This window comes from Sphingobacterium athyrii, assembly GCF_003071065.1.
GTDB lineage: Bacteria > Bacteroidota > Bacteroidia > Sphingobacteriales > Sphingobacteriaceae > Sphingobacterium > Sphingobacterium athyrii.
The window spans coordinates 115,344-173,014 of the sequence record NZ_QCXX01000003.1; the positions used below are offsets into that span (position 1 = coordinate 115,344).

31 protein-coding genes (2 of these 31 cut by a window edge) are annotated in these 57,671 nt (G+C 43.5%); 22 read left to right on the forward strand and 9 right to left on the reverse strand.

The window, feature by feature from the left end:
- The 5 genes from DCO56_RS11135 to DCO56_RS11155 form a co-directional block, all read left to right on the forward strand.
- A protein-coding gene (locus DCO56_RS11135) for a hybrid sensor histidine kinase/response regulator transcription factor (protein ID WP_108633860.1) crosses the window boundary here: on the forward strand, positions 1 to 929 show its final stretch. It extends 3,088 nt beyond the left edge of the window; only the last 929 of its 4,017 coding nucleotides appear in the window; its start codon lies off the left edge, out of view; its stop codon occupies positions 927 to 929.
- Between the two features lie 348 nt (positions 930 to 1,277).
- A complete protein-coding gene (locus DCO56_RS11140) occupies positions 1,278 to 4,367 on the forward strand; it encodes a SusC/RagA family TonB-linked outer membrane protein (RefSeq protein WP_108633861.1) in 3,090 nt (1,029 codons plus the stop codon).
- A gap of 15 nt (positions 4,368 to 4,382) precedes the next feature.
- A complete protein-coding gene (locus DCO56_RS11145) occupies positions 4,383 to 6,098 on the forward strand; it encodes a RagB/SusD family nutrient uptake outer membrane protein (RefSeq protein ID WP_108633862.1) in 1,716 nt (571 codons plus the stop codon).
- 102 nt (positions 6,099 to 6,200) lie between these two features.
- Positions 6,201 to 8,102, forward strand: a complete 1,902-nt coding sequence (locus DCO56_RS11150) for a glycoside hydrolase family 43 protein (RefSeq protein ID WP_108633863.1) — start codon at positions 6,201 to 6,203, stop codon at positions 8,100 to 8,102.
- 33 nt (positions 8,103 to 8,135) lie between these two features.
- On the forward strand, positions 8,136 to 10,637 hold the full coding sequence (locus DCO56_RS11155) for a glycoside hydrolase family 2 TIM barrel-domain containing protein (RefSeq protein WP_108633864.1): 2,502 nt from the start codon (positions 8,136 to 8,138) through the stop codon (positions 10,635 to 10,637).
- 5 nt (positions 10,638 to 10,642) lie between these two features.
- Here the strand turns inward: DCO56_RS11155 and DCO56_RS11160 are convergent, their stop codons facing one another.
- Entirely contained in the window at positions 10,643 to 13,006 is a 2,364-nt protein-coding gene (locus tag DCO56_RS11160; protein ID WP_108634518.1) for a glycoside hydrolase family 127 protein, read from the reverse strand.
- Between the two features lie 571 nt (positions 13,007 to 13,577).
- On the opposite strand from DCO56_RS11160, the gene DCO56_RS11165 reads away from it, so the two are divergent.
- The 3 genes from DCO56_RS11165 (at position 13,578) to DCO56_RS11175 (ending at position 20,193) form a co-directional block, all read left to right on the forward strand.
- Positions 13,578 to 16,685, forward strand: coding sequence for a SusC/RagA family TonB-linked outer membrane protein (locus DCO56_RS11165; RefSeq protein WP_108633865.1), 3,108 nt, complete (start codon positions 13,578 to 13,580; stop codon positions 16,683 to 16,685).
- A gap of 16 nt (positions 16,686 to 16,701) precedes the next feature.
- Positions 16,702 to 18,306, forward strand: a complete 1,605-nt coding sequence (locus DCO56_RS11170) for a RagB/SusD family nutrient uptake outer membrane protein (RefSeq protein WP_108633866.1) — start codon at positions 16,702 to 16,704, stop codon at positions 18,304 to 18,306.
- Between the two features lie 252 nt (positions 18,307 to 18,558).
- A complete protein-coding gene (locus tag DCO56_RS11175; protein WP_108633867.1) occupies positions 18,559 to 20,193 on the forward strand; it encodes an alpha-L-fucosidase in 1,635 nt (544 codons plus the stop codon).
- On the opposite strand, the gene DCO56_RS11180 is transcribed toward DCO56_RS11175, so the two are convergent.
- Positions 20,190 to 21,833 (reverse strand): trypsin-like peptidase domain-containing protein, encoded by a 1,644-nt coding sequence (locus DCO56_RS11180; RefSeq protein ID WP_181390524.1) that lies wholly within the window; start codon positions 21,831 to 21,833, stop codon positions 20,190 to 20,192. The two genes, DCO56_RS11175 and DCO56_RS11180, sit on opposite strands and share 4 nt — an antisense overlap.
- 358 nt (positions 21,834 to 22,191) lie before the next feature.
- Between DCO56_RS11180 and DCO56_RS11185 the strand changes: the two genes are divergently transcribed.
- From DCO56_RS11185 to DCO56_RS11215, 7 genes are all read left to right on the forward strand, one after another.
- Complete coding sequence (locus tag DCO56_RS11185) at positions 22,192 to 22,779, forward strand: RNA polymerase sigma factor (RefSeq protein ID WP_108633869.1); 588 nt, start codon at positions 22,192 to 22,194, stop codon at positions 22,777 to 22,779.
- 65 nt (positions 22,780 to 22,844) lie between these two features.
- Positions 22,845 to 24,041 (forward strand): FecR family protein, encoded by a 1,197-nt coding sequence (locus DCO56_RS11190; RefSeq protein WP_108633870.1) that lies wholly within the window; start codon positions 22,845 to 22,847, stop codon positions 24,039 to 24,041.
- A 113-nt stretch (positions 24,042 to 24,154) separates the two neighbouring features.
- Entirely contained in the window at positions 24,155 to 27,529 is a 3,375-nt protein-coding gene (locus DCO56_RS11195; protein WP_108633871.1) for a SusC/RagA family TonB-linked outer membrane protein, read from the forward strand.
- 75 nt (positions 27,530 to 27,604) lie between these two features.
- Complete coding sequence (locus DCO56_RS11200) at positions 27,605 to 29,092, forward strand: RagB/SusD family nutrient uptake outer membrane protein (protein ID WP_108633872.1); 1,488 nt, start codon at positions 27,605 to 27,607, stop codon at positions 29,090 to 29,092.
- Between the two features lie 11 nt (positions 29,093 to 29,103).
- A complete protein-coding gene (locus DCO56_RS11205) occupies positions 29,104 to 29,916 on the forward strand; it encodes a DUF4843 domain-containing protein (RefSeq protein WP_108633873.1) in 813 nt (270 codons plus the stop codon).
- A 1-nt stretch (position 29,917) separates the two neighbouring features.
- Complete coding sequence (locus DCO56_RS11210; RefSeq protein WP_181390525.1) at positions 29,918 to 31,339, forward strand: PKD-like family lipoprotein; 1,422 nt, start codon at positions 29,918 to 29,920, stop codon at positions 31,337 to 31,339.
- A gap of 32 nt (positions 31,340 to 31,371) precedes the next feature.
- Complete coding sequence (locus DCO56_RS11215) at positions 31,372 to 32,514, forward strand: AhpC/TSA family protein (protein ID WP_108633875.1); 1,143 nt, start codon at positions 31,372 to 31,374, stop codon at positions 32,512 to 32,514.
- Positions 32,515 to 32,635: 121 nt separating this feature from the next.
- Here the strand turns inward: DCO56_RS11215 and DCO56_RS11220 are convergent, their stop codons facing one another.
- The 7 genes from DCO56_RS11220 to DCO56_RS11250 form a co-directional block, all read right to left on the reverse strand.
- Complete coding sequence (locus tag DCO56_RS11220) at positions 32,636 to 33,487, reverse strand: sialate O-acetylesterase (protein WP_108633876.1); 852 nt, start codon at positions 33,485 to 33,487, stop codon at positions 32,636 to 32,638.
- A 118-nt stretch (positions 33,488 to 33,605) separates the two neighbouring features.
- A complete protein-coding gene (locus DCO56_RS11225; RefSeq protein ID WP_108633877.1) occupies positions 33,606 to 35,291 on the reverse strand; it encodes an endo-1,4-beta-xylanase in 1,686 nt (561 codons plus the stop codon).
- A 23-nt stretch (positions 35,292 to 35,314) separates the two neighbouring features.
- Entirely contained in the window at positions 35,315 to 36,340 is a 1,026-nt protein-coding gene (locus DCO56_RS11230) for a DUF5627 domain-containing protein (protein ID WP_108633878.1), read from the reverse strand.
- 16 nt (positions 36,341 to 36,356) lie between these two features.
- On the reverse strand, positions 36,357 to 38,117 hold the full coding sequence (locus DCO56_RS11235) for a RagB/SusD family nutrient uptake outer membrane protein (protein ID WP_108633879.1): 1,761 nt from the start codon (positions 38,115 to 38,117) through the stop codon (positions 36,357 to 36,359).
- Positions 38,118 to 38,141: 24 nt separating this feature from the next.
- Entirely contained in the window at positions 38,142 to 41,021 is a 2,880-nt protein-coding gene (locus tag DCO56_RS11240) for a SusC/RagA family TonB-linked outer membrane protein (RefSeq protein ID WP_108633880.1), read from the reverse strand.
- A 28-nt stretch (positions 41,022 to 41,049) separates the two neighbouring features.
- Positions 41,050 to 42,948: a RagB/SusD family nutrient uptake outer membrane protein gene (locus DCO56_RS11245; RefSeq protein ID WP_108633881.1), complete on the reverse strand. Its 1,899-nt coding sequence runs from the start codon at positions 42,946 to 42,948 to the stop codon at positions 41,050 to 41,052.
- 14 nt (positions 42,949 to 42,962) lie between these two features.
- Positions 42,963 to 46,145 (reverse strand): SusC/RagA family TonB-linked outer membrane protein, encoded by a 3,183-nt coding sequence (locus DCO56_RS11250; RefSeq protein WP_245935824.1) that lies wholly within the window; start codon positions 46,143 to 46,145, stop codon positions 42,963 to 42,965.
- Between the two features lie 438 nt (positions 46,146 to 46,583).
- Between DCO56_RS11250 and DCO56_RS11255 the strand changes: the two genes are divergently transcribed.
- The 7 genes from DCO56_RS11255 to DCO56_RS11285 all read left to right on the forward strand — a co-directional run.
- Positions 46,584 to 50,660 (forward strand): hybrid sensor histidine kinase/response regulator transcription factor, encoded by a 4,077-nt coding sequence (locus tag DCO56_RS11255; protein ID WP_108633882.1) that lies wholly within the window; start codon positions 46,584 to 46,586, stop codon positions 50,658 to 50,660.
- 187 nt (positions 50,661 to 50,847) lie between these two features.
- Positions 50,848 to 51,516 carry a fructose-6-phosphate aldolase gene (fsa, locus tag DCO56_RS11260; RefSeq protein ID WP_108633883.1) on the forward strand — a complete coding sequence of 223 codons (669 nt, stop codon included), beginning with the start codon at positions 50,848 to 50,850 and terminating at the stop codon, positions 51,514 to 51,516.
- A gap of 7 nt (positions 51,517 to 51,523) precedes the next feature.
- Complete coding sequence (locus DCO56_RS11265; protein WP_108634520.1) at positions 51,524 to 52,381, forward strand: transketolase; 858 nt, start codon at positions 51,524 to 51,526, stop codon at positions 52,379 to 52,381.
- Positions 52,382 to 52,410: 29 nt separating this feature from the next.
- On the forward strand, positions 52,411 to 53,376 hold the full coding sequence (locus DCO56_RS11270) for a transketolase family protein (RefSeq protein ID WP_108633884.1): 966 nt from the start codon (positions 52,411 to 52,413) through the stop codon (positions 53,374 to 53,376).
- Positions 53,377 to 53,425: 49 nt separating this feature from the next.
- The gene (locus tag DCO56_RS11275) at positions 53,426 to 54,259 is read left to right on the forward strand and encodes an alpha/beta hydrolase (protein WP_108633885.1); all 834 of its coding nucleotides are present in this window, start codon (positions 53,426 to 53,428) and stop codon (positions 54,257 to 54,259) included.
- A gap of 37 nt (positions 54,260 to 54,296) precedes the next feature.
- The gene (locus DCO56_RS11280) at positions 54,297 to 56,756 is read left to right on the forward strand and encodes a glycoside hydrolase family 95 protein (protein ID WP_108633886.1); all 2,460 of its coding nucleotides are present in this window, start codon (positions 54,297 to 54,299) and stop codon (positions 56,754 to 56,756) included.
- On the forward strand, positions 56,747 to 57,671 hold the 5' portion of the coding sequence (locus tag DCO56_RS11285; protein ID WP_245935825.1) for a glycoside hydrolase family 43 protein. It continues 668 nt past the right edge of the window; only the first 925 of its 1,593 coding nucleotides appear in the window; its start codon is at positions 56,747 to 56,749; its stop codon lies off the right edge, out of view. Before DCO56_RS11280 ends, DCO56_RS11285 begins: the two co-directional genes overlap by 10 nt.

Consider the following 57,671-nt stretch of genomic DNA (forward strand, 5'->3'; position numbering starts at 1 on the left):
AAGGTAAGATCGAGATTAAAAGCACAGAGGGAATGGGAACGACGGTATCAGTCCGGTTTTTAGCAAATAGAGTCGACGTTGATACTCCAAAAGCAGTGGAATTGATCGCGGAATCTGATCAGGTAGCTATGGATCTCAGTCGCCCATTGATTCTTTTGGTCGAAGATGATCCTGATTTACGCGCCTATCTGGGAGATGCCTTATGCCCAAATTACGAAGTTTTGCTTGCTGAAAATGGAGCAGTTGGATTGGACATTGCACAAAATAGGATACCCGATCTTCTAATAAGCGACATTATGATGCCCGATATGGATGGTTTTCTGCTAGCTGAAAAATTGAAGGATGAGCGTTCGACAAGCCATATACCATTAATCCTGTTGACGGCGAAAGATACGGATCTGGACAGGCAACGGGGGTATGACCTCGGAGTAGATTCGTATCTCACAAAACCGATCGGTACAGCTTTATTGCTCAAACGTATTGATAACCTGTTGCGCAAACAGAAGGCCATGAACAATGCTATTTTACAGAAAATCAAATTGGATCAGCCAACGGATTTTGTAGAAAACCGGCAAACCGAAAAAGATGAGTTATGGCGTGAAAACGCATTTGTTCAGGATTTTGTGGCAATCGTAGAACAACATATGCAAGATGAGGTATTGGATGCCGCTACCCTGGCAGAAAAAATGAATATGAGCCAATCAACCTTATATCGCAAACTAAAAGGTATTACGGGGAGGAATATCAATCAACTTGTGCGTAAAATACGGATACATAAAGCTGCTGAGCTGTTACGTTCGGGAGCGTACAATGTGACCGAAGTTTCTTTTATGGTCGGCATCAATAGCGCTATTTACTTTCGGCAATGCTTTAAAGAAGAGTTCGGACAGCTTCCTTCTGAATATCAAAAGTCGGGAGCGAAGAGCTAAGGGGCGCATCATCTGACCTTCTTTCTGATGTTAATTACTCAACAAATATCTTGTGGGACATTCGCGATATAAGTGATCGTGACCAGGGCTAACGGATGAGGTCATGAACCGAAAAACATACTTATTTTTGTTGAAAAGCCGCTTTTTGACCGAAAACTATATGGTATTTGACGGATTTGTATACGGTCTGAAGCTTTAAAATCCCCTAAGTTTGACAGTATAATCAATTATAAATCTCGCAGGAAGTAGCAATGCATCTGATGTAACCTATGTAAACCATCGCTTATCATCTTCGCTGTCTATTCTCGCCAGATTGTATTATTTACTGTTTAATTCGTATAGAAATTTATGAACAACCTAAAAATTGTTTCTTTGTATACGGTGTTGAGCGTTGCGCCAACATTGTTATACGCCCAGGGGAAAATTTCGGGACAGGTCCTGAATAAGGCCAACGAGCCTATCGCAGGTGCGACTGTGATTATGGAAGGCGGGGCGAAGGGGACTTCAACAGACAAATCGGGGAAATTTGAACTGAATGCCGCTAAAGGCGTGCTTGTTGTCTCCTATATTGGCTACAAGACCTACAGAGTCCCCTTGAACGAAACTACAAATCTGACAATTCAGCTTGAAAAAGATGACCGCGTGTTAGAAGATGTTGTGGTGGTGGGGTATGGTACACAAAGAAAAGCGACGTTAACGGGCTCTATTTCTGAAGTGAAAGGCAAAGATATCGTAAAAAGTCCGCAGCCTAATTTATCCAATTCGCTCGCCGGACGTTTTTCTGGCGTGGTAATCAACAACCGGAGTGGTGAGCCCGGTTATGACGGTTCATCCATTACGGTGCGTGGACAGGCAACTACAGGAAGTAATGATGTATTGATTGTCGTAGATGGTGTACCCGGACAAATAGGCGGCCTGGAGCGTCTGGATCCAAACGATATTGAAAGTATTTCGGTTTTAAAAGATGCCTCAGCGGCAATTTATGGTAACAGGGCAGCAAATGGGGTTATTTTAGTCACGACCAAACGTGGAAAAAGCGGTAAACCTTCGATCACGTATAGCGGAAATCTCGGTGTCAGTTCACCGACACGGTTGCCTAAAATGGCTGATGCCGCTACTTATGCTATTTTAAGGAACGAAATTGCTTATGGAAATAGTTCTTCCGGAGGAATGAACCAGATTTATTCAGCAGAACAGATTCAAAAATTTAGAGACGGATCTGATCCACTGCTATACCCCAATACCGATTGGGCAGATGTCACCTTGAAAAAAGCGGCAATACAAAGTCAGCATAATCTGTCTGTCGCTGGTGGAACCGAGGATGTGCGATATTTTATGTCTCTGGGTTCGGTTTATCAGGATGGCTTATACCAAAAGGGGGTAACAAAATATAAGCAGTATAATTTCAGAACAAATCTTGAAGCCAATGTAACTGATCGCTTTAAGGTCGGACTCTCTCTCTCGGGAAGACAGGAAGACCGTAAATTCCCCATCGCATCTGCCGGAGATATTTTTCGCTCCATGTATAGAGCGTATCCTACGGTAAGCGCATATTATCCAAATGGCTTACCGACGCGGGGCATTGAAGGATCCAATCCCGCCTTAATGGTCACGGATATCGGTGGGACCGTGAATAATCCCAAACAGGTTTTCAATGGCATACTCAAAGCAAGCTATCAGCTTCCTTGGGTAGAAGGGCTATCCGTAGATGGTTTTCTTTCGGTGGACAAATCCGCAAATTTTAGCAAAAACTTCAGTGTGCCCTACGTGTTAAATGCTTATGACCAGGCAAAAAATACGTACGAGGAATCTATTGTCGGCGGAAATAACAATAAGGCTACATTGACCGAATCGCATACCAATGAATCCTTAATCACAAGCAATATAAAACTGAATTTTGAACGTGCCTTTGGTGCCCACGCAATCAATGCTTTTGTGGGATATGAGCAAAGTAAAAGGCATTTGGAATATTTTGACGCGCAGCGTTTTAATTATCTCTCCAACCAGCTGCCTGAATTATCACAAGGTGGATCCGCTGCGACAGATTATCTCAACTCTGGTTATAGTTCTAATTATACGAGACAGAGTATCATTAGCCGGATAGCTTATAATTATAATGAAAAATACCTGTTTGAAGGACAGCTCAGGGCAGATGGTTCTTCCATTTTCCCCTCAGGCAAGCGATGGGGATATTTCCCTTCCATATCCGCCGGGTGGCGTATCAGCAAAGAAGACTGGTTTGCAGACAAGATCGGATTTTTAGATGATCTAAAACTTCGCGCCTCTTATGGTACCCTTGGTAACGATAATGTCGACGGATTCCAATTCTACGATAACTATACGTTGGTAGGAAATGGTCTGGTTGCGCTTCTAAATGATAAAAGCCAGATTGAACCCAATGTTAAATTGGCAAAATTAGCAAATCCGGCGATTACTTGGGAGGTGTCCAAGAAGCTAGATGTCGGATTAAATGCACAATTTCTCAAGAATTTTACGATAGAGGCCATTTATTTCAAACAAAAGAGATCGGATATTCTAACGGAAAGGAATGCGTCGATTCCGGCAACTTCAGGTATTGTCAATCCATACAAAGAGAACAGCTCCAAACCGCTGGTCCCTTCGGAGAATATTGGCAAGGTGAATAGCGAAGGATTTGAAGGAACTTTGTCATATCAAAAACCGGGCGATTTCAGCTGGGGAGTATCCGGTAATTTTACCTTTGCCAAAAGTAAAATTATCTTCATTGATGAGGCCAGCGGTACGCTGGATTATCAGCGCCAGACATCGAGACCGCTGGGAACCTATCTGCTCTATAACGCCATTGGATTAAACCGGACCGAAGCAGATCTCGCTGCGGCGCCACAGGCACCCGGAGCACAGGTCGGGGATTTGATTTATCAGGACTATAACCAAGATGGTAAGATAACGGCAGATGATATGATACGGACAAAATATGGTAATATTCCTCAAATTACGTATGGCTTTAATCTGAATGCCGCTTATAAAAATGTAGATATTTCCATTCTTTTTGCTGGGCAGGCTAAAGTAAGCCAGCACGTGCTTCCGGAATCCGGAACAGTAGGAAACTTCTACAGTACCTGGGCCGACAATCGATTTAATGAAGTCAATAATCCGAACGGAAACTATCCGAAAGTACCTGAACGCGCCTCTTCGGCTGTGAGCGGTGGCTTGTATAATAACACCTTTTGGTTGAATAATGCGTCCTTTTTGCGTTTGAAAAATGTCGAGATAGGCTATACATTGCCTAGTGAGGTCTTATCGAGGCTGAAATTGGGCGGACTTCGGTTTTATGTCAACGGATTTAACCTATTGACCATCACAAAAGTGAAGGATTATGATCCAGAAGGGAATAGCGGTAGCGGTCAATTCTATCCGCAGCAACGTATTATTAATGTAGGTGCAAATTTAAAATTCTAAAAAGGAACTTAAGCAATGAAATTTATAACTAAGTATATTGTGCCTTTGGGCTTGGGACTGACAGTCTTCTCCGCCTGCAACAAAAATCTATTGGATGTTACGGCGACAGACAGAATATCGACAGAAGCAATTGAGACAGATACAGCTGTATTGGAAGCTTTTATTATCAACAGATACATCGGTGAAAAAATTATATCAAGTGAGGCTGACGGGACTAATCCGGGGTTTGGACGTGGATTTGAATACGCCCTTTGGTCTTCACTGTCTGATGAATCCATGTATACCAATGATGATAATACTTGGCTCATTATCCGGGGGCAGTTATCGCCTGAAAATTTAGGCGCCGCCGGATCACTTTGGGCCCGTAGCTACCGCAGTATCCGTGAATGTAATTATGCAAAAAAAGTACTGACTACTATTCAGATGAGTTCTTCACATAAACGGCATCTTGAAGGTGAGCTACAGTTTATCAGGGCATTTCGGTATCACGATCTCATTCGGAACTTTGGCCGGGTTGTCTTGATGGGCGATACCGTGTATGGTTTGAAAGATGACTTAAGTACTGCAAGCCTTTTTGAGCGGAAGTCTATTCAGGAAGGAATGGATTATGTGATAAGAGAATTGGACGAAGCAATTGAAAAACTGCCGCTGGATAACAATGACAACAGCTGGGTTACCGGCCGGGCTACCAAGGCTGCCGCAATGGCATTAAAATCAAGACTACTGCTGTATGCAGCGAGCCCTCTCTATAACGTGGGTACCTGGGCTGCCGCGGCTCAGGCAGCACAAGAGTTGATTTCGCTAAATAAATACAGCCTATATACGGGCGGATACCAGTCCCTATTTTTGACTGACCGGAATCCGGAAACTATCTTTGCCCGTTATTATACCAAAAATGCCAATCATGTGCATTTAGAGATTGCAAACGGACCGAACGGCTATGGGGGTTGGGGTGGAAATACGCCTTACCAGAATCTGGTGGACGCTTATCAGATGAAAAATGGTCTAGCTCCCTTGAATGAGGATGGAACTGTAAACACTGCTTCAGGATACGATCCCAATAATCCCTATGTCAATCGTGATCCACGCTTTGATGCAACAATCCTACATAATGGTTCGATGTACAGAGGGCGTGCGGTTGAAACATTTATACCGGGCGGACAGGATAGCAGGGAGGGTAGGGATAACTGGAACACATCGAAAACCGGTTATTATCTGCGCAAGTTTATGAATGATGCGTATCCGTTGGAAAATCCTTGGGGAAATGCGGGATTTCAACCGTGGAATTATTTTCGTTATGCTGAGATCCTGTTAAATTTTGCAGAGGCGGCTAATGAGGCCTACGGTCCGGATATGCTACCCGCAGGTAGTAGTCTTACAGCTAGACAGGCATTAAATTTAGTTCGGACAAGACCTTCTGTAGAGATGCCTGAAATCCCTGTTGGACAATCGAAAGATGAATTTAGAAAACTGTTGCGCTACGAACGCCGGATAGAGCTGGCCTTCGAAGAACACCGTTTTTATGACGTAAGAAGATGGAAAATCGCCAACATAACAGAGAATATGCCAGCCTCCGGAATAACGGTGACAAAGGGAAATAATGGGCTTACCTATACGCGAAAAGAAGCATTATCGGGCCGCCGGTTTGAAGAGAAACATTATTGGCTCCCGATACCGCGTGCAGAGATTTTGTCCTCGAACGGACAACTGGAACAAAATCCCGGTTATTAATGTTAGTTAATCAAAAAAAGACTTACTCGATGCGCTGGGAGCCTTTTCGGAACCAGCGCATCGTTGTCAGATCAAGCAACCTTTTACTAAATTATTTTATACATGCGATTTACGGTTATAGCATTTTTATTGATGAATATTGCGGCATCGGCATACGCGCAGGGATATAGGCAGGGGCCGACCGAAAAGGATTTTGCCGGTTATTTATTTGCTTATTTTAAGGGCAATGCTGTGGCAGATGAAGCTGTCTGTTTTGCCATTAGCACCGATGGTTATACCTACCGTGCGTTGAACGGTAATCGTCCGGTACTGGATTCGAAGACCATCAGTAAAACCGGAGGTGTCAGGGATCCGCATATTCTCCGTGCTGAGGATGGAAAGACATTCTATATGGTACTGACCGATATGACCTCCTCCAAAGGCTGGGATTCCAATCGCGGTATGGTCCTGCTAAAATCGCAGGATCTGCTGCACTGGTCGCATCAGGCCATCGATTTCCAACGGCGATTTAATGGTCAGAAGGATTTGAAGCGTGTATGGGCACCACAGACCATTTTTGATTCGGCAGCAGGAAAATATATGGTCTATTGGTCCATGCAGCATGGAAACGGTCCGGATATCATTTATTATGCCTATGCCAATAAAGATTTCACCGATTTTGAAACGGAGCCAAAGGTGCTCTTTGTGCCTAAAAACGGCAAATCCTGTATTGATGGCGATATTATCGAAAAGAATGGCCTCTTTTACCTCTTCTACAAAACGGAAGGACATGGCAATGGAATCAAACTTGCCATGACCGATTCCCTGACTTCGGGAAAATGGATCGAACAGGTTGGGTATAAGCAGCAAACAAAGGAGGCCGTGGAGGGATCAAGCGTCTTCAAGCGAAATCAGTCGGATCAATATATCCTGATGTATGATGTGTATGGTAAGGGAAAATACCAATTCTGTATATCCGATGATCTCGATCGTTTTAAAGTGATCGACCAAGAGATTGATATGGATTTTCATCCCCGTCATGGAACCATCATACCCCTTTCCAGAGATGAGCTGATCCAGTTGACGTCTCATTGGGGCAAACCCAAGGATATACCGCTTGCACTGAAAAGGAACCCAATTCTGGACGGCTTTTATGCAGATCCCGATATTCTTTACGCCAACAAGACTAAAAGATATTATATCTATCCAACAAGTGATGGATTTGATGGCTGGGGCGGCTACTATTTTAAGACCTTTTCTTCGGCCGATCTTATCCATTGGAAGGATGAGGGTGTCATCCTGGATCTTAAAAAAGAGGTTGCCTGGGGACCACGTCATGCATGGGCACCAACGATCACCGAGAAAAAAGTCAAAGGCGACTATAAATATTACTACTATTTTACGGCAGCGCAGAAAATCGGTGTCGCCGTAGCGGACCAGCCAACGGGACCATTCAAGGACTCGGGCACACCGTTGATCGATTTCAAACCTCCCGGCGTAACTGGCGGGCAGGAGATCGATCCGGCGGTGTTCAATGACCCCAAGTCAGGTAAAAGTTATTTGTATTGGGGAAACGGTTACCTTGCCGTTGCCGAACTAAATAAGGATATGGTCTCCATCAAAAAGAATACAATGAAGGTATTGACGCCTGACAAAACATTTCGTGAAGGGGTATATGTGATCTTTCGCAATGGCATATACTATTTTCTTTGGTCAGAAGATGATACCCGCAGCGAGAATTACCGGGTTCGCTATGGGACATCAACCTCTCCCTATGGTCCGATCCGGGTGCCCGAGAACAATCTGATCTTACAAAAAGATCCGGCGAAAGGAATCTACGGTACTGGTCATAATTCGATCTTGCAAGTGCCCGGAACCGACGAATGGTATATTGTCTATCATCGGTTTAATTATCCAAATGGGATCAAGATGGGGGATGCAGCAGGTTTCCATCGGGAAGTATGCATGGATCGGCTTTATTTCGATGCGAATGGCCAGATCGTCCCTGTCATTCCAACCCATTAATATCAATCAGATCAACCTAAACGACTACATAACATGAGCATAATAATAAAAAATATAGCGATCCTTGCTGCATCAGTTTTAATCGGGCTGAGCTCCGTTTACGCCCAGCCGGGTTTTGGTGTCGCTCAGCGGATCAATGCAGACTGGCAGTTCCAGTTAGAAACCGCAGGAGCAGCGCAAAGTGCAACAGCACTAAACGAGCAGGCCTGGAAATCGGTTAGGCTACCCCATGACTGGGGCGTGAAGCAGCCCTTGAGTCCAAGCCTGGCCAGCGCCACGGGATATTTACCCGGCGGTATAGGCTGGTACCGAAAACAACTGTCCATACCTGCTGAAGACCAAGGAAAGAAGATCTTTCTTTATTTTGAAGGTGTTTACAACCGCAGTGAAGTTTTTGTCAACGGCAAATCTGTCGATAAGCGCCCCAATGGCTATGTATCATTTTCTTATGACATCAGCCCGTATATTGAATTCGGAAAGGAAAATACCATAGCTGTCAAGGTAGACCATAGCAAAAGTGCGGATTCGCGCTGGTACACAGGCTCCGGAATCTACCGGGATGTTTGGGTCGTCAAGGCCGATCAGGTGCATCTGGATCAATGGGGGGTATATGCCTATCCGGAACTTAAGGGTGGGAAAGGAATACTCCATACTGAAATTACGGTGGTCAACAGTTCGTCATTGCGTAGCCCAGTTACCGTGCAGCAGGAGCTCATCGATGCCGAAGGCAGGCTCATTGAGAAAAAATCCGGGCAGCTTACTATCGCTGCTGCAGATAAAGCACGCCTAGACCTGAAATTGACAGCATCAAATCCAAAGCTGTGGAGCTTAACGCAGCCTATACAATATACATTGCGGACGACGCTTTGGCAAAAAGGTAAACAGATAGATCAGTCTGAAGTAAAGACCGGTTTTAGGACCTTTACCTTTGATCCGGATAAAGGCTTTGCCTTAAACAACCAATGGATGAAAGTGAAAGGTGTCTGCTTGCATCACGATGCCGGTGTCCTCGGTGCCGAGGTCTATACCGAAGTGTGGAAGCGTCGCTTACTCACTTTAAAATCGTTGGGTGTTAACGCTATACGTACAAGTCATAATCCGCAAGCTACCTCACTCTATACTTTATGTGATGAGCTTGGTCTGCTGGTTATGGATGAAGCGTTTGATGAGTGGGAATTTCCGAAGCGAAAGTGGCTACAGGGCTGGAATGTCGGTGTACCTGGTTTTGAAGGAGCTTATGACTTTTTTGAAGCGTGGGGGGAGCGGGATTTGAGCGATATGGTCCAAAGGGACCGGAATCACCTTTCAATATTTGCCTGGAGCATAGGCAATGAAGTGGATTATCCAAATGATCCCTATTCGCATCCGATTTTGAATGGCGAAAAAAAAGAAGGTGGTTTTACACAAGCTTCATATGGTGGTTATAAAACAGATGCGCCGGATGCCATGCGCTTGGGGGATATTGCCAAACGCCTTGTGGCTGTGGTAAAAAAATACGATCGAAGCCGGGCGGTAACGGCAGGCCTGGCGGGTGTAGCGATGTCCAATGAAACGGCCTACCCCGGAGCGCTTGATATTGCGGGATACAATTATACGGAGAGCCGATATCAGGAAGACCACCAGCGTTACCCGACGCGTGTCATATTTGGTAGTGAAAATCGGCATGATCTTCCGGCGTGGCTGGCTGTACGCGACAATGCGCATATATTTGGACAGTTTCTTTGGACGGGGATCGATTATCTAGGCGAATCGGGCCGTTGGCCTTCACGCGGTTTTTATTCGGGCTTACTTGATTTTGCCGGATTTATCAAACCTCGGGGATATTTTCGCCAATCTTTATGGTCCGAAAAACCCATGGCCTATTTGGGAACCTATCCATTGGGAGCGAAAGCTAGCGCTACTGATGTTTGGTCAGCTTCAGAAATTGAGCAGGAGCAGCGGAAGAACGAAAGGCCCTCCATGGATGCATGGCCAATCTGGAATTATCAGGATGGCCAGCAGGTTCGTGTGGTTTGCTATACTAATAGTGCTGCAGCCCGACTAACACTGAATGGTCAGACCGTGGGCGCAGAGAAAAAATACGATGCGAAAACAGGAATTATATATTGGGATATCCCTTATGCCACTGGTAGGCTGGAAGTGATCGGGGTGGACGGCAATGGAAAAGAAGTTGTGCGTCACGGAATTCAATCCAGCCAACGGCCAGTATCTATTCAAGCTGTGCGCGTTGGGGATCAGTTGATCAAAGCAGGTGGGCTGTTGCAGCTAATGGTGCAGCTTGTCGATGAAAAGGGTATTCCCGTGACTGTTTCAGAAGATGAAGTTACCTGCGATATAGCTGGTAATGCACGTTTATTGGGTATGGAGGCAGGGAACAATACCGATATGGGCGACTATACGGATAATAGGCAACGGGTCCACCAAGGTAAAATGGTCGTTTATGTACAATCAACGGGCAAAGCAGGAGATCACATCAGTATTCGATTCACCTCACCGTGGCTTAAAGCAGCCACGGTGAATTATATCGTTAACTGATGCATTTATTCATTGGAGCGGAGTGTCCGTATTTCTAAAATTTTGTGACTAGGGGACGTTAATGTCCCCTTAATTTTTACTTCTATTGTCGACATAGCGGTACTTCCTTTGGGAAGCTTTATGCGCGAGGTTTTAACAACAGCACTGCTATCAGTGCTCTTTAGGGTTTCAACAAGGATTCCATTGATCCAGATTTCGCTGGTCCGCAGCGCAGTATCTGTCATATACTTCAGGTATAATGCACTAGCATCTGTATTTTTTAGCTGGTAACTGAACCAGCCGCTGGCTTCACGCCAACGCGTATCGTCAGTGCTCCCGGCCTTGCTACTTTCTTCCCGAAAGAAATGATCCGATTCCGGCTGTTGTTCTCCAGCAATAACCTTGTCCACCGTGATTGCAGTGAGGGCAAGGCTTTCGCGTTCATCCCTTTCAATTTTATCCTGCAGCTGTTGAAGTTGGGCAGAGGTTGCTTGTGGCCAATAAAGAATATACCTACTGTCATGAATACCATAGAAAGGTTCAAGTTCCATTTTTAGTGTGTCTTTTCCTCGGTGAAGTCCTGTGAGTGTAAAATGCAATGGTTTGGAGGAAACAGGATGGATAAGCGTTGGGATCGCCTTGGGATCACCTGTTAGGATAGGGATATCGCGCAATGGGACCTGCTTTCCAGATGCAATATGGCCCATCCGGCTATCGTCGGCCTTGAGTCCCTTTAAATCATTTGTTCCGGAGCGTGCAGCGAGGACAACAGGACCATAGGATATGCAATAATAATTACTTTGGTCAGGCAACTGTTCGGCCTGGATTTCCATTGGTAATTCCATACGCAGGCGATCTCCGGGCTTCCAGGTACGTTTTATTTTAATATGTGTTTCCGTGGAATCCGTAATGGGATAAGATTTTTCGTTTATTGATATAGTTGGATTAGTCTTCAGCCATTTAGGTTTTCGTAGATAAAGAGCAAATTCATGTTTATTTTTTGAATTAATGATCAGCGAGGTATATGGATCCTTCGGGAAATTGTTGTCCTGAATGATCTCGATTCCCTTCTCTTTCCAATTTAGTCGAGAGGGAACAAAGAGATTGATGTACAAGTCATCCTGTGTATGTGCATAAATCATTTCGCCATACTTGGCATGGTTTTCCATTCCAGACCCCACGCAGCACCACATACTCGTCTGTGGTTGGGAGTAGACGCGATAATGTCCCGGACGGATTTGCGTGAAGTAGACAAGTCCACCGTGTTCGGGATGTTGGGTAGATAAAATGTGATTATATAATGCCTTTTCATAAAAATCCATATACTTGGCCTGTTGATCTGTACGGTACAGCATTTTTGTGAGCCTGAGCATATTGTAGGTGTTACAGGTCTCGGGGCCCTCGATGCTATGAACCATCTTCGAAAAATCGTTTGTAGGATTAAAGTGTTCACTGACACTATTCCCACCGATGGCAATGGATCTATGCAATACAACGTTATCCCAGAAATAGCGTACAGCCTCCGCCCATTGTACATCGTTGGAGAGTTCTGCAATTCGTGCGAAGCCCAGAACTTTCGGGATCTGCGTATTGGCATGTAATCCCGTTAATTTACCCTGATGTTGTTTTAAGGGGACCAAGATGGATTGGTGAGAAAATTTTCGCGCAAGATCCAGGTATTTGGGGTTTTGAGTAATTGCAGCGACATCTGCAAAAATTTCATTGAGACCACCATGTTCACTGCGCAACATATCCTGTATTTGATTCTCAGACAGTTGGGAAACCAATCTCAGAGCCCAATCAGTCATCTCAATAAGCATGGTTTTAGCGGTTTGATTAGCCGTCAGCAAGAAGACATCGCGCAATCCGGCGTAGGTTTTATGAATATTATAAAGCGGAACCCACTTTCCATTTAGACTAAAAGTGCTTGATTGGATATTACCCATATGAATTTCTTCCCAGATGCGTTTACCTCCCGGGACACCGCCAATATAGCCATTTCCATTTGCTTGCTGACAGTGCCGCAGGGTTATAATCATATAATCAAGTCGTTCTTTGATCCGCGGATCGTCAGTAGAAGCGTACATATGTGAGAGTGCAGAAAGGTAATGACCGCCGATATGACCGTCCAAACCAGTGTTTTCCCAGTTCGTGTAAGATTCTTTAATGACAGGTAAGCCAGCTTCCCTTAAAAACGGAGTAAGTAGACGATCAGGATCCATCGCCAATAGGTATTGCAAATCAAGCTGTTGTGCATGATAAAAGGGGCCCGGTAATAATCGAATATCCTTTAGATCGAAATAGTTTAGCTGTTTGGGTGACTGTGCAAATAAAGATGAACAAAAAGCGAATACAAAGATTATTTGGGAAAGACTACTATTTAATTTCATTTCAAATTTAAGGTATGTAATCAGCTGCATGATCAAAGTATGCAACAAGTTGGTTATTGGATAATTCGAAGTATTGTATCGTTAAACCAAAGATATAAATTACAAAACGATTTTTAAATGTTTTTTTAACATTTATTATGCTGCTATATTTAGATGCCTGTTGATCCTTTGATTTGAAGCAATTTTATCGGAGGAATACCGTCGTACGTCTTATTGATGTTATATTGATTATACCTCCTGCGAATCGAAATTTGGAAGAAGGGTCTGAACTTGTATTGAAGACACCTGGCATTAACCTGTTAATTTATTGGTTTTAGACATTTTTACCCTTCTTTTAATTATTTGTTGCAAGGTCATTTTTTCGAAACCTATAGCTTTGCTTAATAACCAATTGGCGAACCGCTAGCGCATTCTTATGAATGATCCGAGAATGGGAACAATGAATTTTTAGCAATGCATCTTGTATTCTTTTAGTGCTTACAGTCAGTATGCTAGTAATAACCAATTCGTGTAAATAAATAACCAAGTACTCGCCTCTAGGGGCAATAAGACATTTATCTCAAATAAGATTATGAACAGAAATTATGTGTCTTCTTTCTTTTGTTTTCCTAAAGAAAGGAACAGGAAAGTAAAATGGTTGTTAATGGCTTCCATGTTAATGTCCATTGGGCGACTGTCTGCTCAAGAAAAAGTCATTCACGGAAAGATCGTAAGCGATCAAGGGAAACCGATTATCGGGGCATCGATCAAAGTGAAGGACAAAACCCTCAGTACATCAACAAATGAGAAAGGCGAATTTGTACTCAAGCTCAATCCAGGCGAAACCATTATTGTATCCAATGTAGGATATAATCATGTAGAATATGTAATCGGTAATTCTTCGGAAATCAGTATCTCGCTTGTGGCTTCAGAAATTGCGGTAGATGAGGTTGTAGTGGTGGGCTACGGTAAGCAGAAGAAGGTCGATCTGACGTCTTCTATTGCTGTTGTGGATACCAAAGATCTTGTGAAAGTCCCCGGAGGAACGATTGCCACGCTTCAGAGTGCTGTGCCGGGGGTGCAGGTAACCAATGGTGCCATCCGTATCCGTGGTGTTGGATCCATTAACGGAACTGATCCGCTTTATGTGGTTGACGGAATGATCGGTGGAGCTATGCCCGACGAAAATAATATTGCCAGCATCCAGGTTCTGAAAGATGCTGCTTCAAGTGCCATTTATGGTGCCCGGGGGGCCAATGGTGTTATTTTGGTCACCACAAAACGGGGTAAAGCAGGGGATGTGAAGCTCGATTACAATGCTTTCGCCGGCATCAAAAATATTTCTCACAATGTGCCCCTCCTGAACGGTCAACAATTGGCCGAACTGATTAATGAGGAAATGTACAATAAAGATCCTTCGCGCCAAGACTATCTAGCCGCTTTGTCCAAACCGTCCGCCATCGGGCAGGGGTATAATATGATGAATGAATTGTTGCAGACGGGCAATTACCAAAGGCATAATCTCTCGGTTTCGGGCGGATCTCAAAATGCTAATTTTCGGCTGAGCGGTATCTATGCTACAGACAAATCCATTATTATTCAGGATAAAAACAAGTATTATGGGACCCAATTTATCTCTGATTTTACCAAGGGAAAACTCAAAATAGGTGAAACACTATCCTTGGGCTATACCCGTCGTAACTGGAGCGATAAAAATATTATCGATGCACAAAAGTGGTCCTCGACATTACCGTTGTACGATGCGAACAGCAGCACAGGATTTGCAGGAGCAGGGAATGGAACAGATGTACAGAGTGCTTTGGCAAATGCTTATCTCAACAAAAATGTCAATGACAATTTTTCGGTAAACGGCAATGCCTGGGCTACCTATGAAATCATAAAAGGACTGGTTTATAAATTTAACATGGGAATAGACCTTAGCCGTGTGCGGAATGAGGGATATATCGGCAACTACTCGGTCGGTCAATATCAAAACCATAGTCCTGATGAGCTCAATATATCCAGCAGTCAGAATAACCGCTGGTTATTTGAAAATACGCTGACGTATGAAAATAATTTTGGAAAACATGCGATTTCTGCTTTGGCAGGGATCACCTCGGAAGAGTCGCGATACAATGCTGTAAACGCGGGTGCCCGTGGTTTGCCCAGTCCAGATGTTTTGATCCTCAATTCGGCTTCCTTGGCCAGTTCCCGTCTTGTGGGATCAGGTGTAGGGCAATCGGCCATGTACTCGATGTTGGGTCGGATCAACTATAATTATGACAATCGTTACCTGTTGACATTTAATATGCGACGGGATGGATCGGCCAACTTTAGCAACCAATACCGTTACGGCAATTTTCCTTCGGTATCAGCAGGCTGGCGGATCAGCCAGGAATCATTTATGAAAGCCTTTCCTGCGATCAGCGAATTGAAACTACGCGGTAGTTATGGGCTTTTGGGGAATTCGGATATTGCACAATATCAATATCAACGGACGGTTAGTTTCGATCATGTCTGGTATTACCTGAACAATGTGATGGTCACGGGTGCCCTGCCACAGACGCCCTCCAATCCGAATGTAAAATGGGAAAGTCAGTATTCAACTGACCTTGGTCTCGATCTGGAACTCTTTGATCATAAGTTGGCACTGACTGTCGATTACTATAATAAAAAGACGGAGGACATGCTGATCAATGTACCCATTTCGTTTACCGCCGGCTATGTCAACAACTTTCCCGTGCTGAATGCCGGCAGCATACGGAACCGGGGCTGGGATATCTTGGCATCGTACAAAGATCAGGTAGGTAATTTTGGCTATCGTATCGGCGCCAATATTTCTTTTGTGAAAAACCGTGTGCTGAGCCTGGGCAACAATAATGAAATTTTATGGGGAAGTATCTCGCCTGGGGGAGAAAATGTCACAAGGACGGCCGTTGGCCGTTCAGTGGGGGAATTTTGGGGCTACACAACCAACGGTTTATATACTAACCAAGCGCAATTGGATGAAGATAAAGCTTTTGCGCCCAATGCAGCACTTGGGGATGTACGGTTCAACGACCGAAATGGCGACAAGGTCTTAAATGATCAGGATAAGGACTTTTTGGGAAGCCCAATACCCGATTTTAGCTATGGTTTCAATGCTGATGTTAGCTATAACAGTGCTATAGGGATGTTTGATCTGTCGATGATGTGGCAGGGAAGTCAAGGAAACGACATCTACAACAATAGCCGCTATTGGGGCGAGGGGATGTACCATTACTATAATAATTTTGCTTCAACGCTGGATCGCTACCGTGCAGAAGAAATTATCTTCAAAAATCCAGTATCCGGTGAAACGACAGTGTATCCCAAAAATACAGATACCGATATTCCACGTGCTGTACTTGGTGATCCTAATCAGAATTTAAGGGCTTCGAACAGGTTTGTTGAGGAAGGTTCTTATCTGCGGCTCAAAGTCGTCAATATTGGTTACAGTTTTTCTAGCCCGACGCTTGATCGCTGGAAGATCGATCGTTTACGGTTTTATGTAGGCGCAAAGAACCTGCTGACCTTTACCAAATATTCGGGTTACGACCCAGAAGTTGGCTCGGGTGATACACGTTCTAACTTAAGCCGTGGAATAGATGGACAAACCCCATGGGGACTGAGTTTCCCTAATTCTAAGGAGTATTTTTTTGGTATTCAAATTTTATTCTAATTACTAAATAGAAATCATGAACAGACACTATATTAAACTTGCTGCTGCTGCTCTGTTATTACAGTTTTCGAGCTGTAAACCAAATTTGGATCTCTCCAACCCGCAGGAATTGTCGACAGATACTTATTATAAAACAGCAGATCAATTGGAAAATTCGGTTGTACCCGCATACCAGGCACTGATCGGGCGTACGCAGGGGGGATATGCACGTAGTTTGTATTACGAACTTTTGGCTCCCGGGGACGATTATAACCATACCTTTAAATGGGAGCCCATGTATCAGGATACGTACAATACTCCTGCTAGTGATGGGATGGCAGCCCTTACCTGGAAAGATTTTTGGAACGGGGTTTTTGCGGCGAATTTGGCCATCGACCGTATAACAAATTTTGCAGGTGAAATAGAGCAGAATAGAAAAAATAGACTTTTGGGCGAAGCTTATTTCCTGAGAGCGTTGCATTATTGGCATCTCGGAATGCTTTTTGGAGAAACCATTCCGCTGATTAACAAACCGGTGGAAACAAACGAAGATTACTATCCGGGCAATTCACAGGCAGGTGCTGTGTACGCACTGATCGTAGATGATTTTAAAAAAGCTTCGGAATTGTTGCCGACGCGGGCCGCACTCTATGCCGATAGTAAAATGATTGGTCGGGCAACAAAAGGTGCAGCACAAGCTTATCTCGCCAAAACTTACCTTTATAAACCCATTCTGGCAAAAGGACAGACGGCGGATTTTGCAAATGCTGAGATTCAATTAAAAAGTGTTATTGATAGTAAGGAGTACCAATTGATGTCCTCCTATAGAGATAATTTTTTGGAAACGAAAGAGAATAATCAGGAGTCTGTTTTCGAGGTACAACTCTATAATGGGCCAGGTTGGCTCGGGGACGATATATCGAGCTCGTGGCGATGGCAGGAAATCGGCATGTTTGACGGCACCGGTGGCGCTTGGTGGAATCTCGCTCCCAATAAAATGGCACATGATGAATTTGAAGATGGAGATCCTAGAAGGTTTATGACCTTATGGTGCGAGAATGGCGCAAAGTTTACGCAATTGGATGGTAAGGTCACCACTTATACGGACTGGATGAAAAGTCTGGCGACCAATAAGGATCTCTATGGTACAAGAAAATATTGCCCAGATGTGCAGATAGCGGATTTTGACAATGGCAATAACGACCGCATTTTTCGGTATAGTGACGTCCTTCTTCTTTATGCGGAGTGTCTTAACGAACGAGGTGATATAGCCGGTGCCAAGCAATATATCAACCTTGTGCGTAAACGTGCCAATAATATCGTTCCTGATGAGCAGCCTCACATGTGGTATCAAAAATCCAATGGAACAATTCCCGAGGTAGACGGATTGATTGCGCAGGGTTTAGTGAAAAACGGTATTTCGTTGACTACCATTAAAAATATTATCGTGCATGAGCGATTTGTTGAATTTTTGGGCGAATATCAACGATATTTTGACCTTTTGCGGTGGGGTATGGCCGATCCCGCCTGGCTGGAACCTTTAAAGAAAGGGGGCTGGTCGCCAAAAGCCATGTATTATCCTTTCCCTCAAGCTGAACTGGATAATAATAAAAATTTAAAAGGTAATGAGATGAACAATTGATCTGAGAAAGTTATTGGTTATTTATTCATAGTTAGTGTTAGGTGGAGGTGCCCTTTTTAGGGCACCTTTTTTGGGAATCAACTGAACAAAAAGAATCCGGTGTCGATATTGTACTAGTATTGATCGATTATGTAGTTTCTTTCCTAGGACAATACAGTTATTTTTGATTTTAGAGAAAATAACAAATTATAAACCGAATGATTTTGTCCGGCACTTTGCGCTCAAAGCATTCCAATCGAAGTTCAGATTACAATGGATAGAAGAACAGCAATTAAATGTCTCGGTGCGACTATTCCGAGCCTTTTCCTGAGTAAATTTAGCCTTGCCCAAGCTTATCTGGGAAAAGCTCCTTTTCATCCCGACTGGCGTTCACTAGAAAACTATCAGGTACCTGAGTGGTTCAGGGATGCCAAATTTGGTATCTGGGCCCATTGGGGACCACAGTGTCAACCTGAAAGGGGTGACTGGTACGCACGCGGCATGTATCAGGAGGGATCGGATCAATACCGGTATCATGTCGAAAAATATGGACATCCTTCCGTTTTTGGATTCAAGGATGTGATCCATCAATGGAAAGCTGAAAATTGGGATCCAGAGGAGCTGATGGAGCTCTATAAAAATGCGGGCGCACAGTATTTTATGGCTTTGGCCAATCATCATGATAATCTGGATCTTTATCGCAGCAGCCACCATAAATGGAATAGTGTCAATGTTGGTCCCAAAAAAGACATTGTTGGCGGCTGGGAGCGTGCTGCTAAAAAGCGAGGGCTCAAATTTGGTGTGAGCGTACATGCGGCCCATGCCTGGACCTGGTATGAACCGGCGCAACGAAGTGATAAAGCCGGAAAGTTTGCCGGAGTACCTTATGATGGGAAGCTGACAAAGAAAGACGGTGCAGGAAAATGGTGGGCGGATTACGATCCGCAGGAACTCTACGCTCAGGATCATGAACTTAGTTTGGATAGCAATGACGACAATATGGTTCATCGGCAGTGGCATTGGGATGTCGCCTCCGGCGTGAGCGTACCTAACAAAATGTACTGTGAAAATTTTAAAGCACGTACCCTTGAACTGATGGACAACTACAAACCCGACATGGTTTACTTTGACGATACTGTGCTGCCACTTTATCCAATAAGCAATGTTGGACTGGAAATAGCAGCCGACTTTTATAATAAGAGCATGCAGGCGAATAAGGGCAAGGTCAATGTGGTGATTAACGGTAAAATCCTGAATGAACAGCAACGGAAATGCCTGGTATGGGATATCGAACGTGGACAGAGCAATACCATTGAACCGCAACCCTGGCAGACCTGTACCTGTATCGGTTCGTGGCATTATGATCGACGGATTTACGATAATAATCATTATAAATCGGCCAAAACCGTTATTCATATGTTGATTGATGTGGTCAGTAAAAACGGTAACTTATTGTTAAGTGTACCCTTGCGCGGTGATGGTTCTATCGACGACCGGGCAAAGGAGGTCGTTGAGGGAATAGGAAGTTGGATGGTGGTGCATAAAGAAGCCATTATTGGAACACGTCCATGGCATATTTTTGGCGAAGGGCCGGCACAGGAGGAAGCGCCTTCACTGAGTGTACAGGGCTTCAATGAAGGAAAGGGAAAAGCTTTTACCGGCGATGATATCCGTTTTACGACAAGAGGAAATACATTGTATGCCTTTATCATGGGAACAACGACCGAAAAGCAAATTACAATTAAGTCATTGGGACGCATTGCCGCCCATACGAGAAAGGTCAGTCAGATACAGTTACTCGGGACTGATGATCGGATTTCCTTTCGGCAACTGGACAATGCCCTGCAAGTATCCCTACCAGACGGCTTCGTTCAAAACAATGTCTCTACGGTATTGAAAATTACCTAATAATTTTCACTTTTTGAGCTACTAATTAGATGTTGCGCTTTGGATAAAACGTCCAGAATTGTATCTCGAGGGATAGCAAGGCAGGCTGTATGACTAAAGCGTGCGATATTGAGTCCTATAAAATTGCCTTTGCTATCGACGATCGGACTTCCACATTCGTCAGCATGAATGCGTGAATCGTGGATAAATACTTGCGGAAAATTATCCCTTCGCAATGACTTTCCTTGAGGAATGTTGTTGGCCGGATGTGGATTTTCCCGAAGGTTCCATCTGGAAAGAATGATCTTCGTATGTAGCTCGGTCACCCCGCGTCGGAAGTGAACCTGGAGTGTATCACCTGCATAAAATTGTTGCATCGCGGCGTTGATTTTGGCGGCGCTTGCCACATCATGACCGTTTAATGCAATCATTCTGTCGCCAGCAAGAAGTCCGGCTCGGTCTGCAGCACCCATGCTGTCCACTTTTGTTAATGTTGGAAAGCCTTGGATTTCCTGCATCTGTGCATCGAACGTTCCCGGGATGGGAATTCGTGGGAATGTTTGGGGCGACATGCCGAGGACACCGGTTTTACGCTGATTGGCCGCAAGCAGCGACCACAACTTTATTCCGAGTAAGGAATCAGGAAGGCCTTGTCCGGCTATCTTCGATGCAGTGACTGCCGGAAATTTATGGTCACTCACAAGTGCTATCAGGTCGTTTTTTTCATTTCTGAACAAGATCTTCAAGGCATAGTTTCTGTTTTGAATTGTGGCGATTGGTGCCGCACCAACCTGGCTGCTTTTGGATAAAATTACCTGCTTATTGTTTGCCAGGTTAAATGCAGTACCTAATATACGCGTTCGATATCCGTTTAATGTACTACCGATGGGGATGGGCTGAACGTTTGTTTTCGGATCTTGAGCTGGTTTTTTGAGCCCCAATTCCGCGAGCTTTTTTGCTAAGGGATCACTACCGATTGAATCGGGATCAGTGGGGTAACTGCTGATCGCAGTTGGATGAGTCAGCGACCGCCAATAGATGCGATAGCTGTTTACAGGAACCTCAAAATTGCTACCCTCCGCAGCGTCAATACGGCTATGTAGACCAATTACGCGGCCTAGGGCATCAAACAAGGGGCCTCCGGAATCACCGGGCTCCATGATACTGCTGCTTTGAATGAAACCATAGTCATCCATTTTTTTTAGAATGCGTCCAGCGCGAAGAAAGGGAAAGTTGAAGGGCAGGGTTTCGGGATAGGATAGCCCAAAGCAGCGTTGGTTTTCAGAGATGGATGAGGACCAGCCCATCTCGGCAAAAGGCCAGGGGCCTTCGCCCTGCATCTTCATCATGGCAATATCGGGCAAGTTGCTCTGTTGGTCGACGACAAGTCGTCCGAGCGCTTTGGCAAGACCCTGCTTGCCATTAGGAAAAATCACACGATAGAAATTGCCCGGCTTCGTGGAATGCGCCACAGTGAGGATAGATCCATCCGTGCACACGATGACTCCACTGAAAGGCGCACTGTTTTGTTGACCGCTCACACTGTCTATACCGAACATTTTTATGGAAGCCGCTAGCGCCCGGTCAATAATAGATCTCGGTATCTCGCGGTCAGCGGTCTGCTTGCTCTGTGCTAAGCAGCAATTGTAACACGTGATCAAGCACAAAATTGTCCAAATAATGAGGTATTGGAGGAGGGTGCTTTCAGAAAATTTTTTGGAACAAGGTATCATACTGCAAATAGGTTGATTTATTGGATTAGGTTTTGCTTTACAAAGCCACAGCTCAAAGGTAGCGGATTTGTTAACAGAAAAACAAGGGTAAAGAAACAGTTCTGAATAAATTATTGACCTTAGCGTGTTTTTAATGCGGTTTGCTGAAAAATTTATGGCTTAATACAGAAAAATTAAGAAAAAATAATAGGAAAAATCTAGAAATAGGTCGGCCATAGGAAGTATCCATTCTTTTTAGTTATCTTTATCCACGAAAAGATTAACTGCTTGCTAAACCGATCTACCGATGAACTATACGAGCGAAAAAGAGCTGCTTGAAGACTTCCTAAACGGGGAGGAGCAGGCTTGCGCGCATGTATACAACCGTTATTTTAGTCGCATTTGTTTATATGCATCGAGTTTTGTGGATGAAAGTAAAGAAGCTGAAGATATTGCCGAGGAGGGATTTATCCGCTTGTGGCAGAGCAGGCGGCGCTTTGAAAGTTTATCACATCTGAAGGCAGCCCTTTATCAGGCTACGCGTCATGTAGGAATCAATCACCAGACCGCCCGGAAGCGAAGATTAAATCGGGTCGATAGTTACGTGGCGCAACAGGAGCCGGATCAAAAATCCCATTTGCATGAGGTTGTCTACGCTGAAACAATGGCCGAACTATACGATGCCATTCAGAAGCTACCTCCAAAAGCACGTGAAATTATTCAGCTAAGCTACCTCGAAGGCAACAGCAATCAGGAAATTGCGGATCTATTGCAGCTAAATATTCAAACGGTAAAAAATCAAAAATTACGTGCCCTAGGCCTGCTACGCCAACATTTGAAACGCGATTCCTTTAATTATCTGCTCTCGTTGATCGTTCTTTTTGGAAAAATTTAATTTTTTTTTATTGCCTTTGGTACTTTTTTAAATTGGTGTGGTATCTATAGATGAAATAGTTCAAAATGGATTCTAAAGAAGTAGAAAAACTTATTCGTATCAGTTCGCTTGTCCTCCACGAAATGCGGGGAACGCTTAGCGACGGAGACCGCCTTTTTCTGGAGAGCTGGCTAAAAGAATCCGCAATGAACAAACAGATCTATCAACGTTGTCTGGATGAGGCACAGCAGCGTGATGGGTATGCTAGTTTGCAGCATTTTGAAAAGCAACGTAATTTTGAGTCGATAAAAGCTAAGCTTTCCTTCCATTCTTCAAAGAAAAGGTCTGGGCTACTGAAGCGTTTATGGCCTTATGTTGCCGCCGCCAGTGTGGTGTTGGCCCTTTCTGTCGTTTGGTACTGGAATCAGGATAACAGTCGACCGGTTCAAACGCAGCGGGTGGCTGTAAATGACCGCCTTCCGGCTTCGCATCAGGCGATTATAACGCTCTCGGACGGCAGACAGTATGCCTTGAATGGGGGCGAAAAACAAGTCGTGATCGATGGCAATGGCATACGTTATGATGACGGTCATGAGGTTGCGTCGATCAACGCCGCAGTATCTGCCCGGATAGAAACTCCGCGTGGTGGTACTTACGAAGTCACTTTGCCCGATGGTACTCTGGTCAAACTAAATGCAGGGACGATACTATCTTACCCGACAGTATTCGCGAAAGACAGACGCGAGGTCAGTCTCCGAGGCGAGGCCTATTTTGAAGTTAAAAAACGGAAAGATCAACCTTTTATAGTCCACACCCAAAATCAGCAGGTACAGGTACTTGGAACACACTTTAATCTCAATGCCTATCAGACAGCAACAGAGACAAAAACAACTTTGCTGGAGGGAAAAGTGGAGGTAAAAGAGCTGATCAAAGGCCAAAAAGTAACCTTGCTGCCAGGCGATCAGTCGGTCAACACCGGAACGGAGCTGACCAAGCATCCGGTCAACGTACAGCAGGAAATCGCCTGGGTATACGGAAAATTTAACTTTGACGGAAAATCACTTCGGCAGGTCATGGATGAACTGTCCCAATGGTATGCGATTGATGTGGTTTATAAGGGCGATGTACCTGATGTTTCCTTCTTCGGAGGAACATTCAGAACGAGCAAATTATCAACCATTCTCAAAATATTAAAAGACCAGGATCTGTCGTATCATTTGACGGGCGATGGGAAACTCATCATTGAAAATAATAATCCTAAAGCACAGAAAGGAGGGCAATAAAGAACGAAAAATTATACATTACCATACAATATGAATTAACAAATTGGGCAGTGGATCCTATCATCTAAGCAAATGGATCCTGCAATCTAACCTAACTAAACTAACTAGAATTAATGAAATTAAGTTGTTTTTCACAAGCGACCAGACCCCTTTTATGGCTAGTTTTTGCTGTCTTAGTCCAGCTGGGCCATAAGGTAAATGCGCAGACCGTAACCTATGCCGGGCGCAATATTCCGCTGATGGATGTGCTGCAGGTTGTCAAACTTCAGACGAACTATGAGGTGCTTGGAGCCAAAAAGATGTTGGAATCGGCAAAGCCAATTTCCATCAAAGCGGACAAAATGCCCCTTAGATTATTTCTTGATAAAATTTTAAGTCCGCAGGAAATCGGCTATACAATTGAATCGAAGACAATTTTCCTGGAAAGGAAAGCAAGTCGACGGAAAGCTGAAGCCAAAAGCCTTCCGCAAGGGGAAAAATCATTCCAAAAACAGATCCGGGGAAAAGTCCTGGGAAAAGACCGGATGCCTCTTTCCGGAGTGAATATTTCACAGCTAGGCAATACCATCGCAGTAGCCGATCAAGAGGGACATTTTTCCTTTGTTGGTACAATGCAACCGCTTACATTAAGTCGGGTTGGTTATAAAAACTTCAGCCTTACTTTGGTCGAAAATAAAGAGGAGTACAACGTACAGATGGAAGAAGAGGCGAATGCACTAGAGCAGGTTGTTGTTACCGGTTATCAGGTGCTAAAAAAAGATTCCTACACGGGAACAGCAATTACCAAAAGCGGGGAGGAGCTGCGGCAGGTAAATCCGCAAAACGTCCTACAGGCCATGCAGGTATTTGATCCTTCTTTTAAAATTTTGCCCAACAATTTAGCTGGGTCTAACCCCAATGCGCTTCCTAATATTAATGTGCGTGGTTCCTCAGCGTTACCGAGTGGAAGTACAGATGTGCTGCGTCGTGATAATGTCACGACAACGATGAATTTACCAGCTTTTATCTTGGATGGCTTTGAAGTTAGCCTGGAAAAAGTAATGGATTTGGATATGACGCGCATTGAGAGTGTCACCACGTTGAAAGATGCGGCGGCGAGTGCTATCTACGGTTCACGTGCAGCTAATGGCGTAATGGTAATCGTCACCAAGGCTCCCAAAGAAGGTAAATTGCAGGTAACCTATACGCATGAAACTAATGTCAATATGCCAGATTTGTCAGGTTATAATCTATTAAATGCAACGGATAAGCTTGCTTATGAGAAGCTTGCAGGGCTCTATGATGGTGAGAAACAACGTCAATCGCAGGACATATTGGACGAATTATACTATCATAAACTGGCAAATGTACTTGGGGGAATAGATACCTATTGGCTATCGCAACCGGTACGCACAGCAGTTGGGCAAAAACATGGCGTTTTCTTGGAAGGTGGGGCACAAACTTTTCGCTATGGTGTGGATATGCGTTACCAAACGCGGCCGGGGGTGATGAAAGGTTCTGGCAGAAATCAGTATTCTGGCGGATTGAATTTTAGTTACAATCCAAAAAATAAAATTCGTTTTCAGAATGAGCTCTCCATTACTGTTGTCGATGGCCGTGAATCTCCTTATGGTAGTTTTGAAAATTTTGTTAAAATGAATCCTTATTATAGACTGAAAGATGATCAAGGTAACATCACACAATTGTCGGATCGTTGGATCAGGGTAGATCCTTCAGGAAATAGAAATGAGGAGTATGTGCTTAATCCTGCATATGATGCAACATTGAGCAGTTATAACAAATCGGGCTATACCGAATTATTGAATAACCTTTCAGCTGACGTTGATCTCGGTAAGGGGCTGCGCCTTCGGGGATTGCTTTCTTTGTTGAAACGGATGAATACGGGTGACGATTTCCGTTCGCCTTTGTCTAACGAATTTTATTCCTACGAAACTTCTAGGGCAGATGAAAGAGGAAGCTATGGAAGTTATAGCAACGACGAGTTGTATTGGGATGGAAATGTACGTTTGAATTGGGACCGAAATATAGGAAAGCATTATTTCAATATGATCGCTGGTGCCAATATAAGAACGGAAAGTTATGATGAACGCTATTTCAAAGCAATTGGTTTTCCGAATGACCGTTTTACTGACATTGGTTTTGCGAAAGGTTATGAAGAGGGAAAAAGCCCCGAAACAAAAGTAGGCGCTTCTCGTCTATTTGGTTCTTTCTTAAGTGGTAATTATAGTTATGACAACCGCTATCTGTTTGATGCGACCTTACGCATCGACGGTTCGTCAAAGTTTGGTGCAAATAAGCGGACTGCACCTTTTTGGTCGACGGGAATCGGCTGGAATATGCATAATGAAAAATGGTTTGCCACCAAGGTAATTAGTCAGCTACGCCTTCGAGCAACTGTTGGTTTGACGGGTTCAGTTCAATTTGACCCTTATATGTCGCGCGTTACTTATTCCTATGATAAAAACAATTGGTATTCGTCGGGATTAGGAAGTACGGTGCGTAATTATGGCAATGAGAACCTTGCTTGGCAGAGGACGCAATCGGTGGACTTGGGTGTAGATATCGGCTTTTGGAGTAACAAATTAACGTTTTCACTGCGTAACTATAGTAAAATTACGAAGGATATTTTGGCGGACATCAATATTGCTCCTTCAACAGGATTTGGTTCCTATAAGGAAAATCTGGGCGATATGGAGAATAAGGGAATCGAGCTTGGGGTCAATTGGCAGGCGATCAAAAGTGAGAAATGGACATTGAGCTTGCTGGCTAATCTGGTACAAAATCGTAATAAGATTGTGCGTATTTCCAACGCATTGAAAAGTTACAATGAACGTGCAGATGAGGAGCAGCAGAAAGATGAATTTAAAGCTGTGCCCTTATTGCGTTATGAGGAAGGACAGTCAATGGATGCCATTTACGCAGTTCCATCGTTGGGTATAGATCCTGAAAGCGGACGGGAAGTCTTTGTGAAACGAGATGGTAGCCTGACCTATACCTGGGATCCACGGGATATCGCGGTAGTTGGTGTAGCTACACCAAAAATGGAGGGGTCTTTCGGGGGCACCTTACGTTACCAGCAGTGGATGTTGGTCGCCTATTTCCAAACGCGTATGGGGGGCAAAACCTATAACCAGACCCTCGTAGATCGCGTGGAAAATGCAGACCCACGTTACAATGTGGATGCCAGAGTGCTTGAGGAACGATGGAAAAATCCAGGAGATCACACGTTTTTTAAGAGTATTGAGGATTTGGGACGAAGCGAGTTATCTTCTCGTTTTGTGATGCCAGACAATCTATTAACACTGCAATCCCTGAATATCTCTTATGATGCGAATCAAGCTTTTGCCAATCGCTTGGCGCTGGCGAGTTTGCGCATAGGCCTGATCGGCAATGATATTTTTCGCTGGTCTAATGTGAAGGAGGAGCGCGGCATTAACTATCCTTTTGCACGATCAGTGACCTTAACATTACAGGCTAGATTTAAATAAGGTTTGCTAAGACCAAGAATGTAGATTGATAACAATCTTATTCTTGAAAATTGCTTGATACAAACGAACTAACATATGAAAAAGAAAAATATATTTATCCTCTTACTTTGCAGTATCTTTCTGTTTTCCTGTCAGAAGTGGCTGGATATACAGCCACAGAGTGAGGTCGAAAAAGACCGGCTCTTTACTACGGAGGATGGTTTTAAGGAAGCACTATTGGGAATCTATACCCGCTGTGCTAACGGCGATCTCTACGGTAAAGAATTGACAATTGGCACACCTGAAGTCCTCGTACAGAATTATACCATTCCAAACAATGATCCTCTTCGTTATCAAAAGACCGCGCGATTTTTATACGATGACGGTGACTTTAAAGATCGCAAAGACAATATTTGGAAAGGTTTATATCATGGGATAGTGAATGCTAATCTTTTATTAGCCGAAATCGATGGAAAAAGAAATCTGTTTGTTGGAGACAACTATGCTTTGATCAAGGGTGAGGCGCTGGCTTTGCGTGCGTTCCTTCATTTCGACGCCTTACGTTTGTTTGCTCCAGCACCTATCGTGAATGCGCAGGCAGATGCAATTCCCTATGTTACAAAATATTCAAATAAAACGACGCCCTTGAGCAAAGTGTCCGCAGTGCTGGATTCTGTCATTGCAGATCTGACGATCGCGAAAGATTTATTAAAGGTAGATCCAATACGCGCGGCTTCTTATGTGGTAGGTTATCCAACAGAAAGGGACACGTTGGCGAACTCAGAATTGAGCAGTAGCAGTCTCTTTTTGCAAAATAGGAGACATCGGCTGAATTATTATGCCGTATGTGGTGCGCTAGCCCGGGTGTATCTCTATAAAGGAGATAAATCCAACGCTTTAGCAAATGCGCTGGAAGTCATTGCGTCCAATAAATTTCCTTGGACAAATAACACTGATTTTCAATCCGTCAAGGAGGATAAGAAGGACAGGATTCTTTATAAAGAGCTTTTATTTGCCTGGTATATTCCCGGAATGAACCTGGAGTATAATCAAGAATGGTTTAGTACGGGGCGGATGAATCTGGATAAAGAAGAGGGACGGACAATTTATGAAGTTGGTGGAAACGGCGGCGGTGATCTTCGTTATACCCAATGGTTCGGTTCGGTGAGTGTGGGCACTACGGCTTTAAGTTCGCTAGTAAAATACAATAGAAACACATTCAGTGATGATTTTGAGGCTAATCTGCATTATCTAATGGCGCCAGCGATACGCTTAAGCGAGCTCTACTATATTGCTGCTGAATGTAACTATGAAAGCAACCCTACTGTAGCGGCACAATATCTGAATCAGGTGCGCATACAGCGCGGTATAGGAGAACCTGCAGACGTATCGACGGTGACAAAATTCCGCACAGAATTACTCAAGGAATACCGTAAGGAGATGTATGCCGAAGGCCAGCTTTTTTATGCTTATAAGCGTTTAAACGCTCCTATTATTGGAGAAAAAGGCACCGTCATTCCAGCAAACCAAAAAATCTTTGTATGGCCATTGCCGAGTGATGAAATAACTTATGGACAACGCTAATATAAAATAGAATGAAAAAAAATAGTTATATACTGCTGCCATTTGTTTTATTCCTGTTCTTTTCTTGTCAGAAAACAGAACTAAAAACATACGACGCAGCTTCTAATGTTTATTTCGATCTGAGTTCACAAGCACGCGATAGTATCGTATATACTTTTGCCTATGAAATGACCAGAGCATCGGATACACTTTATATCCCTGTTCGGTTAATGGGCAATCGGATGGGAGATCAGCGCCATTTTCAGGTTTACGTGGAGAAGGATTCCTCCACTGCACGGAGTAGTGAACATTATGAAGCATTGTTCGCAGAATATCCCTTGGAAGCAGATCGCGGAATTGGCTATGTCCCATTAATTATCCATAATACCAGGGATTTAGAAGAAAAATCAGTATCGCTTATCTTAAAATTGAAAGCAAGCCCAGATTTCGGTATTGATGATCCGCGGCTGATACGAACATATATCGTTCTTTCAGCACAACTGGAAAAACCAAATTGGTGGGATAATTGGTCGCCATTGGGTGAATATTCAAGGGTAAGGCATCAATTGTTTTTTATAGCAACAGAACAGCGGCAGCTGTCCACCGAGGGATTGGATGCTCCAAAGAACCTCTACTTTGCCAATTTGTTGACCATTATGCTTAATGATCCTTTTAAATGGGTAGCGGACCATCCTGAAAGAGGCTATGTGTTGGAAAGCAGGGATAATGGTCAAAGCTATATCTTCTACCATAAGGACAATCCCAATCGACCAATTCAGTTGAAAAAAAATACTGGCGTGGGTAAATTTTTCTTTATTGATGAATCAGGAAAGGAGCTTAGATAAAATGAAAAAGTTGATAATAAGCATTGTCGTATTGAGTTTGTTAGCGGCCTGCTATAAGGACAAAGGAAATTATGTTATCGATATGCCTGAGTCACCGGTGTTACAAAATTTGGATACGCTCTATGAAGCAATGACAGGCGATAGTCTTATTGTACAGCCTAAAATTACAGGTATAGCTACCGAAGATCTGGAATGTGATTGGCGTATTGATGTTCCGGAGGCCCTTGTGCCAGAAGCCAACCATTATAAAGGGAATGCGCTAAGGATAGTTTTTGGTCTAGAAGCAAAACGTTATACCGCTCGGCTTACTGTAACAAACAAAGCTAATGGGATGAAATATTTTTACCCTTTTAAAATCCAGGGGGTGACAGAGTTTTCTAGGGGTACTTTGGTCTTATCTCAGGATCAGGGTACTGGTAAACTCTCTTTTATTAAACCTGACAACAGTGTTCAGCCTAATATCTATGAAGTTATTAATGGGCAACCTCTACCGGTAGACCCTTTGCAGTTGCACTATGTAAGGAACCAATTTACGAGCAATACGCCGTTAGGATATTGGATTATTTCGAAGCAAGCCGGAGTTCGCTTGAATGTTAATACCCTAAAAAAGGAGAGTTTAAAGCCTGGGACTTTATTCGATAATTTCTTTTTAGCTCCTTCGACCATTAAGGTTGGGAATCTTCAGGCGCATCCACAAGGGGTTCTATTGGGTGTAATCAATGATAAATTCTATGGTGGAGCAACAACAACATGGGATCAGTCGGCAACCTATGGGATGTTTGGTACGTATGCGGATGGGGAGTATGACTTGGCTTCGAAATTTGTGCTTTCTACAGCTAACAACAATTATACGGTCATTGCTTTTGAAAAAAATAAGAAACAATTTGTCCGCATTAATCTCTATGGGTCACCGATGTATTTTGGAACGCAGTATAGTGCGATTAATTCAGCTATTTTTAATCCTACTAATGTAGGTATGGACTTGTTGCAGTTGGTGCAGATCAATAATGCGGACACCTACGCTTATGTGAAAAATGCAACTGGTCAAATCTATGAGTTGATGTTTAATGTGAACTTTTCGGGGCCATTTAACTTCACTTCGGGTCATAAACGACTTTTTATACGGCCAGAATGGATCACCGCTGATACAAAAATGTTGGCAAGTCGTAGTGGTTATATTTACGTTGCAGTACAAAATCAAGTTTTTCGCTACAACCCTTTGAGTGAACAAGTGCAGCTATTAAAGACAGCTATTAAGAGCGAGGTCACTATGCTCAAATTAGAGGATGATGAGAATACTCTTATTGTTGGATCAGTAGGAACACTCTATTATCTCGATATTCAAGTCGGTAAAAATGGCGAGCTTGTCAAAAAAATCGAGGGTATTCCGGGAAATCCTGTTGACATGACCTGGCGTAAGTAAAAAGAATAAAAATAAAATCTAATCATATAAACATGAAAAATTTAAAAATAGCAGCTTTGGCACTGGCATTTTTACCCGTGGCATCATTTGCGCAGCAAGCAAATTTCCAGATCAATGGAAGTGTACCAAAAGCTTTCAATGGTAAAAAAGTGTATCTGGATTATACAAAAGATGGATTTCCGGCATCGGATTCGTCTGCTATTGTGAATGGCAAGTTTAGTTTTAAAGGGACAGTAGAGGAGCCTGCTTATTCAAGAATGGTTTTTGATCAAGAGGGCAAAGGAAAATTGATCGCACAGAATATTGGTGACCGTTTATACTTTTATTTGGCCAATGAGACTTACAACATGACCATCAAAGATTCGTTGCGTACCGCTGCCATAAAAGGGTCGCCGTTGCATAACGCGTATGTCGCTTATTTAAATGAAATTGGCGGTGGTTTCATGGATATTATTGATGCCGGAAACAGGGCTTTTGCTGCGGTAGATAAAAATGCAGCTGACGCCAATGAACAGTACAAAGCGATTCACGAAAAGTTTGAGGCAAAGTTTGAAGCACGTCGGGTAAAGGAACTGGCATTTGCAGCAAAAAATCCGAGTTCAATCTTTGCGGTGGATGCGCTTATAGATGCGGCCAATAAACGCAAGCTCAGTGAGATTGAACCTTTATTTTTGAAGCTGTCCAAAGAGGTGCGTCAAATGACGAATGCACGGCAGCTGGAAGCACGCTTTCTAGCTGAAAGGAGTGTGAAAATTGGCAATAAGGCTCCTGATTTTTCCCAACCGGACACAAATGGGAAAATGGTCAAAGTATCCGATTTTAAAGGCCAGTATGTGCTGATCGACTTTTGGGCAAGCTGGTGTAGTCCTTGTCGTGCTGAAAACCCCAACTTATTGAAGGCATACAACAAATATAAAAGTAAGGGATTGGAAGTGCTCGCTGTATCCCTGGATGATACAAAAGGGAAAAATGCCTGGGTAAAAGCGATTAAGGATGATGGATTGCCTTGGGTACATGTCGCAGATCTAAAGGGCTGGAGCAATGAGGCTGCAGTATTATATGGCGTACGTGCTGTGCCACAGAATTATCTGGTGGATCCGAAAGGAAACATTGTTGCGATCAATATTAAAGGAGAACTGCTGCATCAGGAATTGGCCAAAATTTTTGGAAACTAAGGAGCTAGTGCATGTTCATTGACCCGTGAACGGAATGATGCCGTATATGAAAGATACATACATTGATGATCTTCAATACGACGGGAATATATTATAGCTAGGGATTGAATCCCTAGCTTTTTTATTGCTGTGTTTTCTTCAGAATCTTAAGCATGCTGGTCGCATAATTTTTGCCCAGTTGCCGATATCCCGCCGGACTAAAGTGCAGTCCATCGCCAATGCCGGCACAGTCTGCTGAGGAGACGATATGGGCTGTCGGTACAGTGGCAGGCAAGGTCTGGATGATGCTGTTCATGCTTGCGCATTTGCCTCCGGCTTCGGCCGATAGGAGTTCGCCTGCAAGTAGGGGCACTTCGTCTGCTTTCAAGTGCAAATCGCGCAATAGATTTCCATATACTTTTTTCACTTTATTAGGCCATTGGCGATCGCCAGTGTTGGATTCGCCCTGATGAAGTAAGATGCCTTTGATTACACCTTTCTGTTGTGCTATTTTGGCTAATGCTACAAGTCTTTGATACGGGTTATTGTCATAAGCTGCAAGCATGGATTTCATCCATTCCGGTGCCTTTGACACATAACTGGCCGTGCTGTCTTGATCAAATAACTGAATATGGCAACCACCTACCGAAACGTTGATGACACCGATCTCGATATTTTGGGAAAGATTTTCTGCAAGCATTCTGCCAAAATAATCTGCAGGTGTAAGTCCCGTATGACAACGCGTGAGCGGTGCACGGGCGGGAGACCACTTGCCATACTGCCTTCCCAATTCGGGGCAGTCTACTGCCGCAAGTACATGGAACCGACTATTGGTGATGGTATCCTGTGGTTCGAATTGACCATGGCCCTCCATATTGGATTGTCCAAAACAAAGGTATATATGAAAGTTTTTGTCTTGGGCGAAAGCTGCTGTTGCAGTTAAACTGTAAAATAGAATAAGAAGCTGCAAAATGTTAGAAAATTTTTGTTGCATGGTGAATTTTGAATGTTTTTGTTAAAAAAAATATTCGCGGTAAGTATTACCTACCGCGAAAAAGGATGTATGTAAGGGATTTGGAAAAAATAAGTGTTTCGTTTTAGTAGTTTATGATCTATCTCTTTTGCATCAAAGCTTCAATAACAGCCTGGTAAGCGGGTTTTCGGACAAATCCTTCGGTCCATAAACCAATTGGCTCTCCGCGACGCCAGAATGAACTCTCATGATCGGGGCTATCCAATGGGCTCCATATGGTAATACCGTACTGTTTATCTTTTGGAATGATTTCGAGATATTTCTCAACGACAAATCTGTACAGGTCAGCTTGTTTCTGATACATCTCAGCAGTGGCATTGCTAGTCTTGATGCCATTTCCTAAGCCAATATCAAGCTCGGATACTTTGACCATCTTACCTGTGGCGGCCAATAGATTGAACATACTGACGATATTGTCTTTGCTGGTATTGATATCGATGTGCATCTGGGTGCCGATCCCATCCACTTTAACACCTTTGCTTTCGATGTAGCTGACATAGGCGATCAGCCCCTTACATTTGTTGCCACTGCCTTCTAAGCCATAGTCATTGATGAATAGGAGATCGTTGGCATTGCCATATTTGCGGGCAAGCTGGAAGGCTTTTACGGCATAATCTTTCCCTAAGTAATCCTGCCAGTAGAATTCGTCATCAGCCAGATCGGTTTTTCCGATTCCGGTCTTTAAGGCATATTGGTCTGGCCAGTCGGACATCGGTTCGTTAACGACATCCCAGGCTTTGATATAACCTTTGGTTTTTTCCAGCATACCAGCAATAAATGTCTCCAGCGCTTTGGTGAGTATGGTTTCTTTCTCTGCCGGTGTTTTTTCAATAATGTAGCCTCCAGGACTGCCATAACCCTCACCATCTGCAGACTGTGCTCTAGTAGAGTTATTTCCCCAGCCGCCCCAGCCATCAATATTGCTTTCAAAGTCCCCGTTGGCAATCAGATTGGCTGAACTACCTGTTTTTGTGAGCACGACCTTGTCGATAAAAATAGTGCCGTCGTATTGGCCGAAGTTGATGATAAGACGATTGCGGTCAGCAGTTGCAGTAACTTTGAGTTCGTACTCTTTGTAACTTGTCGTTAATGCTAAGGTACCCATATTGTCCCCGGTAAAATTGGAGCTAGTCTGCAAATCGATGCCTATGTTGCCCGCTTTAGTGCCCCGAGCAACAATCTTCAAGACATACTCTTTACCCACCTCGGTGGGATTAATGCCATAAGCTGTCTGTGCTTCCCAGGGATTGACAACAGAAGGGTTGCTCATTTTTAAAGCATGACCAGCTAGTGCCGGGCCACCCGAACCTGGTATAACAACAGGAGCGATTAACTTATTCAGATAGGCGGCATTCTGTCCCGAGTGCCAGCACAACGTATGCCCATATAACGCCATGTTGTTTTCCTGTGCGGCTGTGATCAGCTGTTCTACACCTGATAGATTCAGGCTTCCGTCGGCTTGCACAATGGAGCCATGCTTCATTTCATAGCCCATGACCATCTCTTCAAAATTGCGGTTTGCAAGTCGGTACAGTACCCCTTTGTTGAAATAGTCATTCATGTTGAGTGCAACGCCAAGTTTAAACCCTGGATTTGCCTGTTTGTCTAAATAACTTTTTAGGGGATTGTAGGCGTTTATATCTTCTTGTGCGAGTACTTTTTCCGGTTTATCGACTGTATATTCCGGAGCGTGATATTTGGAACAGGAACTCCAGACGGTGCCGAGCGAAAGTAGGATGACGATAGTTTTATTGATTTTTTTCATGGTTTTTCATGATTGATTTGATACTACTTTTTGATTGGCGTAAAAGTTTCCATTTTGACGGATCTGTCCCGCATCACCAGCGTATCCTTGCTTGTAACACTCATTTCTGTCATTTCAATAGCATAGGATAGATAAAGCGCATCCCTGTCCGCATTTCCCCAGCTATTTTTTTCGCCCCGTTTGACAAACTTTCCTGTTCCCGTAACTGAAATCCCGGAACTGGCGGAGCTAATGCTGCAATTGTTTTCGTCATCAAAGGTTAAGTTCAGATTGACATTGATGTCCACATCATCTGCTCCCTTAAAAGCGAGGGGCAAGATCGACCTCTTAAGTGCCGCCGTCGTGAGGTTTTTGACTTCATCTTTTTCGACATAAGCCTGGCGCCTGACAACATTTTTAGTCAAGTTGCTGTTAGCACCTTTGCCAACGATCTGATCGGTGCCGCGACGAAGGTAATTGCCATGCCAAGGATTGATATATTTGAGGGCATAGAAGGTAAAATCTTTTGGTACGGCATCCCAGTCGGATGCAATTGCCCTATTGGCAGTCTGTAAGGAAGTTTTACCGGATAGTATGGAATCGGCATTGACAACCTTTGTCATCCTTAACGGTAAGACGTAATATGTTTCGAGCGACTTGGGATCGGCAAAAAAAGCATCGGTCAGCTGTACCTCCACGCCGCCCGTAAGACTACCACTCGGAATGTTGATCTGGTTGCCTGAGAGCTGATAGTAATCGGTCGGCAATGGCGTGATCGGCTGCCCATTAGGGTAGCTGAGTCCATGTGTAAGGCTATTGTCAACAACAAAATCGATACGGATATCTTTTCCGTTGTTGTACACACCGCCAGTGGTTGCCATGACTTTTACCTTATGTTGGTTGTCGAGACTGTTGTCAAAGATGTCTTCGCCCAGAGTCACTGTTCTGACGGGTGTCTGATAGGCGAAGTATACTGATTGAAATTCGAAGTCCGGGAACTCCCATTCGTTATTTTTGCAGGACGCCAGGCTTACTAAAGCCATCGCGTACAGGAAATTGATCTTTTTCATCGTGTGTATTTTAAATTTAATTCCAGCCTATATTTTGTGCAAGATTGCTGTATTTGAGTACCTCACTGTAGGGGATTGGACCGTAATTCATATAAGTTTCATAAAGCCTATTTTCTACAGGAATTTCTGTATAATTGTTATTGGTAATACTTATTCCTGTGGCGGCAACATTAATATCCATTTTCCAGCGGCGCAGATCCCAAAACCGAAATCCTTCGAAGCAAAGCTCAAGTCGGCGTTCGTTTCGGATCAGCTGCCGCATTTCATCTTTATTATTTTTTACCTGCTCCAGGTAAGGATCTCCATTGTTAGTGCCTACACCTGCACGTCTGCGAATAGCTTTGATTATATCATAGGCCGAGAACGTAAAGGTCCCCATACCCGTAGGTCCCCAGGCTTCATTAGCCGCTTCGGCATAAGCCAGATACATTTCGGTCATCCGTATACGAGCATTGAAATGCATCTGTTGGGTAGAAGATGATGGATTTAAATTCACATCCTGGCGTAAGAGCTTTTTTAAATAATAGCCTGTTCGTGTAGATGTTTCGACTTTGTTCAAGCCGTCATTTGTCGGACTATTGGCTGTTGTATTGATTGCTGTAGTGCTGACACCCGCCGTCGCACCATTGACAATGATATAGGCCTTCAACCGGGGATCCCGTTTATCGTAGGGGTTGGCTTTATTGTAGGTCGAATTGGCATCTGCAATGGGATAACCATTTTCCATGGGGAAGGCATCCACCAGGTTTTGCGTTGGGTTGAGCCGGCCTCTGCCAAACAACGTAGGGGGAAAGTGATCCTGTTCCATGCTGTTGCTATTTCCCTTATCGGTACGCCATAGAATCTCCGCAGGATTAGATCCGGAGGTTAAGCCATCGACTACATCCTTGATGTACCAAGTAAACCCTTTAGAATCGATTCCAGTTGGGCCACCTTTTGCCTGGATGACCTGACCCGCATAAGTAGCGGCTTGCTCCCAGGTCGTTTTACTGCCCTCACTATAGGCCGGACTTGCTGCTAATAGCGCTGCTCTTGCACGAATAGCCTGCGCGATACGTTTGGTCATCCGTAACTTGAAAGTGGAGCCAAATACACGATTATAGTCATTGAAATTGATTGAACCTGCATATTTAGCTGGAACTTGGCTATCGTTACTGATATTTTCATAATCCATCGGCAATAAATCCTCCGCTTTTTTAATATCATCGTACAACTGTTGCATACAGGCTTCAAATGAAGCCCGAGGTTGATTGAAATCTGAATTGACGGTCTCGGGAGTCAAATGAATTGGTACACCCAGTATTTCTCCTGTGCTTGACTTACCGGCATGCGCCTGTAGGAGATGGAACATAAACAGCGCACGAAGGCCATAGGCTTCACCCTTCATCCGGTCGTTGAACAGGATGCTGACTTTTGGTTCCATGGCCCATTCGACCTGATCCGTTAAGGACAGAAAGTTGTTTAGATACTGTATGGCTGCATAACTGTTGCGCCATTGATCGAAGGGGTTGTTTATGCTTGTCCACTGTCCAGTTGCCGATTTTAGATAACTATTGTTCTTATCGTTGCTCACCGCATTGTCGGTCGCGACGTCATCAAAGCTGTAGCTATTGCTGGGAATCCGGTTGTAACCGTTCAGAAGCAGTCCCTGTGCATATAAAGGACGGCTATTCGCTGTCTCGAGTTCGAGATTATTCTCTATCGCTGGCTCAAACATATCTTCACAGGAAGAAAACAGTAGGCTGGCTAGGATAGCTATGGTTAATATTCTTTTCATAATTGTCTCCTTAAATATTCATGATTAAAATAGGGCCTTGAGACCGAAGTTGAAAAATCGTGTCTGTGGTGCTTGCCCAATATTTAGCAGCATTATTTCTTTTTCCTTTGCGATGGTCAATAAGTTAGCTCCATTGGCATAAATCCCCAGTTCATGAATAAATTTCGAATTGAGCATGCGTTTGGGGAAATCGTAGGATAGCTGCACTTTAGACAGGTTGATTCGATCGGTCTTATAAAGCCAAAAGTCTGAACTTCGAAAGTTGTTATCACTATTGAAAGTCGTGAGGCGAGGATAGGTCGCAGTTTCCTTGGTCGATTCTGTCCAGCGGTCACGTACTACCACTGAATATTTGTCCTCCGCATCTACCCAAAAGTACGAGCTGTTTTTCATGGCTTGGGCACCGAACTGTCCAGTTGCAGCAGCAAATAGTGTGAAATTGTTCCATTTTACCGTTAGATTGAGGCCCAGTGTAAGTGGCGCACCGGCCCATCCGCCTTTGCCCAAATAGACTTCGTCTCGCGTATCAATGGTGCCGTCCCCATTTTGGTCTTTATACTTGATATCACCGGGTTTTACTTCACCAAATGAAGACAAGGCTGAATTGTCAATATCGGATTGGCTCCTATAAAAACCATCATGCTGTAAACCCCATATCGCATCCAGCGGTTTTCCTGCCCTATTTTGATAGGCAAACTGATAGAGTTCGTCCCGTTGTACTGCCTTGGTTGAATAATACATCCCATTGAAGCCTAGCGATACAAAAGTTTTGTCGATCTGTTTGTTCAAGTTAATGCCAAAATCAACACCTTTTCGCTCGTCACTGCTATAATTGATATAGGGAAGATCCGAGTAAACAGGCCAGCCTGTCATAAAGTACATCGGATATTGTGTTGTCGCTTGTACCAAACCGCCAGTCATACGATTGAAAAAGTAGGAGGTATTGAAGGTGATCAGGTTGTTGTATAACCCGCCTTCAAGGTTGATGTTGAATTCCTTGCGTTTTGGGAATTTCATATTTGGATTGTCGCCCCTGCGCCGATCAAAAGAGTGTACTAATGCGCCATCCGCCCAACTATACCAGGCTCCATTGTTGTAGGTATAATAGCCTTGATACAGGAAATAATCGCTAATGTCCAAGTCGGTATTCAAGATACCTGCTGAAGCAGATAACCTGAGGTCGTTGACAACTTTGCTGTTTGCCATAAAATTTTCTTTTGAAAGACGCCAGGCAACAGCCAATGTAGGGGAGAGGGCCTGTCTGTTTCCTTTCGGTAATTTCGCAGAATGGCTATAAGCGCTGCTAAAGTCAACATAATATTTACCCAAATAATTATAGCCTAACTGAAGCCCCAAATTGGCATTACTGGTTTTGTGATAGCTGCCAGATGCTCCAATTTGGTAAGCATTGGCCAAGAGAATTGCTGACAGGTGATGCTTATTATCATATATGCGGTTAAAGTTTAAGGATCCATTAAAACCAATGGTTTGTCGATAGTTACTACCGCTAATATTTTGTACACCAGATATACGGTCATCGCCATATTTTGTTAAGCTGCTAATTAGATCATTGCCGTTATAGTTGTTCCAAGAAGCCTGATAGACCGCATAATTGTTGTTATAGGATTGACTGTAATTGGAAAGGTAATCTACTGCGAGGTTGGTCTTGAAAACCAGGCCTTCCAGGATATTTTTCAAATCAAAATTTAAACCTGTATTAAATTGAAACTGCCGGTTGAGAAGACGCGTGGTACCACCGGCGTAAACATTCGCAAAGGCATTGGTCTGGTCCAGCTGACTTCCCCCCAGCAGGTATTTGCCATCAATGAGAAAACTACTGTTATTGACATAGATCATCGAGTTGGTATCACCGTCTTCAATCATGTCAATCGGAATAAGCGGAGAGAAGCGATGGGGACGCATCGTAGCGGCAGCCCCCCAATAATCAGCGTTAACGCCCTTGGAAATATAAAAACTGGCTGCTGCATCTACATTTAATGAGATGAGGTCGCTGACTTTGACGTCGATGTTGCCACGCATATTAAATCTATTGGCACCACCATTTTTCTTCGCCTGTCCAAAGTTGAGCATAGATCCTTCGGACCAAAAACCAAAGTTGGTATAATATTGTGCCCGCTGATTTCCTCCTGAGATTTCGGCCGTGGCATCGTAGCGATTATAATGGTCTTTGATATAGTCCGAAGAATAGTAATCGACATTTGGGTATCGGAAAGGATTTGTTCCGGCTGCATGCTGGTAGATGGTTTCGGCGCTGTAGAGTGCCGAGAGACCGTCATTTTGCCGGGCCTCGTTGTATAGCGTCATATATTCGGCAGAGCCTAGGTATTCTGGATAACTGATTGCCGTATTGATGCCGCTATTGGCCCTGATTTTTATCTGCTGACCGCCAGCCTCTCCGCGTTTGGTGTTAATACTGATGACACCTTTTGCCGCCCGACTCCCATAGAGTGCGATGGCATTGACTCCTTTCAGTACACTGATTTGATCGATCTCGGTCGGCATAACGTTATTGGCGTCGCGCGGAAAACCATCCACTAAGACCAGGTAGTTACTCATCCCCCAGATATTACCGTTATAACCGGGAATAAAGGCATCGAGATTTTCCAAACTGAAGGTGTTGTAGCTCTTGTCGAGCAATTGCGGGATGTTGATGGATTGGACATTGCCCATGAGATCTTTTTTCTGAACTTTCTGGAAAGCAACTTGTACAAGTGTGGCACTATCTGTGCCGATACTGTCCTGAAGACTGCCAACCGATAATATTGGGGTTATATTTTTATATTGTCCAATGGTTGGATGAAAGGATTCTTTGGCTATACTTTCAGCAATAGCCATCCAGCTCAATCCAAGACATAGTGCTATTCTTAATTTTTTGTACTTCATTTTTTTGAATGATTAAATGAAAAACTTGTTACCAACCTGGGTTCTGATAGAACTCGTGATACATGTTGACATCTCTGACTTTTAGGGGCAACCAATAGTGCTTGCTTGTAAATTTGCGTTCCAAGAGCATATTTTCTTTGAGATTGACAACACGGTTTTTGGAAGGATCTATCGTGTTGAATGTTCCGCTCCGGTCAAATGAAACTGATTTTTTTTGCGTATATGGAGCCTCAGTTAATAAAAGCCAACGCCGTAAATCGTTAAAACGGTGACCTTCGAATGCAAGTTCCACAGCACGTTCGCGACGTAGCTCGGGGAGCAGGGATGCTGCGGAGCTGAGAAATTTGCTGTCTACATGGCCCACACCGGCGCGGTTGCGTACGATATTGATGGCATCGACAGCTGTTTTACCGTAATTGTCGGCTTTGCCCGTGGCCGAATTGGAAGCCATCATGGCGGACTCGGCATACATCAGATAGACATCAGCAAGGCGCATGTAAGGGACGTAAATATGAAGATTGGTTCCGTAACTATAGGCTTGATCATATTTATTGGATGTTAAAGGGATAAATTTGCGTAAGACGTAGCCCGTCTGACTTCCTGTACGAATATCCCGATAGCTTCCGCCTGTGAATAGATTAGCGTAGCGGTTTTTTTCTTCTGATGCCGACATATTTCCCTGAATCACTTTTGTGCCATCAAAAATAATATCCTTGTAAAAACGTGGATCACGATCTTTCCAGGGATATTCGGCATTGTATCCCGACTCCGCATCGGACTGGGTAATGTCCTTGATCGGCAGGCCGTTTTTCATGCCATAGTAATCTACATAATTCGCTGTTGGGTTAAACTTGAGGTCGCCATCACCAACTTCCAGGGGAATATATTGCTTGCTTGTTCCCCAGTTAGATACCCATGCATCAATATAAGGCCCTCTAAAAATAGCTTCTGTGCTACCAGGCATGGCCCAGTTTTGTCCCGTTGTGTAAAAATTTAAATGGATATTGGCCATGGGAACAAGGGCATAGTTCGTCTGTCCACTCTCGACAAGGGATAGCAATTCGCCAAAAGCTTGAGCCGCTTTTTTGCAATAATCAGCATGATAGGTTTTACTCCCCGTGGACTGTAAATTCATCAACGGACTTCCAGCCCAAAGGTAGTTTTTGCCAAGATAGGCTAGCGCCATGATTTTATTGATGCGCAACTGGTTTTTCCCCAGTGTACGCTTCCCAGCGGTCGTATTGTCCCAGTCGATTGGTAGCAAGTTGGCTGCTTCCCTAAAATCAGCGGCCGCTAAATCAGCGCAAGCCTGATAGCTCAGTCTTGGTAACCGAAGCTTTTCGTCGCTAGGCAGTACATAATTAATATAAGGCATACCACCAAAATATTCCATCAGTCGGTGGTGAAACCAACCCCGGAAAAATAATAATTGGCCCTTTATCAGGTCCTTTTCTTCCTGTGTTGCTTCGGTCAGTTTGTCGATATTCTCTAAGCCAAGGCTTATTTTCCGCAGACCAAACCAGGAGGCGCTCCAAAGATCACGAAAGGCACGGTTGGCAAATACGTCATTGTTGTTGGTGGTGAAATCTCCTTGATCCATCCAGCCCGCACCCCAGCCGTCCGATTCTCGTTGCCAACCCCAGAAATTACCTTGGTCTATTTTGTTTACGAAATGAAAATTGTTCGCTGTGGAGGTTATTTCATCCTCACCCCAGTTCCAGGAATTAGTCCAGTAGTTGTTGCTGAAATTGACCACGCAGTTGTACAGCTCTTCGGTATAACCTTGGAAATTAACAAAGTTTTTAAATGCTTCTTTGGGTGATATATTGGACTGTTCCTCTTTGTCGAGATATTTATTGCATGACAGTAGTGATGTAGACGACCAGACCATGCTAGTTATTAGGATTACCTTGAAATACTTTTTCATCTTTCTAAATTGCTTTAAAATGTAATGTTTGCACCTAGATTAAATCGCTTTACCGTAGGATAAGCTCCTTGGGAAGCCCAACCTGTGCCCGCGTAATTGGATTCTCGGTCATCGGGCATTTTGGACCAGAAAACCAAGTTGTTGCCATTTAAGAAAAGGCGAAGATTTTGAAGACCCAGGCGTTTGATCATGCTGGATTCGCGATTAAAATTGTAGGCAATTTCAGCGGTTTTCAATCGGATGTATGAACCATCAAACATATATCTGTTACCAGAGGCATAACTACTTGATTGAGATAGCCAACGTGGTAGTGGTACATCGGCATTGCTGTTGTCTTTTGACCAATACGAACCTTCTTCATAGGCCAAGTTAAGCTGACCTGAAAAGCTATTAAACACAACTTGGCGGGTGACATTATTGACCGCATACCACTGGGTCATGACACTGAAATTTTTCCAGTCGAATCCAATCGTACAATTGTATGTGTTTTGTGGAACAGAGGGAAAGGCATAGGGAATATTGTCCTTGGTATCGATAATACCATCACCGTTATAATCCAGTATATGATAATTGCCGGGCAGCTTAGCAAGGTCATTGCTTTCATGCATGGTGCTGCCATAAAGTTCATCCCAAGTATTGTAATATCCGGAGCTAACATATGAATAGGTCTGATTCACCTGTTTATTGTCTGGTTTCTGATATTCGGGCAACAATTCAGGAGCATCGGCATTGATGACTTTGTCTTTGGCATGGGTAAAATTGATATCTGCCCATATTCTCCAATTGGTATTGAGTTGCTTATTGAACTTCAGTTCGACCTCATAACCTTTATTTTCTACCTCTCCAAGGTTGGCCGTTGGGGCCTCTACGCCAAAATATGATGGAATAGATCTTCCACCGCCGGTAATAAGCACATTCGTCCTATGATCCTTAAAGAAGTCGACCTTTCCAGAAATCTGTCCGTTGAATAGGCCAAAATCCACACCGAAATTTAACTTTTTAACTTTTTCCCAGCGGATATTTGGGTTTCCAAGCACATTTTCTTTATACCAGACGTATGGGCTGGTATTTCCATCGGAGTAGGAAAATCGCCCATCAACACCCATCCCTGAAGTACCTCCGTAGGCCCATTGTGTTAAATAAAGAAATTGCCCGCCACCGCTATCGTCGCCAATATCACCGTAGGAAGCACGTAGTTTTAACATGTTGACAAGTGAAAGAGGTTTCATAAAACTTTCTTCCGAAACTAACCAGCCAATACCTCCTGAATTAAAAAAGGCAAATCTGTTTTCGGGTGCGAATTTCTCTGACCCCGTATAGGCACCGTTATATTCGAGCATATACTTATTCTTGTAATTATACGTTGTACGGAATACCCAGTCTTCCCGATAGGAGGGGATTGTGCTACCTCTTCCATATTGATTGCGGTTGACCAATCCCATCGCCGAAATATTGTGGTTTTTAGCTATTGTAGTTGCGTAATTTAATTGCAATTGATAAAATAATCTCCTGTACGTGAGTGCGTTGTTTACTGTTCCGGCTTCTGTCGTCCAATCAATGCCTTCGGCAAAATCGAATCTATTGGTTCCATCGAAAGGAATTTGGTAGGTTGGAAGTCCAGTTTTGGGGTCTATCCACTTGCTTTGGGTGTTATTGTTGGCGTCATTGATACCACGTCTGCCTTCAACAAATGTATTATCCAGCGAGATTGTCCCGCGCAGATTAAGACCTTTTGTCAAAAATTTGAGGTCTTGCTCGAGTGTAAAATCTGTTGTAATGCGGCTCGTGGTAATGTACTCGGTTCCACTGATGGCCAGTACACGGGCCGAGTTTATTCCAGCATTTGGGTTTGGTGCATTGAACCCCCAGGTGCCATCTGAATAACGTGGATAGATAACATCCGGTGCTACGGTGTAGGCTGCAATCCAATAGGAATAATCGTTGCCACCACCAAATGGGCTTTTTCGGACACCACGTGAACCCGCGAGATTTGTTGAGAATTTGGTTGTTGGCGTAAGTTGGAAATCCAAATTCGAACGCACATTGAGACGATTAAACCCGTAACCGGCTTTATAGCCTCTGGCGTTTTCAAACTGACGAAATAGATCTCCTTCATACAGATAATCTGCATTGGCAAAGTATTTGACAAATGGTGTTCCGCCGGCAATATTGATACTGCTGTTTTGTGAAAATGCTTGGCTTCTAAAGAGTTCTTTTGCCCAGTCGGTATTAACATAACGCTCACGTTCGGTTTGGTCGGCCGGGAAACGGTATTTATTGATAATATCTTGTGGCGAATAATCAGCCCAACTTGCGGGGTTTATACCCAACTCATACTCAATCACTCTATTGCGAAGCATAAGAGCGTCGTAGGAATCCATTTTACCTGGGAGCTGCGAAACGGTCTTAACGACATTATTAACAGTACCACGTATCAACATGTGGCCTTCTTTACCACGTTTGGTGGTGATGAGGATAACACCATTGGCTCCTCTCACACCATATACAGCTGTTGCTGATGCATCTTTGAGTACCGATATGGTTTCAATGGAACTGATATCGACCGCCGATAGTGGTCTCTCGACCCCATCGACCATGACTAATGGATCCGTATTATTCCATGTACTACGACCCCGGATGACAATACGAGGGTCTTCTTCTCCGGGCATGCCCGTACTGGCTGTCGTGATTACCCCAGGAACATTGCCTGTTAAGGCTGCGCCCACACTGGAGACGCCACCTGCACGCTCCAGAATTTTTCCTGAAGTCTGGGCAATCGCACCTACGACAGTCTCTTTTTTCTGACGGCCGTACCCTACAACGATGGTTTCTTCTATTTCAATAGATTTGTCGGTTAATTGGACTTCTATCGTAATTTTCTGAGCAACATCAACCTCGACCTGATTATAGCCTAGTTTGGAAATGGTCAGTAAACTTTTACCTTCAGGTACTTGAAGGGTGAAACTTCCGTTTTCATCACTGGCCGTAGCCAAAGATGTACCCTTTATTTTGATCGAAGCACCGCTTATTCGCTTGTGGTTGCTATCAACGATGCTGCCTTTTATTTGCCTTTTGGCCTGAGCATGTAGCGTTGACTGTCCAAAACAGATTAGGAACAGCAGTAAGGTGAATGGCCTAGCTATACCCCATAGCTTTTTCCAATGCCTTACTAATGTGATTGGAAATGTAATCATCATAGCATTTGTGGATTAATAAATAGGTTTAAGAATTCTTGGTTAAATTTTCTTTAATTGGCTAGATACGATTGTACCTGTATTCCCTTTGTTCATTTTGATTAAATGAATCGCCAGTCATGGATCATCTAGTGTTGTCATGTTTTGCAATAATAATTGGTTAAATTTTTGATCGTAAAAGCATCGCAACCGGTTGCACGATTAAGATGTAGTTCCTCCACGAATGGAGATGCCTTTCAAAGCAGTTTATAATTGTAAACCAAAACTAGCCAATGCGTGGCTGTAATGATAGCAAGAATGTTTAAATGAAGGATAAGAATGTCAAATACCGCCGAATATAGGGTATAAATTATGTCGATATTGGTTTGGTCAGGATTAATTTAATAAATTAGTTGGCTGTTCACAGTGCTGTTTTAAATAGCGAAGATTACACCTGAATATATGATACGGATTTCACTGATATTAACCTGGACGATGTTGACTTTTTTTTCTTACGGGCAAAATGAGCCTGTCACGTTCCAACGTTACTCCTCGAAAGATGGGCTTTCCTCCAATACGATTTATAGCATTTATCGAGATAGCTACGGCTTTCTTTGGCTGGGAACGGAAGATGGACTTAATCGATTTGATGGCCGCCATTACAATGTCTATCGTTATGATGCCAACCAAGAGAATAGTTTGATGGCAAATCATATTTCGGCACTTTGCGAAGATAAAAAGGGGCGGATATGGATTGGCACAAATGGGGGAGGACTAAGCTACTACGACCGGGAAACTGACCGTATTCGTTCATATAATCTTACTCCGGATGGCAAATGGCTCAGTACAGCAATTAATGCAATTGATAAAGATGCTGATGGAAATATTTGGATCGCTTCTTATGGCGCGCTAGATATTCTCGATGTCAACGATCTGCGCAAAAAAACGGACCCCAAATATAGACATATCATTGAGACTTTTGCCGGTAAAGTGACGAGTTGCGTATTTCGCGACAGGCAAAACAACATGTGGGTTTCTTCGGAGAAGAACGTTTTTCGAATTTCAAATGACTTAAAGACAATAAAACGTTTTGAAGTGCTGTCCGAACAGGAGGGCTATGGAAATGGAATAGAAGTGACTTCTATCGTAGAGGATGATAAAGGCCGGATCTGGATAGGTTCAATGCTTGGACTTAAATACCTCAATAGCGGTGAGGCATATTTCAATAAGTTTATAGCAAAGCAGGGTAAAGGAAACCTGAGTAGTCCGCGAATTTATTCTTTATGCTTTAACCATCAGCAATGTCTATGGGTTGGAACCGATAACGGACTCGATGTGCTCAACACCGGGGATTTAACCATTCGGACTTTTAAACCCGATCCAAGTAATGTACATAGCTTGTCACATAAGTCTATACGATCTATTTTTGCAGATAACAGTGGTATTTACTGGATCGGTACTTTTCAAGGAGGGCTGAATAAGTACGACACGAATTTAAGTCAATTTAGGTTAAAAAGTTTGGACTTCTTAGAAGGAATGACAGGTGATCCTGCCATAGTAACTTCTTTTGCTGCTTATCAAAATAAGATTTTTCTGGGCGTTGATGGTGGTGGTGTCTGGCAATACGATAAGGAGGCAGATAAATTGTCTTCGGTTAACTTATCTACCAACCTGCCTTCGGATCTAACCGTTTTGGCCTTGGAGAGAAAGGCTGAACAACTTTGGATTGGCACTTATCAGCAAGGGCTACTTTGTTATGATCTCCTTACGGGAAATTTAAAAAGATATGTTGCGGGAAATAAGGAGGACAATTTAAATAACAACGATATATTTTGTTTAAAAACTGATTTTCAAGGAAATATTTGGGTAGGAACCAATGGTGGTGGTATTAATATTATCCAAAAAGGGACTGGTATTGTAAAGAAATATAGACGGAATGAGGCGGGAGTAGATGGGATCCAGCTGCCAGGAAATTTTATACGGGCTCTGGAAGAGGATCACACAAAGACGATGTGGATAGGTACTTATGGTTCGGGGCTCGTCAGGTATAATCCCCGGACGAAAGGTACTATGGTTTTTGATAAAGCAAACAATAAACTACCTAGCAATTATATACTGGCCATTCATAGTGATAAAAATGGAAATTTATGGGTTGGAACCAATGGCAATGGAGTAGGAATTCTTCGAAAAGGAACAACACAATTTGAGACCCTTTCTGAGAAAGATGGTTTGGCTAATGGTGCCATACAAAGTATTGTGGAGGACGATAAAGGACGGATGTGGTTTTCAACCAATAAGGGGTTGAGCTGCTATTCTCCATCGGAAGACAAATTTAAGAACTATTCGACAGCGGTAGGATTACAGGAGGGGGCTTTTATGCTAGGCGCATCTCTAAAAACTAGCGATGGGGAAATATATTTTGGAGGACAGAAAGGTTTCAATCATTTTAATCCAGCACACCTAAAAACAAATGGTAACCCTGCTAAAGTAGTTCTGACCGACCTAAAAATTGACAATGTTATCATTCAACCGGCAGAGAAAGGACCGATACAGCAGTCCTTGTTGACAGCGGATCGTATTCATTTAAAGTATAAACAAAATTTCTCAATTTCTTTTGCAGCATTAAATCTTACGGTGCCAGAAGATAACCAATATGAGTATCGGCTTGTCGGTTTTGATAAAGACTGGATTAGGAACGGAAAAGAGAATAGTGCTTATTATACAAATTTAGATCCCGGAGATTACACCTTTCAGGTACGTGCGAGTAATAATGATGGAATTTGGGACAAGGAAATCAAATCTATTATCATACGTGTTGCTCCTCCATTTTGGCGAACGATCTATGCTTATATATTTTACGTCATTGCAGTTGCTGGAGGATTGTTCTGGATCAGACATCGCGGGATCCAAAAGTTAAAACAAAAATTTGCACTGGAGCAGGAACGTATCCAAGCTAAGCAGTTTATCGAGCAACAAAAAAGGGATGCGGAAGCGAAGCATCAATTAGATGCGATGAAAATCCGGTTCTTAACAAATTTAAGCCATGAATTCCGTACGCCAATTTCATTGATTATGGGACCTATTGATACCTTAGTAGCAAAAAATAAAGATAGTAAATTGGGAGATCAGCTGAATTTAATCAGGCGCAACGCACGAAGGCTGTTAAATTTGGTCAACCAATTGCTTGACTTTAGGAAGATGGAATACCATGAATTGAAGTTGCAGGATGAAGATGGCGAATTGGTTTCATTTGTGGAGGAAGTCTATCGGTCATTTCAGGATATGGCCTTGCAAAAGGGGATCGACTATTCTTTTTTACCTTGCCAGGAAAAATTATATTGCCGTTTCGACCGTAATAAAATCGAGCGTATTCTATTTAATCTAATCTATAATGCCTTTAAATTTACAAAAAAAGATGGGGATATAGCGGTGAGTATAACATCCGTCAGCATGATGGACAAGAAGCTACATGTGCGCTTTGAAGTAAGGGATACGGGAGTTGGAATTCCTGAACAATTGCAAAAATCCATATTCGAAAGCTTTTTCCAATACGACAACGATGGTAAGGTTGCTAGCCAAGGTTCTGGCATCGGATTGTCGATTGCACAGTCATTTGTTGAGATGTATAATGGCGAGATTTCAGTCGCTAGCCAACCGGAAAGGGGCAGTGTTTTTAAATTTGATCTGTGGTTGGATCCGGCGGAATCAGATCATGATATGTTGCCTGAGCAGGAAATAATAACTTCCGATCAATCGTTGGAGCCTAGGCAGACCCCACTTGTCCTTATTATAGAAGACGACGAAGATTTTAGGTATTATCTTAAGGAATCCTTAAAAGAATACTATCAGATCATCGAGGCCACTAATGGAAAAGATGGTTGGCAAAAGGCACTTTTTCATCATCCCGATCTTGTCGTGAGCGATGTACAGATGCCATACCTCAATGGTATGGAATTTTCACAGAAGCTTGCGCAGGATAAACGGACCAAGCACATCCCCGTCGTATTACTGACCGCTTCCCAAGTGGATAATGGACTTGTTTGCGGATTGGAATCTGGTGCTGTGGGCTACCTGACCAAACCTTTTGATATGCATGTATTGGTAGCAAAAATCAATAGTTTACTTCATTTGAATCAAGCGTTTAAGGAAGTTTATAGCAAGCAGGTATCTATCGTAGCCCCTGAATTGACCGTTGTATCCGAAAAGGACAAATTTTTACAGAAAGTATTGAACTATGTGCACGATAATATTGATAACCCACAATTATCGGTCGAAGCATTAAGTGCGCATACCTCGATGAGTAGGGCTTCTTTGTACAATAAATTGCTGGAACTTACCGGAATGTCACCTGTAGATTTCATCCGGTCTGTCAAATTGGAAAAGGCTGCTAGCTTATTGGAAAAAAGTGATAAGTCTATCTCTGAGATAGCCTACGAAACGGGGTTCGCAAATCCAAATTATTTTACAAAGGTATTCAAAGCAAAATATCAGATGACACCTAGTGAATATATTCAGGCCCAAAAAAGTATTTCAGTGTAGTGCGGGCTATAATAAGTGTTGTTTAAAAAGGTAGTTTTAGCTACTATTTTTCGGAAGGGTGATCTGTTTTATACATTTTTACCCTTCTTTTTTTTATTTGTTGCAATGCTATCCTATTGAAAATTATAGTTTTGCCTTATAACCAATCGCTGGGGATCCGGCGAGTACTAAACTAATCAAAAAAAATATGAAGTTTTTTATCGATACAGCAAATCTCAGTGAGATTCGTTTGGCTCAAAATTTAGGCGTATTGGATGGTGTAACCACCAATCCTTCATTGATGGCCAAAGAGGGAGTCACAGGAACGGAAAATATTAATGCGCATTACAAAGCAATCTGTGCGATTGTCGATGGAGATGTGAGTGCGGAAGTAATTTCAACCGATTATAGCTCCATGATTGAGGAGGGTTTGCTATTGACGGGCTTAGATAGCAAAATTGTTGTTAAGGTACCGATGACTGAGGATGGTATTAAAGCAATCAAATATTTTAGTACACATCAGATTAAAACGAATTGTACCTTGGTCTTTTCTGCTGGACAGGCACTTTTGGCAGCGAAGGCTGGCGCGACTTATGTATCGCCTTTTGTCGGAAGGCTTGATGACATATCTGTTGATGGATTGGCGCTGATTCGTGAAATACGCACGATCTATGATAATTATGCTTTTCCAACGCAGATTTTGGCCGCTTCAGTACGTCATAGTGCCCACATCTTAGGTTGTGCCAAAATCGGAGCAGATGTAATAACTGCGCCACTACAGTCCATATTTTCGTTATTGAAACATCCGCTGACCGAAAGTGGGCTTGCTCAATTTTTAGCTGATCATAAACGCGTTGCTGCACAAAGTAATAATTGAGATGGTAATGACTAAAAAAAGTATACACAATTTAGAGGCTATTGTTCAACAGGTTCGAAGAGATATCGTCCGTATGGTTCATGCATGTCAATCTGGACATCCCGGTGGGTCATTGGGCTGTACAGAATTGCTGGTCTGCTTATATTTCGAATTGATGCAGCGAAAGGAACAATTTGACCCCAATGGCGTTGGAGAGGATCTATTTTTCCTTTCCAACGGACATATATCGCCCGTGTTTTACAGTGTGCTGGCGCGCGCTGGGTATTTTCCCATAGATGAGCTTGCAACATTTAGAAAGCTCAATTCACGCTTGCAGGGGCACCCAACAACCCATGAAGGATTGCCGGGCATACGTGTTGCATCGGGCTCACTAGGGCAAGGTCTTTCGGTAGCGATCGGTGCTGCTCAAGCAAAAAAGTTAAATAAAGACAATCGGTTGGTATATGTGCTCATGGGAGATGGCGAGCTGCAAGAGGGGCAAATCTGGGAAGCGGCCATGTACGCGGCACATAATAAAATGGACAATCTGATTGCTATTGTGGATTATAATGGAGCTCAGATCGATGGCGCCACCAACGATGTACTTTCATTAGGCGATTTACCGGGGAAATGGATGGCATTTGGTTGGAAGGTCATAGAGGTTAGACGCGGAAACGATATCGGTTCCGTTATCGCTGGTCTGAGAAAGGCTCAGGATTCTACCGCAAAACGAGTTCCCGTGATGGTATTGTTGCACACCGAAATGGGGAATGGTGTCGACTTTATGATGGGGTCGCACAAATGGCATGGTGTAGCCCCAAATGACGAGCAATTGACATCCGCGTTAAATCAGAATGCAGAAACTTTGGGAGATTATATTGCCTAAGAAATCATAAAATTTCCAAATTGATTAACATGAAAAAATATACATATACAGAATCGAAAGATACACGTTCTGGTTTTGGCGCTGGGTTAGTAGAAGCGGCAAAACAAGATGAAAATGTGGTTGCTCTCTGTGCAGATCTGATCGGTTCACTTAAGATGAATGAATTTATCAAAGCTTTTCCGGATCGTTTTTTTCAGATTGGTATTGCCGAAGCAAATATGATGGGGATTGCCGCTGGGCTGACCATTGGTGGTAAGATACCTTTTACAGGAACATTTGCTAATTTTTCGACGGGAAGGGTCTACGATCAGATTCGCCAATCTATCGCTTATTCGGATAAAAATGTAAAGATCGCGGCTTCCCACGCTGGCCTTACTTTGGGTGAAGATGGTGCGACTCATCAGATCTTAGAAGATATCGGCTTGATGAAAATGCTTCCGGGGATGACAGTTATCAACCCCTGTGACTATAATCAGACCAAGGCGGCAACAATTGCGGTAGCCAGACATAAAGGGCCTGTTTATCTGCGTTTTGGACGTCCCGTTGTTCCTGTTTTTACACCTGATGATCAAGATTTTGTTATTGGAAAGGCAGTTATGCTCAATCCTGGGACTGCGGTTACCATCCTTGCGACAGGACATTTAGTTTGGGAGGCAATCCAAGCAGGTGAGGAATTGGAGGGGATGGGAGTTGATGCTGAAATCATCAATATACATACCATCAAACCTCTTGATGAGGAAGCTATACTGGGATCGATCGCAAAAACGGGTTGCGTGGTGACAGCCGAAGAACATAACCGTATTGGTGGGCTTGGCGACAGTGTCGCGCAGCTATTGACCAAACAAATGCCTGTACCTCAAGAATACGTTGCCGTGAACGATAGTTTTGGTGAATCGGGAACACCGAGTGAACTCATGCACAAATATGGGTTAAATGCCGATGCCATTGTGGCCGCTGTACTTCGAGTACTAAAAAGAAAACAAATCAAATTGTAAAACAATGGGGGCATCCCATATTTTGACTACTAATCAACCAATTGTAAAAATGAGAAAGATTATTTGCACAGCATTATGTGTTATGTCGCTCAACCTCTTGTTGCATGCACAAGAGGTTGCACCAAAGGGATTTGACGTTGAAAGGAAACTGGTATCGACTGGAAAGATAGATTCTATTATTTATCCGTCAAAAACGGTAGGGGTATCCAGAAAAGCGCTGATATATACACCGCCAGGGTATAATCCTAACAAGAAATATCCTGTTCTATACCTATTACATGGAATCGGAGGTGATGAACGCGAATGGGTGAGGCATGGAAATCCACAGATTATTTTTGACAACCTATATGCCGAAGGAAAAATGAAACCCATGCTGGTGGTCATGCCCAATGGTCGTGCCATGAAAGATGACCGCGCCGGAGGGGATGTTATGGCGCCGGATCGGGTAGCTGCTTTCTCGACTTTCGAAAAAGATCTGCTGGACGACCTGATTCCCTTTATTGAAAAACAATTTCCAGTTGTCAGAGACCGCGAGCATCGCGCAATTTTTGGACTATCCATGGGTGGCGGACAAGCATTGAATTTTGGACTTGGGCATATGGATACATTTGCTTGGGTAGGTGGATTTTCTTCTGCTCCCAATACCAAGATGCCGCAGGAATTATTACCCTTTCCAAAGGAAGCTAAAAACAAGCTAAAATTGTTGTGGATTTCCTGTGGTGATCAAGATGGCCTGCTCAATATTAGCAAAAGAACACATGAATATCTTTTAGATCATGAAGTGCCCCATATCTACTATTTGGAACCAGGACGGCATGATTTCAATGTGTGGAGAAATGATCTTTATAATATTTCCCAATTGCTATTTAAGGAGAAGAAGTAGGGAAGTAAATAATTTTTAAACAATATCAAAATAGATAATGGAAAATGCCATTGTGAAGTGTGTAAGTGTATTGTTGACCATTTTATTGATGAATACGACAGTATTGTTTGCTCAAAAGAGATCCGAGCTGATCATGTGGTATGACCAGCCTGCAGATTCCATGATCTGGGAACAGGCTTTGCCACTCGGAAATGGAAGAATGGGAGCCATGATTTATGGAATTCCAGCCCACGAGAAAATACAGCTCAACGAAGAGACGATATGGGCTGGAGGGCCTTATCGCAATGATAATAAGAAGAGTGGAGCTGCTTTAAAAACAATTCAGAACGATATTTTCGCTGGTAGATTAGCTGCGGCTGATAAACTTGCAAACGAAACTTTTTTCACAAAAACACATGGCATGCCTTATCAAACTGCGGGAAACATCTTACTGAGATTTCCGGGCCATGAACAATATCAGGACTATTATCGTGCTCTTGATCTTGAGCGTGCTATCTCCTTAACGCAATATACCGTAAATGGAATTACTTTCACGCGCGAAATTTTTGCCTCCTTTGCCGATGATGTGATTGTAATGCAAATCACATCGAGTAAAAAAGGGGGGATAAACTGTGAATTGAGCTATGAAAATGAGTCGCGACATCGCGTTTTCAAAAGTGCACGCTCATTAGCCCTGGAGGGAAAGGGAAGTGACCATGAGGGGATCTCGGGACAAATTGTCTATCAAACGCACACAGCCGTTCAAAATACAGATGGGGTAGTCGATATTTCAGATACTAAAATTGAGGTGAAGGGAGCTAGTAGAATTCGGATATATGTATCAGTTGCGACCAATTTTAAACATTATAATCTTTTGGGGGCTGATCCTTTTGCCAGAGCTGCTGATCGGTTGCAAAGTGCAATGTCCCATAGTTATGAACTTGCATTGAAACATCATAAAGAGATCTATGCAAGGCAGTTTCAGCGCTTCAAGCTACAACTGGGTGAAGAGAGGCATGCAGAGAGCCAGCCGGTACCGACCCGTATAGCTAACTTTACACAAACACAAGACCCTAAACTTGTAGCTCTGCTGGTCCAATTCGGACGTTATTTGCTGATTTGTTCGTCACAACCCGGGGGACAGCCCGCCAACCTACAAGGAATATGGAATAGGTCTAGGTCACCGGCGTGGGACAGTAAATATACCATCAATATAAATACCGAGATGAACTATTGGCCTGCGGATGTGACCAACCTCTCGCATACGCTGCAACCTCTATTTGAGATGATCAAGGAGCTTAGTGAAAGCGGAAAAGAGACTGCTCAAACGATGTACAATGCCCGAGGTTGGGTTGCTCATCACAATACGGATATATGGCGCGTAACGAGCCCAATTGATTTCGCAGCGGCTGGAATGTGGCCCAGTGGTGGATTATGGCTATCTCAGCATCTTTGGGAACATTACCTGTTTAGCGGAGACAAAGTATTTTTAAAGCAAGTTTATCCCATTATGAAAGGGGCCAGTGAGTTTCTACTTTCGGCACTTATACGACATCCGGGGTATCCCTACAAAGACTGGAGGGTACTTTGCCCTTCTATATCTCCGGAACAGGGGCCTTTGTCTGCAGGTGTGACAATGGACAATCAGCTCTGCTTTGACATGTTGACCCGTACGGCTAAGGCGGCAGAAATCCTGGGTGTAGACAACCATTTCAGAGATAGTCTGTTGGTAACGGTAAAACGTATTCCACCCATGCAAATCGGCAAATATAGCCAATTGCAGGAGTGGCTAGAGGACCTGGATGATCCCCAGAATCAGCATAGGCACGTGTCGCATTTATATGGCTTATTTCCCAGTAATCAGATTTCGCCTGTTCGTACCCCCGAATTGTTTGAAGCAGCGCGCAACTCATTAATGTACCGCGGTGATTTTGCAACGGGGTGGTCTATTGGTTGGAAAATCAATTTATGGGCACGGCTATTGGATGGAAATCACGCCTACGAAATCATAAAAAAGATGTTGACAATATCTGATCAAAATCATCCTGATGGAAGAACCTATCCGAATATGTTTACTGCTCATCCTCCCTTCCAGATCGACGGCAATTTTGGATTGACAGCAGGTGTAGCGGAAATGTTGGTTCAAAGTCATGACGGCGCTATACATCTGTTACCGGCTATTCCAGATCGCTGGAAACAAGGCACGGTAAAGGGGATTAAGGCACGAGGTGGTTTTGAAATTGAACTCTATTGGGAAAATGGACATATAAAAAAGGTTATTGTGTCTTCATCACTTGGTGGAAACTTGCGATTAAGAACAGCATCAGCACTGCGAGGAAAGGGTTTGCAAAAGGTTAATAAAGTACAGCCTAACCCTTTGTTAGTTCCAGCAACAACGCCCGCAGCCATGATTTCGCCGGACGCAAATTTGAAAGGAAACAAGTTGCAGGGCTATTATGAATATGACGTGCCCACTGCGCCTGGAGGAAAGTATACTTTTACTGGTCTATGGAATTAACCCTATTATTTAACCTGATCAACAACTTAACAATGAAAATTATCGTGCTTGCTCTATCTTTTTTTGCCCTGTTTACAATCGCTTCAGCGCAACAGGCGAAAAACCCGATCATTTTTGCTGATGTACCTGATATGTCGATGATACGTGTTGGCGATACCTATTACATGAGTAGTACAACCATGCATATGAATCCCGGACTTCCGATTATGAAATCCAAAGATCTAGTTAATTGGAAATTGGTAAATTATGCGTATAACATTTTGGGAGATACCGAGGAACTAAATCTGTCGCAGCATAAAAATGCATATGGACATGGCTCGTGGGCAAGCAGCTTGCGTTTCCATGATGGTAAATACTATGTCAGTACATTTTCCGCAAATACAGGAAAAACGCATATCTACACAACAAGAGATATAGAAAATGGTCCATGGGAAGCAAAAGAATTTATGCCAATGCTGCACGATCACAGCTTATTCTTTGAGCATGGAAAGACCTATATATTGTGGGGCGGGGGGCGTTTGCATATGGCCGAATTGGCACCAGATTTTTCAGGTATAAAACCCGGGACGGAGCGGATACTTATCCAAGATGCTTCTTTGCCAAGCTTGCCGAAAAACGGAAAAATGGGCTTGCCTGCCGAAGGTTCACAAATGTTCAAGATAAATGGTATGTATTATCTTTTTAATATTTCTTGGCCAGCAGGGGGAATGCGTACGGTTATCGTGCATCGTGCTGCCCGACTTGAAGGACCTTACGAAGGCAGGATGGTCCTACAGGATCAGGGGGTAGCACAAGGTGGCTTGATTGATATGCCGAACGGGCAGTGGTATGCTTATCTTTTCCAAGATCATGGCGCAGTTGGTCGAATTCCATTTTTAGTGCCTGTCGACTGGGAAAACGGATGGCCTGTACTAG

Bases quoted from the DNA above. Each gene is read 5' to 3' on its own strand.
- DCO56_RS11140 (WP_108633861.1), top strand. From the start codon at position 1,278: ATGAACAACCTAAAAATTGTTTCTTTGTATACGGTGTTGAGCGTTGCG.
- DCO56_RS11145 (WP_108633862.1), top strand. From the start codon at position 4,383: ATGAAATTTATAACTAAGTATATTGTGCCTTTGGGCTTGGGACTGACA.
- DCO56_RS11150 (WP_108633863.1), top strand. From the start codon at position 6,201: ATGCGATTTACGGTTATAGCATTTTTATTGATGAATATTGCGGCATCG.
- DCO56_RS11155 (WP_108633864.1), top strand. From the start codon at position 8,136: ATGAGCATAATAATAAAAAATATAGCGATCCTTGCTGCATCAGTTTTA.
- DCO56_RS11160 (WP_108634518.1), bottom strand. From the start codon at position 13,006: ATGAAATTAAATAGTAGTCTTTCCCAAATAATCTTTGTATTCGCTTTT.
- DCO56_RS11165 (WP_108633865.1), top strand. From the start codon at position 13,578: ATGAACAGAAATTATGTGTCTTCTTTCTTTTGTTTTCCTAAAGAAAGG.
- DCO56_RS11170 (WP_108633866.1), top strand. From the start codon at position 16,702: ATGAACAGACACTATATTAAACTTGCTGCTGCTGCTCTGTTATTACAG.
- DCO56_RS11175 (WP_108633867.1), top strand. From the start codon at position 18,559: ATGGATAGAAGAACAGCAATTAAATGTCTCGGTGCGACTATTCCGAGC.
- DCO56_RS11185 (WP_108633869.1), top strand. From the start codon at position 22,192: ATGAACTATACGAGCGAAAAAGAGCTGCTTGAAGACTTCCTAAACGGG.
- DCO56_RS11190 (WP_108633870.1), top strand. From the start codon at position 22,845: ATGGATTCTAAAGAAGTAGAAAAACTTATTCGTATCAGTTCGCTTGTC.
- DCO56_RS11195 (WP_108633871.1), top strand. From the start codon at position 24,155: ATGAAATTAAGTTGTTTTTCACAAGCGACCAGACCCCTTTTATGGCTA.
- DCO56_RS11200 (WP_108633872.1), top strand. From the start codon at position 27,605: ATGAAAAAGAAAAATATATTTATCCTCTTACTTTGCAGTATCTTTCTG.
- DCO56_RS11205 (WP_108633873.1), top strand. From the start codon at position 29,104: ATGAAAAAAAATAGTTATATACTGCTGCCATTTGTTTTATTCCTGTTC.
- DCO56_RS11210 (WP_181390525.1), top strand. From the start codon at position 29,918: ATGAAAAAGTTGATAATAAGCATTGTCGTATTGAGTTTGTTAGCGGCC.
- DCO56_RS11215 (WP_108633875.1), top strand. From the start codon at position 31,372: ATGAAAAATTTAAAAATAGCAGCTTTGGCACTGGCATTTTTACCCGTG.
- DCO56_RS11220 (WP_108633876.1), bottom strand. From the start codon at position 33,487: ATGCAACAAAAATTTTCTAACATTTTGCAGCTTCTTATTCTATTTTAC.
- DCO56_RS11225 (WP_108633877.1), bottom strand. From the start codon at position 35,291: ATGAAAAAAATCAATAAAACTATCGTCATCCTACTTTCGCTCGGCACC.
- DCO56_RS11230 (WP_108633878.1), bottom strand. From the start codon at position 36,340: ATGAAAAAGATCAATTTCCTGTACGCGATGGCTTTAGTAAGCCTGGCG.
- DCO56_RS11235 (WP_108633879.1), bottom strand. From the start codon at position 38,117: ATGAAAAGAATATTAACCATAGCTATCCTAGCCAGCCTACTGTTTTCT.
- DCO56_RS11240 (WP_108633880.1), bottom strand. From the start codon at position 41,021: ATGAAGTACAAAAAATTAAGAATAGCACTATGTCTTGGATTGAGCTGG.
- DCO56_RS11245 (WP_108633881.1), bottom strand. From the start codon at position 42,948: ATGAAAAAGTATTTCAAGGTAATCCTAATAACTAGCATGGTCTGGTCG.
- DCO56_RS11250 (WP_245935824.1), bottom strand. From the start codon at position 46,145: ATGATGATTACATTTCCAATCACATTAGTAAGGCATTGGAAAAAGCTA.
- DCO56_RS11255 (WP_108633882.1), top strand. From the start codon at position 46,584: ATGATACGGATTTCACTGATATTAACCTGGACGATGTTGACTTTTTTT.
- fsa (WP_108633883.1), top strand. From the start codon at position 50,848: ATGAAGTTTTTTATCGATACAGCAAATCTCAGTGAGATTCGTTTGGCT.
- DCO56_RS11265 (WP_108634520.1), top strand. From the start codon at position 51,524: ATGACTAAAAAAAGTATACACAATTTAGAGGCTATTGTTCAACAGGTT.
- DCO56_RS11270 (WP_108633884.1), top strand. From the start codon at position 52,411: ATGAAAAAATATACATATACAGAATCGAAAGATACACGTTCTGGTTTT.
- DCO56_RS11275 (WP_108633885.1), top strand. From the start codon at position 53,426: ATGAGAAAGATTATTTGCACAGCATTATGTGTTATGTCGCTCAACCTC.
- DCO56_RS11280 (WP_108633886.1), top strand. From the start codon at position 54,297: ATGGAAAATGCCATTGTGAAGTGTGTAAGTGTATTGTTGACCATTTTA.